Source organism: Vibrio sp. AIC-3, from assembly GCF_013114515.1.
In the GTDB taxonomy this organism is placed as follows: Bacteria; Pseudomonadota; Gammaproteobacteria; order Enterobacterales; family Vibrionaceae; genus Vibrio; species Vibrio crassostreae_C.
In genome coordinates, this window is sequence record NZ_VTXG01000023.1 from 1 (window position 1) to 57,236 (window position 57,236).

56 protein-coding genes and 5 tRNA genes (1 of these 61 running past the window's edge) are annotated in these 57,236 nt (G+C 44.3%); 48 read left to right on the forward strand and 13 right to left on the reverse strand.

Annotated features, from left to right (window positions below):
* Positions 1-30: 30 nt before the first annotated feature.
* Positions 31-104 (forward strand) — tRNA-Cys (locus F0229_RS15355).
* A gap of 75 nt (positions 105-179) precedes the next feature.
* Here F0229_RS15355 and F0229_RS15360 read toward each other — a convergent pair.
* Positions 180-968, reverse strand: a complete 789-nt coding sequence (locus tag F0229_RS15360; RefSeq protein ID WP_171733187.1) for a lipase — start codon at positions 966-968, stop codon at positions 180-182.
* Between the two features lie 350 nt (positions 969-1,318).
* Here F0229_RS15360 and F0229_RS15365 point away from each other — a divergent pair.
* The 8 genes from F0229_RS15365 to cobA all read left to right on the forward strand — a co-directional run bounded on the left by F0229_RS15365 (position 1,319) and on the right by cobA (position 7,391).
* Positions 1,319-1,405 (forward strand) — tRNA-Leu (locus F0229_RS15365).
* Between the two features lie 67 nt (positions 1,406-1,472).
* Positions 1,473-1,546 (forward strand) — tRNA-Cys (locus F0229_RS15370).
* Between the two features lie 46 nt (positions 1,547-1,592).
* Positions 1,593-1,668, forward strand: a tRNA-Gly gene (locus F0229_RS15375).
* Positions 1,669-1,748: 80 nt separating this feature from the next.
* Positions 1,749-1,835, forward strand: a tRNA-Leu gene (locus F0229_RS15380).
* Between the two features lie 650 nt (positions 1,836-2,485).
* Positions 2,486-5,059 carry a nitrite reductase large subunit NirB gene (gene nirB / locus F0229_RS15385; RefSeq protein WP_017062560.1) on the forward strand — a complete coding sequence of 858 codons (2,574 nt, stop codon included), beginning with the start codon at positions 2,486-2,488 and terminating at the stop codon, positions 5,057-5,059.
* A gap of 15 nt (positions 5,060-5,074) precedes the next feature.
* On the forward strand, positions 5,075-5,398 hold the full coding sequence (gene nirD / locus F0229_RS15390) for a nitrite reductase small subunit NirD (protein ID WP_017062559.1): 324 nt from the start codon (positions 5,075-5,077) through the stop codon (positions 5,396-5,398).
* Positions 5,399-5,521: 123 nt separating this feature from the next.
* The gene (locus tag F0229_RS15395) at positions 5,522-6,337 is read left to right on the forward strand and encodes a formate/nitrite transporter family protein (RefSeq protein WP_017062558.1); all 816 of its coding nucleotides are present in this window, start codon (positions 5,522-5,524) and stop codon (positions 6,335-6,337) included.
* 277 nt (positions 6,338-6,614) lie between these two features.
* Complete coding sequence (gene cobA, locus F0229_RS15400) at positions 6,615-7,391, forward strand: uroporphyrinogen-III C-methyltransferase (protein ID WP_017071487.1); 777 nt, start codon at positions 6,615-6,617, stop codon at positions 7,389-7,391.
* Between the two features lie 51 nt (positions 7,392-7,442).
* On the opposite strand, the gene F0229_RS15405 is transcribed toward cobA, so the two are convergent.
* Positions 7,443-7,940 carry a DUF4174 domain-containing protein gene (locus F0229_RS15405; RefSeq protein ID WP_253821001.1) on the reverse strand — a complete coding sequence of 166 codons (498 nt, stop codon included), beginning with the start codon at positions 7,938-7,940 and terminating at the stop codon, positions 7,443-7,445.
* A gap of 323 nt (positions 7,941-8,263) precedes the next feature.
* Between F0229_RS15405 and F0229_RS15410 the strand changes: the two genes are divergently transcribed.
* From F0229_RS15410 to F0229_RS15420, 3 genes are all read left to right on the forward strand, one after another.
* The gene (locus tag F0229_RS15410; RefSeq protein ID WP_171733189.1) at positions 8,264-8,737 is read left to right on the forward strand and encodes an NYN domain-containing protein; all 474 of its coding nucleotides are present in this window, start codon (positions 8,264-8,266) and stop codon (positions 8,735-8,737) included.
* Positions 8,738-8,817: 80 nt separating this feature from the next.
* Positions 8,818-9,483 carry a response regulator transcription factor gene (locus F0229_RS15415; RefSeq protein ID WP_017062555.1) on the forward strand — a complete coding sequence of 222 codons (666 nt, stop codon included), beginning with the start codon at positions 8,818-8,820 and terminating at the stop codon, positions 9,481-9,483.
* Positions 9,480-10,865: a sensor histidine kinase gene (locus tag F0229_RS15420; RefSeq protein ID WP_171733191.1), complete on the forward strand. Its 1,386-nt coding sequence runs from the start codon at positions 9,480-9,482 to the stop codon at positions 10,863-10,865. Before F0229_RS15415 ends, F0229_RS15420 begins: the two co-directional genes overlap by 4 nt.
* 184 nt (positions 10,866-11,049) lie before the next feature.
* Here F0229_RS15420 and F0229_RS15425 read toward each other — a convergent pair whose 3' ends face one another.
* Entirely contained in the window at positions 11,050-12,354 is a 1,305-nt protein-coding gene (locus F0229_RS15425) for a dicarboxylate/amino acid:cation symporter (RefSeq protein WP_017062553.1), read from the reverse strand.
* A 559-nt stretch (positions 12,355-12,913) separates the two neighbouring features.
* Between F0229_RS15425 and F0229_RS15430 the strand changes: the two genes are divergently transcribed.
* The 7 genes from F0229_RS15430 to F0229_RS15460 all read left to right on the forward strand — a co-directional run bounded on the left by F0229_RS15430 (position 12,914) and on the right by F0229_RS15460 (position 20,123).
* Positions 12,914-15,010: a TonB-dependent siderophore receptor gene (locus F0229_RS15430; protein ID WP_171733192.1), complete on the forward strand. Its 2,097-nt coding sequence runs from the start codon at positions 12,914-12,916 to the stop codon at positions 15,008-15,010.
* A 193-nt stretch (positions 15,011-15,203) separates the two neighbouring features.
* Positions 15,204-15,971: a DUF3450 domain-containing protein gene (locus F0229_RS15435; protein WP_171733194.1), complete on the forward strand. Its 768-nt coding sequence runs from the start codon at positions 15,204-15,206 to the stop codon at positions 15,969-15,971.
* Complete coding sequence (locus F0229_RS15440; protein WP_171733195.1) at positions 15,971-17,347, forward strand: MotA/TolQ/ExbB proton channel family protein; 1,377 nt, start codon at positions 15,971-15,973, stop codon at positions 17,345-17,347. Before F0229_RS15435 ends, F0229_RS15440 begins: the two co-directional genes overlap by 1 nt.
* The gene (locus F0229_RS15445) at positions 17,347-17,907 is read left to right on the forward strand and encodes a MotA/TolQ/ExbB proton channel family protein (protein ID WP_171733196.1); all 561 of its coding nucleotides are present in this window, start codon (positions 17,347-17,349) and stop codon (positions 17,905-17,907) included. The genes F0229_RS15440 and F0229_RS15445 overlap by 1 nt, the downstream gene beginning before the upstream one ends.
* On the forward strand, positions 17,904-18,308 hold the full coding sequence (locus F0229_RS15450) for a biopolymer transporter ExbD (RefSeq protein WP_004739212.1): 405 nt from the start codon (positions 17,904-17,906) through the stop codon (positions 18,306-18,308). Before F0229_RS15445 ends, F0229_RS15450 begins: the two co-directional genes overlap by 4 nt.
* A 19-nt stretch (positions 18,309-18,327) precedes the next feature.
* Positions 18,328-18,948, forward strand: a complete 621-nt coding sequence (locus F0229_RS15455; protein ID WP_017067523.1) for an energy transducer TonB — start codon at positions 18,328-18,330, stop codon at positions 18,946-18,948.
* Positions 18,945-20,123: a lipopolysaccharide assembly protein LapB gene (locus F0229_RS15460; protein ID WP_171733198.1), complete on the forward strand. Its 1,179-nt coding sequence runs from the start codon at positions 18,945-18,947 to the stop codon at positions 20,121-20,123. Before F0229_RS15455 ends, F0229_RS15460 begins: the two co-directional genes overlap by 4 nt.
* A 105-nt stretch (positions 20,124-20,228) precedes the next feature.
* Here the strand turns inward: F0229_RS15460 and F0229_RS15465 are convergent, their stop codons facing one another.
* Complete coding sequence (locus tag F0229_RS15465; RefSeq protein WP_171733199.1) at positions 20,229-20,549, reverse strand: hypothetical protein; 321 nt, start codon at positions 20,547-20,549, stop codon at positions 20,229-20,231.
* Positions 20,550-20,892: 343 nt separating this feature from the next.
* On the opposite strand from F0229_RS15465, the gene F0229_RS15470 reads away from it, so the two are divergent.
* The 9 genes from F0229_RS15470 to F0229_RS15510 all read left to right on the forward strand — a co-directional run bounded on the left by F0229_RS15470 (position 20,893) and on the right by F0229_RS15510 (position 27,575).
* On the forward strand, positions 20,893-21,522 hold the full coding sequence (locus tag F0229_RS15470; protein ID WP_171733200.1) for a PepSY-associated TM helix domain-containing protein: 630 nt from the start codon (positions 20,893-20,895) through the stop codon (positions 21,520-21,522).
* Positions 21,523-21,593: 71 nt separating this feature from the next.
* Positions 21,594-22,112 (forward strand): DUF2271 domain-containing protein, encoded by a 519-nt coding sequence (locus tag F0229_RS15475; RefSeq protein WP_171733201.1) that lies wholly within the window; start codon positions 21,594-21,596, stop codon positions 22,110-22,112.
* Between the two features lie 112 nt (positions 22,113-22,224).
* Complete coding sequence (locus F0229_RS15480) at positions 22,225-23,061, forward strand: DUF4198 domain-containing protein (RefSeq protein ID WP_017062544.1); 837 nt, start codon at positions 22,225-22,227, stop codon at positions 23,059-23,061.
* Positions 23,062-23,177: 116 nt separating this feature from the next.
* Positions 23,178-23,513 carry a hypothetical protein gene (locus tag F0229_RS15485; protein ID WP_017062543.1) on the forward strand — a complete coding sequence of 112 codons (336 nt, stop codon included), beginning with the start codon at positions 23,178-23,180 and terminating at the stop codon, positions 23,511-23,513.
* Positions 23,510-24,088, forward strand: coding sequence for a hypothetical protein (locus F0229_RS15490; protein ID WP_029235381.1), 579 nt, complete (start codon positions 23,510-23,512; stop codon positions 24,086-24,088). Before F0229_RS15485 ends, F0229_RS15490 begins: the two co-directional genes overlap by 4 nt.
* A gap of 16 nt (positions 24,089-24,104) precedes the next feature.
* Positions 24,105-25,040: a zinc ABC transporter substrate-binding protein gene (locus tag F0229_RS15495; protein ID WP_171733202.1), complete on the forward strand. Its 936-nt coding sequence runs from the start codon at positions 24,105-24,107 to the stop codon at positions 25,038-25,040.
* Positions 25,040-25,774, forward strand: coding sequence for a metal ABC transporter ATP-binding protein (locus F0229_RS15500; protein ID WP_171733203.1), 735 nt, complete (start codon positions 25,040-25,042; stop codon positions 25,772-25,774). The genes F0229_RS15495 and F0229_RS15500 overlap by 1 nt, the downstream gene beginning before the upstream one ends.
* Entirely contained in the window at positions 25,774-26,649 is an 876-nt protein-coding gene (locus tag F0229_RS15505; RefSeq protein ID WP_065206162.1) for a metal ABC transporter permease, read from the forward strand. Before F0229_RS15500 ends, F0229_RS15505 begins: the two co-directional genes overlap by 1 nt.
* 2 nt (positions 26,650-26,651) lie before the next feature.
* Positions 26,652-27,575: an ABC transporter substrate-binding protein gene (locus F0229_RS15510; protein ID WP_017064558.1), complete on the forward strand. Its 924-nt coding sequence runs from the start codon at positions 26,652-26,654 to the stop codon at positions 27,573-27,575.
* 114 nt (positions 27,576-27,689) lie between these two features.
* Here F0229_RS15510 and F0229_RS15515 read toward each other — a convergent pair whose 3' ends face one another.
* Positions 27,690-27,899, reverse strand: coding sequence for a DUF2986 domain-containing protein (locus F0229_RS15515; protein WP_017060973.1), 210 nt, complete (start codon positions 27,897-27,899; stop codon positions 27,690-27,692).
* A gap of 97 nt (positions 27,900-27,996) precedes the next feature.
* Here F0229_RS15515 and F0229_RS15520 point away from each other — a divergent pair, with 97 nt between their 5' ends.
* Complete coding sequence (locus tag F0229_RS15520) at positions 27,997-28,512, forward strand: GNAT family N-acetyltransferase (RefSeq protein WP_017067858.1); 516 nt, start codon at positions 27,997-27,999, stop codon at positions 28,510-28,512.
* A 3-nt stretch (positions 28,513-28,515) separates the two neighbouring features.
* Positions 28,516-28,911, forward strand: coding sequence for a nitrous oxide-stimulated promoter family protein (locus tag F0229_RS15525; RefSeq protein WP_017060975.1), 396 nt, complete (start codon positions 28,516-28,518; stop codon positions 28,909-28,911).
* A 108-nt stretch (positions 28,912-29,019) separates the two neighbouring features.
* On the opposite strand, the gene F0229_RS15530 is transcribed toward F0229_RS15525, so the two are convergent.
* Positions 29,020-30,417 carry an MATE family efflux transporter gene (locus F0229_RS15530; RefSeq protein WP_171733204.1) on the reverse strand — a complete coding sequence of 466 codons (1,398 nt, stop codon included), beginning with the start codon at positions 30,415-30,417 and terminating at the stop codon, positions 29,020-29,022.
* A 50-nt stretch (positions 30,418-30,467) separates the two neighbouring features.
* Here F0229_RS15530 and F0229_RS15535 point away from each other — a divergent pair, with 50 nt between their 5' ends.
* Positions 30,468-31,361: an AraC family transcriptional regulator gene (locus F0229_RS15535; protein WP_017060977.1), complete on the forward strand. Its 894-nt coding sequence runs from the start codon at positions 30,468-30,470 to the stop codon at positions 31,359-31,361.
* 134 nt (positions 31,362-31,495) lie between these two features.
* Here the strand turns inward: F0229_RS15535 and F0229_RS15540 are convergent, their stop codons facing one another.
* A complete protein-coding gene (locus F0229_RS15540) occupies positions 31,496-32,647 on the reverse strand; it encodes an MFS transporter (RefSeq protein ID WP_171733205.1) in 1,152 nt (383 codons plus the stop codon).
* Between F0229_RS15540 and F0229_RS15545 the strand changes: the two genes are divergently transcribed.
* Positions 32,619-32,858 carry a hypothetical protein gene (locus F0229_RS15545; RefSeq protein WP_017060129.1) on the forward strand — a complete coding sequence of 80 codons (240 nt, stop codon included), beginning with the start codon at positions 32,619-32,621 and terminating at the stop codon, positions 32,856-32,858. The two genes, F0229_RS15540 and F0229_RS15545, sit on opposite strands and share 29 nt — an antisense overlap.
* A 57-nt stretch (positions 32,859-32,915) precedes the next feature.
* On the opposite strand, the gene F0229_RS15550 is transcribed toward F0229_RS15545, so the two are convergent.
* Entirely contained in the window at positions 32,916-33,941 is a 1,026-nt protein-coding gene (locus F0229_RS15550; protein WP_017069105.1) for an AraC family transcriptional regulator, read from the reverse strand.
* 369 nt (positions 33,942-34,310) lie between these two features.
* Between F0229_RS15550 and F0229_RS15555 the strand changes: the two genes are divergently transcribed.
* Positions 34,311-35,894, forward strand: coding sequence for a long-chain fatty acid--CoA ligase (locus F0229_RS15555; protein ID WP_171733206.1), 1,584 nt, complete (start codon positions 34,311-34,313; stop codon positions 35,892-35,894).
* The gene (locus F0229_RS15560) at positions 35,887-37,536 is read left to right on the forward strand and encodes a GMC family oxidoreductase (protein ID WP_171733207.1); all 1,650 of its coding nucleotides are present in this window, start codon (positions 35,887-35,889) and stop codon (positions 37,534-37,536) included. Before F0229_RS15555 ends, F0229_RS15560 begins: the two co-directional genes overlap by 8 nt.
* Positions 37,537-37,680: 144 nt before the next feature.
* Here the strand turns inward: F0229_RS15560 and trxC are convergent, their stop codons facing one another.
* Positions 37,681-38,115: a thioredoxin TrxC gene (gene trxC, locus F0229_RS15565; protein WP_048660138.1), complete on the reverse strand. Its 435-nt coding sequence runs from the start codon at positions 38,113-38,115 to the stop codon at positions 37,681-37,683.
* Positions 38,116-38,237: 122 nt separating this feature from the next.
* Here trxC and F0229_RS15570 point away from each other — a divergent pair, with 122 nt between their 5' ends.
* From F0229_RS15570 to F0229_RS15590, 5 genes are all read left to right on the forward strand, one after another.
* Entirely contained in the window at positions 38,238-39,335 is a 1,098-nt protein-coding gene (locus F0229_RS15570) for a ketoacyl-ACP synthase III (RefSeq protein ID WP_171733208.1), read from the forward strand.
* Positions 39,336-39,357: 22 nt separating this feature from the next.
* Positions 39,358-39,822 (forward strand): GNAT family N-acetyltransferase, encoded by a 465-nt coding sequence (locus F0229_RS15575; protein WP_171733226.1) that lies wholly within the window; start codon positions 39,358-39,360, stop codon positions 39,820-39,822.
* Positions 39,823-39,931: 109 nt separating this feature from the next.
* The gene (locus F0229_RS15580; RefSeq protein ID WP_171733209.1) at positions 39,932-41,164 is read left to right on the forward strand and encodes a glycosyltransferase; all 1,233 of its coding nucleotides are present in this window, start codon (positions 39,932-39,934) and stop codon (positions 41,162-41,164) included.
* A gap of 202 nt (positions 41,165-41,366) precedes the next feature.
* Positions 41,367-41,828, forward strand: coding sequence for a YeeE/YedE family protein (locus F0229_RS15585; RefSeq protein WP_010429747.1), 462 nt, complete (start codon positions 41,367-41,369; stop codon positions 41,826-41,828).
* A complete protein-coding gene (locus tag F0229_RS15590) occupies positions 41,828-42,259 on the forward strand; it encodes a YeeE/YedE family protein (protein WP_171733210.1) in 432 nt (143 codons plus the stop codon). The genes F0229_RS15585 and F0229_RS15590 overlap by 1 nt, the downstream gene beginning before the upstream one ends.
* A 163-nt stretch (positions 42,260-42,422) precedes the next feature.
* Here F0229_RS15590 and F0229_RS15595 read toward each other — a convergent pair whose 3' ends face one another.
* Positions 42,423-43,298: an endonuclease/exonuclease/phosphatase family protein gene (locus tag F0229_RS15595; protein WP_171733211.1), complete on the reverse strand. Its 876-nt coding sequence runs from the start codon at positions 43,296-43,298 to the stop codon at positions 42,423-42,425.
* A 303-nt stretch (positions 43,299-43,601) separates the two neighbouring features.
* Here F0229_RS15595 and nrdD point away from each other — a divergent pair, with 303 nt between their 5' ends.
* Entirely contained in the window at positions 43,602-45,722 is a 2,121-nt protein-coding gene (gene nrdD, locus F0229_RS15600; protein ID WP_102394372.1) for an anaerobic ribonucleoside-triphosphate reductase, read from the forward strand.
* A 155-nt stretch (positions 45,723-45,877) separates the two neighbouring features.
* Entirely contained in the window at positions 45,878-46,348 is a 471-nt protein-coding gene (gene nrdG, locus F0229_RS15605) for an anaerobic ribonucleoside-triphosphate reductase-activating protein (RefSeq protein ID WP_017069098.1), read from the forward strand.
* Positions 46,349-46,461: 113 nt separating this feature from the next.
* Here nrdG and F0229_RS15610 read toward each other — a convergent pair whose 3' ends face one another.
* Positions 46,462-47,847: an MATE family efflux transporter gene (locus F0229_RS15610; protein ID WP_171733212.1), complete on the reverse strand. Its 1,386-nt coding sequence runs from the start codon at positions 47,845-47,847 to the stop codon at positions 46,462-46,464.
* Positions 47,848-48,058: 211 nt separating this feature from the next.
* Between F0229_RS15610 and F0229_RS15615 the strand changes: the two genes are divergently transcribed.
* The 4 genes from F0229_RS15615 to F0229_RS15630 all read left to right on the forward strand — a co-directional run bounded on the left by F0229_RS15615 (position 48,059) and on the right by F0229_RS15630 (position 52,908).
* The gene (locus F0229_RS15615; protein ID WP_017070518.1) at positions 48,059-48,895 is read left to right on the forward strand and encodes an AraC family transcriptional regulator; all 837 of its coding nucleotides are present in this window, start codon (positions 48,059-48,061) and stop codon (positions 48,893-48,895) included.
* Between the two features lie 211 nt (positions 48,896-49,106).
* Entirely contained in the window at positions 49,107-50,291 is a 1,185-nt protein-coding gene (locus F0229_RS15620; protein WP_171733213.1) for an amino acid aminotransferase, read from the forward strand.
* A gap of 11 nt (positions 50,292-50,302) precedes the next feature.
* A complete protein-coding gene (locus tag F0229_RS15625; RefSeq protein WP_171733214.1) occupies positions 50,303-50,989 on the forward strand; it encodes an ATP-dependent zinc protease in 687 nt (228 codons plus the stop codon).
* A gap of 311 nt (positions 50,990-51,300) precedes the next feature.
* Positions 51,301-52,908, forward strand: a complete 1,608-nt coding sequence (locus F0229_RS15630) for an ABC-F family ATPase (RefSeq protein WP_080544704.1) — start codon at positions 51,301-51,303, stop codon at positions 52,906-52,908.
* 137 nt (positions 52,909-53,045) lie between these two features.
* Here F0229_RS15630 and F0229_RS15635 read toward each other — a convergent pair whose 3' ends face one another.
* Both F0229_RS15635 and F0229_RS15640 read right to left on the reverse strand, forming a co-directional pair.
* Positions 53,046-53,570: a hypothetical protein gene (locus F0229_RS15635; RefSeq protein WP_017060115.1), complete on the reverse strand. Its 525-nt coding sequence runs from the start codon at positions 53,568-53,570 to the stop codon at positions 53,046-53,048.
* A 98-nt stretch (positions 53,571-53,668) separates the two neighbouring features.
* Positions 53,669-54,061 carry a YgiW/YdeI family stress tolerance OB fold protein gene (locus F0229_RS15640; RefSeq protein WP_171733215.1) on the reverse strand — a complete coding sequence of 131 codons (393 nt, stop codon included), beginning with the start codon at positions 54,059-54,061 and terminating at the stop codon, positions 53,669-53,671.
* A 286-nt stretch (positions 54,062-54,347) separates the two neighbouring features.
* Here F0229_RS15640 and F0229_RS15645 point away from each other — a divergent pair, with 286 nt between their 5' ends.
* The 3 genes in view from F0229_RS15645 to modB are tightly spaced (at most 56 nt apart) and all read left to right on the forward strand, a layout consistent with a single transcriptional unit that may run on beyond the window.
* Positions 54,348-55,814, forward strand: coding sequence for a cobyric acid synthase (locus F0229_RS15645; RefSeq protein WP_171733216.1), 1,467 nt, complete (start codon positions 54,348-54,350; stop codon positions 55,812-55,814).
* 56 nt (positions 55,815-55,870) lie between these two features.
* Complete coding sequence (gene modA, locus F0229_RS15650; protein WP_017060111.1) at positions 55,871-56,629, forward strand: molybdate ABC transporter substrate-binding protein; 759 nt, start codon at positions 55,871-55,873, stop codon at positions 56,627-56,629.
* Positions 56,630-57,236, forward strand: partial view of a molybdate ABC transporter permease subunit gene (gene modB / locus F0229_RS15655; RefSeq protein WP_017060110.1) — the 5' portion only. The gene runs 92 nt beyond the window's last position; 607 of the gene's 699 nt are visible here — the first part of the coding sequence; it begins with the start codon at positions 56,630-56,632; the stop codon falls past the right edge of the window. It abuts the gene before it with no gap.

Genomic DNA, 57,236 nt, shown 5'->3' on the forward strand with positions numbered 1-57,236 from the left:
AAAGAGTTGTTCTCTTAAAACACTATTGAAGGCGCCTTGGCAGAGTGGCTATGCAGCGGATTGCAAATCCGTGGACCTCGGTTCGACTCCGGGAGGCGCCTCCATCATTCAGAAAAAACCAGTCCTAGTGACTGGTTTTTTCGTTTTTGACCCCGCTAAAAGCTTCCTACGTACCCATTTCAATGCTTATCAAAGAAATCTTTGTTACGGATATACTTGCTCATTAAGTGGTAAGAGAAAGGTCTTATCAGCCAACTAAAGATAGAGCGACCAAGGCGGATTAATGTAGGAGTGTTCTCATAGATTCGTCCGTTATAAAGCCAAAGCACTTTACCTACATGCCAATAGAGCAAAGGAGCCGGTGGCATGAAGGTCACGATGTCGATGTCACAGCAAATTCGGTAAGTCTTCTTACTCATGCGATAGTGCTTTCGAAAGCTCCAATCACCAATGGCGGGTTGGCCAAAAGTCACTATTCGTTTAATACAGCCTGGGTACTTTTGATCAAAGTAATCAGCGAAGACACAACCGATAGCGCCTCCGGAAGAGTGGCCAGTAATAGACACTCTTTTTCCTTGTTCGATGAGAGGTGTGAGCGTGGCTTCCAAGCGCTCAATAACGGTTAAGCCAAGCTTATCTTCATTACGACTTGGCTGGCTCTCTTGAAACATTAGATGGTAGAAACCCGCATGCACACGATAATTGAGCCCAATTCTCTTACAGCTTCTTGTCCATAGAGCAAAGGTTAGTAGCCAATCTGAGATACTGTGCGATCCTTTGATTACCACAACCACTTCATCTTTGTCGCTACTCCACAACACTCTAATCATGGTTTTACCAAACTGGTTCTTGATGATGCGTTGTCCATTAGGGTCAAAACCATAGCGAGTCTGCTTAAAAACTCTAGGGTAGGCGAGGTTACAAAGAACGGCATAGCGCTCATATTGATATCGTTTTAGTGGTTTCACATGTTTACTTCTTAATAAGAGTTACTTCAAACTCTAATCGTTGAATGTGAAAAGCACATGAAAACGCCATTTGCTTGGTTTAAAACAAGAAAATCACCGCATTCAATTGGTATTTGAATCAATGGTTGTCAGTGATTTGTCCGTTTAAATTAGAAATCCAAGTATAAGAACCGTACAAGCTGCACTAAATTTATTCTTTTGAGTTCGATAATTAATCACTTGAATTAAAAGATAAAATTTATTGTTGACGAATTTTTTCCTTCCGTTAAAGTACACCTCGTTCTCACGGCTTAGGTCGCTGAGAGATGGTGTTTTTTACTTTTCAGTAATCGGCCTCGCAAGATTGCGTTGCCCTGGTGGTGGAATTGGTAGACACAAGGGATTTAAAATCCCTCGGCGTTCGCGCTGTGCCGGTTCAAGTCCGGCCCGGGGCACCATCTATCTAGCTTCTACATTTTGAGTAGAGTGATGAACAAAGAGTTGTTCTCTTAAATCACTATTAAAGGCGCCTTGGCAGAGTGGCTATGCAGCGGATTGCAAATCCGTGGACCTCGGTTCGACTCCGGGAGGCGCCTCCATTCTTTCTCTTAGTTTGATAAGTTAAGAGATAATAAGAATGAAAATGCGATACTAGCTCAGTTGGTAGAGCGCAACCTTGCCAAGGTTGAGGTCATCGGTTCGAACCCGATGTATCGCTCCAAATTTTGTAGTGTTGATTCATTTCGACATTAAGATGGTGTTTTACTTTTCAGTAATCGGCATCGCAATAAAGAATTGCGTGCCTTGGTGGTGGAATTGGTAGACACAAGGGATTTAAAATCCCTCGACGTTCGCGTTGTGCCGGTTCAAGTCCGGCCCGGGGCACCATCTATTTGATTATTACCTCGCTCCACTATTCAAAGTTGAAAGGCCAGCAGAAATGCTGGCCTTTTTGCTATCTGAAATTCTAAACCCTCATGCTATGTTCAAACTTCCACGTATGCTCTCTAATCAGTAGCACCACTAGGAACAAGCTATATCAGATCACTTTTGTGCCGGTCTTTTCCTTATGTAAACCTATCATTTGCTAAACAACCAACAGCATCTGTTAACCAATTGCGCCGTTTGTGAGTGGAATGAGTGGGGAATGGAAAAGGGCGACTGTCTTTTGCGTCATTAAATTCTTCATATTTACACATAGTTGCTCATGATCCTGTAACGCTTTCATGAGTTATTACACTTATTATGACCACAAATGAAAATGATTGTCATTTACTTGTGTTGCTGCTAACCTATTGTGAAACTTTACAACATCTTATTTACTGCACGAAAGTGTATATAAAACCCCGCTAAACCTTATTAAACCTACGGTTATTCGTTTGCTTCGTTTGCTTCGTATGATAAATCAGCAGATCTACCTCTTTTGTCCTACCCCTTTAGGGTAGTTCGATTTCGTAATTGATTTACATCATATTTTCATTTTCTTTCATAATTCATTATTCGCTCAGTTAAGAAATATATAACCTTCAGGAATTCTTATGAGCAAGATGAAGCTAGTCGTAATCGGTAACGGGATGGTCGGCCATCGCTATATCGAAGATTTAGTCGAGAAGACAGACGTTGCTAACATGGACATCACAGTCTTCTGTGAAGAGCCTCGCGTAGCCTATGATCGTGTACACCTTTCTTCTTACTTTTCACACCATACTGCGGACGAACTTTCTTTAGTTAAAGAAGGCTTCTACGAGAAACACGGCATCAACATGCTGATCGGTGAGCGTGCTATTAACGTTAACCGTGAAAAGAAAACAGTTTACTCAAGTACTGGTCGTGAAATTCAATACGACAAGCTAATCCTTGCTACAGGTTCATACCCATTCGTTCCGCCAATCAAAGGTAACGAAGGTAAAGACTGTTTCGTTTACCGCACAATCGAAGACTTGAAAGCTATCGAAGCAACCGCTAAGAATTCTAAATCTGGTGTGGTTGTTGGTGGTGGTTTGCTTGGTCTTGAAGCTGCAGGCGCACTAAAAGCTCTTGGTGTAACCACGCACGTTGTTGAGTTTGCTCCAAAGCTAATGGCTGAGCAGCTTGACCAAGCGGGTGGTAACCAACTTCGTCAAAAAATCGAACGTATGGGCGTTAACGTACATACAAGTAAGAACACGCTTGAGATTGCTCCTGAAGGCACTGAAGCTCGTAACGTAATGCGCTTTGCAGACGGTACAGAGCTAGAAACTGATTTCATCGTATTCTCTGCTGGTATTCGCCCACAAGACAAACTTGCTCGTCAAATGGGGCTGGGTATTGCACCACGTGGCGGTATCGAGATTAATGATCACTGTCAAACGACAGACAAAGACATCTACGCAATCGGTGAGTGTGCGTCTTGGAACCAAACGTTCTACGGCCTAGTGGCTCCTGGTTACAAAATGGCAACGGTAGCGGTTGACCACGTTGTTGGTAACGAAAGCACATTTGAAGGTGCTGACATGTCTGCGAAGCTTAAGCTTTTGGGCGTGAAAGTAGGCTCTATCGGCGATGCGAACGGTCGTACTCCTGGCTGTAAGAGCTACGTTTACCAAAACGAAGAACAAGAAGTTTACAAGCGTCTAATCGTTTCTGAAGACAACAAGAAGCTGCTTGGTGCAGTAATGGTTGGCGACACGTCTGACTACGGTGATCTTCTACAGCTTATGCTGAACGAAATCGACCTACCAGAACACCCAGATGCATTGATTCTTCCTGCTCATGCTGGTGCTGAAAAGCCAACACTTGGCGCGGATTCTCTTCCTGAGTCTGCTGTTATCTGTTCTTGTTTCGATGTGACTAAAGGCAAGATCGCTCAAGCGGTTGCTGAAGGTCACCACACAATCGGTGATATCAAAGCAGTAACAGGCGCAGGTACTGGTTGTGGTGGTTGTATTCCACTAGTGACTTCAGTACTAAACGCTGAACTTGCTAAAGCTGGTGTTGAAGTGAAGAACGACGTGTGTGAGCACTTTGCATACTCTCGCCAAGAGCTTTTCCACCTAATTCGCATCGAAGAAATCAAAACGTTCGATGAGCTATTAGAGAAATACGGTAAAGGCTACGGCTGTGAAGTATGTAAGCCTCTAGCAGGTTCTATCCTTGCTTCTTGCTGGGGTGAACACATCCTTAAGCCTGAATTAGTGAAGCTGCACGATACCAACGACAACTTCCTAGGTAACATGCAAAAAGACGGTACTTACTCTGTAATCCCTCGTATGGCGGGTGGTGAAGTAACACCTCAAGCACTAAGCGTTCTTGCTGATGTTGCTGCTGAATACAACTTGTACACCAAGATCACAGGTGCACAACGTATCGGCCTATTTGGTGCTCAGAAAGATGACTTACCAGCAATCTGGAAGAAGTTAATCGCTGCAGGTTACGAAACGGGTCAAGCTTACGCAAAAGCACTTCGTATGGCGAAAACATGTGTAGGTTCTACTTGGTGTCGTTACGGCGTTCAAGATTCAGTTGGCCTAGGCGTGATGATCGAGAACCGTTACAAAGGCATCCGTACTCCTCATAAGATGAAGTTTGGTGTGTCTGGCTGTACTCGTGAGTGTGCTGAAGCTCAAGGTAAAGATTTAGGTATTATTGCGACTGACGCAGGTTGGAACATGTATGTATGTGGTAACGGTGGTATGAAACCTCGTCACGCAGACTTACTGGCAAGCGACCTAGACCAAGAAACGCTAATCAAGTACATCGACCGTTTCATGATGTTCTACATCCGCACGGCTGCGCCACTACAACGTACTTCGGTATGGATGGACAACCTAGAAGGTGGTGTTGATTACCTACGTGAAGTGATTGTAGACAACAAGCTTGGTATCAATGACCAACTTGAAACTGACATTGCTGGCCTAGTTGATAACTTCGCTTGTGAATGGACAGATACAATCAACGACGAAGCTCAACTTAAGCGCTTTGCACACTTCATCAATGCTGATGACCGCGATGATAACGTTGTGTTTGTTGAAGATGGTCGTGAACAACACCGTCCTGCGACATTCACTGAGAAACACCCTGAAGCCATTACTTCAAAGCATCAGGGCGACATCATTCACGTAGAATCTGTTTAATTGGGAGACGACATCATGGCATTTACCAAAGTTTGTAAGATCGAAGACATTATCCCAGGTACAGGTGTTTGTGCGTTGGTTAGTGGTGAGCAAGTGGCTATCTTCCGCCCAACTGAGGCTGAAGAAGTATTCGCGATTAGCAACACAGACCCATACTTCCAATCTAACGTGCTATCACGTGGTTTGATTGTTGAGCACAAAGAAGAGCTTTGGGTAGCAAGCCCACTTAAGAAGCAACGCTTTAACCTAGCAACAGGGGTGTGCATGGAAGACGAGAACTTCAACGTGAAAGCGTACAAAGCTCGTGTTGCCAAAGGCGCTGTAGAAATCTCTGCTTAATCTTCGGATGAGTAAGATTTGATAGTTCAAGGGTTCTAGTTCTCGATATTGCCTTAACTCGGCAACTAGAGCCTTTTCCTATCCAATTTTAACTTTTAATTTAAACTTTTTAAGGACAACCTTATGTCTCCTGATTACAAACCAGCTGAATTCGTTCAAACGATGATTGATGTGGGTGAAGCGAAAACGAAAACAAGTACTCGCGATCTTCTGATTCGAAGCACTATGGCTGGTATCATCCTTTCTCTAGCGGTTGTTGTTGCTATTACAGCAATGGTTCAAACCGGTATTGGCCTTGTTGGCGCACTTGTGTTCCCAGTTGGCTTCGTCATTCTAAGTGTAATGGGTTATGACCTAGTAACTGGCGTATTCGGCCTTGCACCTTTAGCGAAATTCGACAACCGCCCAGGTATTACTTGGGGTCGTATCCTACGTTGTTGGGGTATTGTTGGTCTTGGTAACCTTATCGGTTCTTTGATTGTTGCTTTCCTTGTTGCAGTATCACTAACGGGTAACTTCTCTTTAGAACCAAACGCTGTTGCTCAAAAGTTCATTGCTGTTTCTACAGGTCGTAGCCTAGGTTTTGAAAACATGGGTATGGACGGATGGATCACGTGTTTCGTACGCGGTATCTTCTGTAACCTTATGGTATGTCTAGGTGTGATTGGCAACATGACTGCACGCACAGTATCTGGCCGTGTAGCAATGATGTGGTTCCCAATCTTCATCTTCTTCGCACTCGTATTTGAGCACACAGTGGTAAACATGTTCCTATTCCCACTAGGTATGATTCTTGGCGCTGATTTTGGTATCGCGACATGGTTGAACTTCAACCTTATCCCAACAATCCTAGGTAACATCGTTGGTGGTCTATTAATGACGTGTGTTCCTCTATACCTAACTCACGCTAAAACTGCGCCTTCTCTAGGTGCTAAGTAATCCTCAGTAGGGTGAAACGTAATTTAGTATGAGATTAAGAGCCCCAACAACATGTTTGGGGCTTTTTTAGTTCGAAAGCCCTTATATCATTGCGCAAATTACTCGCAATAGACTGTTTTGTTATAATTACTTCTATCTTCGTTAGTATTTAGACTGAATATTTATATCAACACCTGATAGTCTAAGGGTTAAGGATTTGGATAAGTCATCATGAATACAGTGACTTATCACATAGATTTAAGCTTGAGATAAAACAAGCAAACCTTCGGAGCGCAGCATGTCAGAAGTATCGTCATCGAATGTTAAAGAAGTAAACAAAGGATTTGTTTCATTGGTAGGTGCAGGTCCGGGCGACCCAGACTTACTTACGCTAAAAGCCGCACGAGTGATTCAACAAGCAGACGTGTTGGTTTATGACCGCTTGGTATCAAAAGATATTTTGGCGATGGCTAATCCAGAAGCAGAAATGCTGTATGTGGGCAAAAAGCTTGATCATCACTGTGTACCGCAAGATCAGATCAACCAACTATTAGTGACCAAAGCTCAAGAGAACAAACACGTAGTGCGTCTAAAAGGTGGTGACTCGTTTATCTTTGGTCGTGGTGGTGAAGAGTGTGAAACGTTAGCTGAGAATGACGTGAGATTTGAAGTGATTCCGGGCATCACAGCTGCTGCCGGAGCAACGGCTTATGCGGGCATTCCGTTGACGCACCGTGATCATGCACAAAGCGTGCAGTTTATTACAGGTCACTTGAAGAAAGATGGCGAAGATATTGACTGGCAATCTCTTGCTCAGCACAACCATACCATCGTGTTTTACATGGGCTTGAAAGAGAGTCCGAACATTCAGAAGAATCTACTCGATAATGGTATGCGAGCTGACATGCCAGTTGCGATCATCGAAAACGGTACACGCCAAGAACAAAAGGTGTTTAGAGGTGGGTTACGTGATTTAGCTGACCTTGCGAGCGTCGCAAAGAGCCCAGCGCTGATTGTTGTAGGCAGCGTGGCTCAACTCCATGAAAAACTTGCTTGGTTTAACAAACAAGCTTGATCGTTTGACCTTCTAATTGGATCTCTAAGCCACTACTGAGTCCATCAAGAATCAAATACTGCAGCGGCTGCCTTGTCGCTGCATTTCTTGTTGGCGCATCGGCATTTCGTCAATGATATTGGTGATCTGTTTCCAATCTGTTTTGCCACTCCATCGGTGCTTCTCTTTCCCGTCTTTACCAATCAAAACAGCGGTATGTGATCCTTTCGGGATCTCGTAAATACTGGTGACTACTTCTAAGTTAAACTCTTCTTCTAACCAAGTTGGGACTGTGTAACCACTCTCAGCAATAACCATAATGACGACATCTCGTTCGTCCAATTGACAGTTATTGAGCAACACTTCATTCAGAAACTCTTTAACGATTGAATCTTCCTTTGGAGCGAAATAAATCACACTGCGGTGTGGCAAAGGCTTTGAGTGAGAATAAGCGGGGTAGGCGAGTACTGAATTGATGGTTAAGCTCATGATTATTACCGTGCTGATGGTCAGTAGTTTAAGCAAACTAAACCAGCTACCAGAGTTTGATGGTTGATTTAAAGTTTGCATCGCTTTGGTTGTGTCGATGCTTACGATCGAATTGTGTGTTTGTCGGTGCAGCATTGCCAACCTCCCTTTAAAAACTCTAAGCCTGAGTACGATTTGAACGCTACGTAAAGAAGAAGGTGAAGATCAGAACCATCTAAGAAACGCTCAAAACAAATCCACTTACAATAAGCATAGTTAGGATTACGTAAAGACACTTAGCTTTACGCTAAAGATATTAGATTTACGTTAACGATAGCTGGCAGGTTCATTTTTATTGAGTAAAGCGACTCGCATTTTACAATTGAATAGAATAGGGTATACGGAAAATCTAAAGGTATGAATTTATGGAAAACATAGCAATTTTGGTCGACGTTCAGAACGTTTACTACACGACGCGCGACAAATACCGTTCTAACTTCGACTATAACCAGTTTTGGTATGTTGCCACGGAAGGGCGTAACGTTATTGCAGCTAATGCTTACGCAATCTCAAGCCAAGATCCAAAGCAGCGTCAATTTCATCATATCCTTCGTGGTGTGGGCTTTAATGTGAAGTTAAAGCCGTTTATTCAGCGTCGAGATGGCAGTGCAAAAGGCGATTGGGATGTGGGTATTGCGTTAGACGCGATAGAACTTGCTGAGACGGTTGATACGATTGTTTTGGTATCAGGAGACGGTGATTTCGAAATCCTTGTAGAGCGAATCAAAGATCGCTTTGGCAAGCCTGTTGAAGTGTATGGTGTTCCCGGGTTAACTGCTCAAAATCTTATCGATTCTGCATCAAAATTTGTACCGATTGAAAAAGATTTTCTTCTATAGAGGAAATCGGGCACTTTATAATTGAAATCAATAATAACGATAATTAGAATGCAAACAGTTCTTATTTATCGGTATGTGTAATGTCTCGCGTTTTAGTTGTTGATGATGATATTCAGTTGTGTGAATTACTGGGTGAAGTGTTAGAAAATGAGGGGTATCACGTTGATACTGTTCATTGCGGTGAATCCGCGCTTGAGTTTATTCAATCTCACCCTGTCGATTTGGTTCTACTCGATGTAATGCTTCCGAACCTAAGCGGCATTCAAGTAGCAAGACGTATTTGTCAGCGTTTTGCTACTCCCATTCTTATGCTAACCGCGCTTAACGACGATGCCTCAATGCTCGATGGCTACCAAGCAGGCGCCGACCAGTACATCGCTAAACCTTTCAATGTTCCTGAACTCTTAACCCGTATTAAGGTGATCTTGCGCCGAGTGGGTTTTGAACGCCAAAGACAATCTTTAGCTTCCTCTAATCACGGCTTGTGTGAACAACTCTCTCGTTTGCCATTAACTGGCACTGAAAAAGACTTGCTTGATTATTTGGTCAAAAATGACGGTATTGTCGTCTCAAAATCTGATCTGCAAATCCATGTACTCAAGAAAGAATTGTGTCCCTTCGATCGTAATTTAGATATGCATATCAGCAATATACGTAGAAAGCTCGTTCAGGCAGGTTTGTCTAAACAACATATAAAAACCGTTCGTGGTAAAGGTTACAGTTACCTAGAGTCGGTCGGAGCATGAGTAAAAAACTGCTGCGTTGCCCTGATTTTATTGCTAAGCGTAAAGACGGACTCACTTTCCAACTGTTCAGTTACCTGACCGTCATTTTGGTGAGTATTTTGATCCTGCAAGGTGTCGCTGAAAGAGCCTTGATGAAAGCGCTGCTTAAAGTCCCAGAATCGGTAAAAGCGGAAATGCTCGACCTTGCTTACCAAGCGAATGTGTTGATCGAAGAAGGGGACATGGATGAACTCGCGGACTGGGGTAATGCTCAGCAGTATTATCTGTTCGTCATTGATAAAGACAATCGTCCGATCACACATCGTCACATGCACCCACATTTTGAATTTAAGCTCAAATACTTAAGAACGTTAGATCACCAACTTAGTGATCGTGTGAGTAAGCCGATCTTCGGCCTACCACTGGATAACGGTAAAACACTGGTTATCCAACTACCGCACCAGTTTCATCCCGCAAAATCTTTTGCGCCATATTCCTATATGCTTAAAGCATTGATTGCATTGGTCGTATTGTCTCTGTTCTCGATTATCATGGCCAAAAGCCTTCAGCAACCGTTGGATAGATTGAGAGAAGCGAGCCGCAGACTGGCTCAAGGTGACTTCACGGTCAGTGTGGTGTCGGAGTTGAACTCCACCACGCGTGAATTCAACGAGCTTGCACACGATTTTGATTATATGACCTTTGAGATTAAATCTCTGGCTGAAAAGCAACGTTGTTTGATTCGTGATGTCTCACACGAGTTAAGAACACCATTAGCAAGGCAAAACCTCGCACTACACCTGCTGCGCAGCAAGGTTGATGATAAAAGCATTGGTTTGCTAGAACGAATGGAAAATGAAACAGAAGAGATGAATAAGCTGGTGGGTGAGATACTTGAATTTAGCCGCTTAGAAACCTCTCGCTATGATTCCAAGTTAAGTTTAATGCACCTTGAGCACTATTGTTCAATGTTGATCGCGCAGATGCAAAACGATTTAAAACCGAATCAAACTTTGATTGGTTCCCTAGAGACGCCGATATCAATGGTGAACGTTGATGAGAGGCTACTGCTTCGAGTCATTGGTAACTTGGTCGGGAATGCCATTAAATACGCGGGTGAGAACGCTCATGTGGTCGTGACGACATACGAACAGGTAATGGATAGACGTTACAGTGTAATATCTGTAGAAGATGACGGTGACGGTATTCCTGATAACAAGATTGCAGGTATATTCGACCCGTTTACTCGTATTGAATCAGCAAGAGACAAACGGTCTGGTGGCTACGGTCTGGGCCTTGCGATTGTTAAAGAAGCGATGGGTGTGATGAATGGACATGTAACTGCTGAGAATAGAGAAGGTGGGGGGCTGAGAGTGAACTTGATGTTCCCAATCGGTGGTTAGCTTTCCCTATTGATAATTACCTTAAATTGATAACTGTCCCAACTCAGTAGTACTGACTTAAGCGATACCCAATAAAAACGCCACTGCATCTGCAGTGGCGTTTTTCTTTATGCGCTTTGGTATGGGCTAGGCGTAGCCATTAATTACGCCTGAGCTTGAAGACAAGAGCATAAGATAAGCGAGACTATGCCTGTTGGCGAGCTAGCTTAACTTCTTCTTCTTTCTCACCTGCTGCTGGGTCGTTGAAGCGAGACTCGTCTAGAGCGCCTTCAGACTTAGCAACGATGATAGATACGGCACTATCACCTGTGATGTTTACAGCGGTACGAATCATATCAAGAAGGCGGTCAACACCCATGATTAGAGCAATACCTTCAAGCGGCAGGCCAACTTGGTTCAATACCATCGCTAGCATAACAAGACCAACACCAGGGACACCTGCAGTACCAACAGACGCCAGTGTCGCCGTTAGGATAACCATTAGGTAATCACCCATTGAAAGGTCGATGTTGTACGCTTGCGCGATAAACGCCGTCGCAACACCTTGCATGATTGCAGTGCCGTCCATGTTCACAGTTGCACCTAGTGGTACTGTGAAAGAAGCGACTTTGTTGTCTACGCCCATACGGTTCTTAGCCGTTTCCATAGTTACTGGAATTGTTGCGTTCGAAGATGCTGTTGAGAATGCAAACATGATTGCATCTTCCATCTTACGTAGGAACGTAATCGGACTAAGACCTGTGAATCCTTTAAGCATCGCACTGTAAGTCACCAAGCCATGCAACAGCAGGGTACCAGCAAGCACTAAGAAGTATTCTGCTAGGTTCCAAATTGCACCTAAGCCAAGGCCAGAGAACAGTTTCGCCATCAAGAAGAATACGCCGTAAGGAGCAAGGTTCATTAGTAGCGCAACTAGCTTCATGATCACTTCGTTTAGATCAGAGAAAACTGCAGCGATACGTTCACCGGGTTTGCCCGCTGCACTGATTGCGATACCAAACAACACTGCAAATACGATAACTTGTAACGTTTTGCCCTCAGCCATCGCCTGAATAGGGTTGGTTGGGAACATGTCGATGATTACTTGGCCCAGAGAAGGGGCATCCGCTGATTTGAAAGAGCTCGCAGCAGTAAGATCCGCACCAGCTCCAGGTTGGAACAGGTTACCGATAGTTAATGCTAGAGTGATGGCAACGGCAGTAGTACCGATATAAAGTGCAAGCGTTTTGCCACCCATACGGCCAAGAGTTGATAAGTCTTTAAGAGAACTTGTACCGCACACTAGTGAAACGAAGACTAGAGGCACAACAAGCATTTTTAAACTGGCGACAAAGATTTGTCCGCCCACTTCAAAGAGTCCGTTAACGATGTAGTTGTTAACAAATCCGTTGTCTGCAAAAAGGGATTGAATGGCGAATCCCGTTAATATACCTACGACCATACCGAGGATTACTCGACCAGTCAGAGACATAGGTTTCTTGGTATTCATTTAGAACACTCCTTATTATTTATAACTTTGATACCTTTTCAAAGTGAGCAGGAGATTAGCAGTCGGATAATCAATTCGAAAAACAAAAAATGAGTTTGGAATTATAGATGTGATCAAAATCACTGATAATTGTGTAAATTAAACAAATAAAAACAAAATAATTCACTATTAATTTACATCTATCGAGGGTTTTATACATAAATTTGTCGTTTCAAAGGTAGTAAATAAGAAGAGATGATTTTCTTATCAATCTTCACGTCTTCAATTGACTGAACAAATACCGTTGTTTCAAAAAATTCGGTGAAGATAACCAGTCGATTTACGTCCATGAGCCTTAACTATTTGTATTGAATGGTTTTGTTGAACTCCTCAAATATGACTCACCGACAGGCCTTTACAAAACTTTACGAATGCAAAGAATGTAAATTTAATGCAAATGGTAATAGTTATCACTTATATTCACTCCCGAAATAATTCAGTGGTACCGGCAACGGTTCAGCGAACACATCGAATAAATAACAAAGTGTTCGTCTAAAAGAATAAAAGCGGAGTAAAGGACATGTTTTCAAAGAGCCCATTAGCTTTAGTGATCGGCGCAGTATTAGCTTCACCAGCAGTATTGGCAGAAACAGTAAAAACAGACGAGCATATGGTTGTTGAAGGTCGTGACTACGGTTATAAAGCCGACACGAACACAACAGCAATGCGCATGGAGGCGACTCAATTAGAGACTCCGGGACAAGTTTTAGTAATCGATGAGCAAATCATCGATGAACAGCGTGCAACAACGCTTGGTGACGTGCTTAAGAATGACGCGAGTGTAAGTGCTGGCGGTACAAGCCGTAACCGTGAACGTTTCTCTCTACGTGGTTTCTCGGTAGAAAGCTCTTCGGGCTTCCTTAAAAATGGCCAGCAACATTGGTCTCACTACCGTCAACCAATCGAACTGCTAGAGCGTGTTGAAGTACTAAAAGGACCTTCTGGTCTTCTTTACGGTATTTCTGCACCAGGTGGTTTGATCAACATGGTAAGCAAAAAGCCAACTTACGATACGCAAGTAAGTGTTAGCCAAGATATTGGTTCTAATGACCATTCTCGTACAACGGTAGACGTAAGTGGCGCTTTGAACGACGCTGAAACTCTACGTGGTCGCGCGATTCTATCTAAAGAAAGCTACGGCTCTTGGAGAACTTATGGTGACGGAACTGAACCACAAACAGAACGTTTTGTTGGTGGTGTATTCGTTGATTACGATGTAACTGAAGACGTGACAGTTTCTGTTCATTACGACAAAACTAACGACGAAGGTAGCGTAGATTCTGGCGCTTTATACACGCTAGACGGCAACCGAGTAGGTAGCGACAAGCACATCTGGGATGCACAGTGGTCACAGATCGAGAATGATGTTGAGAACGTTGGTTTTGATATTGCTGCTAACCTGACTGATACATGGTCATTAAAAACAGGTTTCAACTACCAAGATTTCGAACGTATTGATATGGAAAGCTACCCAAGCTTTTCAAATATGAATCCTGATGGTACGGGCACCGTGACTCAAGGCGGTAACTACCGTCATGATAAATGGCGTTTCAGAACGGCTTACGTTGATCTAACAACAACCGCTGATCTTGCGGGCACAGAGCACCAACTATTATTCGGTGCTAACTGGTTAGGCTACAGCTATTACCGTGGTATGGATCGCTTCAGCAGCGCTGAATACGCACCAGATGCAACAGTACCAGCGCCGTCAGTGGGTCCAACATCGCTAGGTAAGATGAGTACTTACGATACTTGGGGCTTCTACATCCAAGATTTGATTACTATTAATGATGAATGGCAAGTTCTTGCGGGTGCTCGTTTCGACCGTAAAGTAAGTGATGGCGTAGCAGAAGAAAATATAGCGCCTAAGCTTGGCCTGATTTACCACCCAGCATCAAACGGTAGTATCTACGCTTCTTACTCTGAAAGTTTCGAACCACAAGGTGTTGTGTCTAGCGGAAGCCGCAACTACACCAACGATGGCGAACTTCTTGACGCAGCAACGGGCGTGTCTTACGAAGTCGGTACTAAGTGGGAACTGATGGACGAACGTCTATTCGTTTCTGGTGCGGTATTCGATATTACCCAAGAAAACATTTCAATGGATGTAGAAGACACTTCATCAGGCGATTGGACGAAGACACAAGGTGGCGAACAAGTTCACCGTGGTGCTGAGCTAGCCGCACAAGGCTTTATTTCAGAGCGCTTCTCAATGTCTGGTTCTGCAATGTACTTAGATGCTGAAATCACGAACCATGAAACATATGAAGGTAATCGTCCAGTAGACGTACCTGAGTTTGCAGCAAGCGTTTGGTCTACCTATGCAGCAACAAACGAAGTTGATGTGAACCTGGGTCTTATCTACGAAGGTTCTCGTTACGGCGATAGCGCGAACACATTCAAGAAAGACGGCTACGCACGTGTAGATATGGGTGCTGCATACACGCTTAAGTACGACGATTCTCTTGATTTCGTAGCGCGTCTAACAGTCGAGAACGTATTTGATAAAGAATACCTAGCGGGTGGCGGTTCAACATCTTCAAACCACCAATTTGCTGAAGACGTAGTAATCGGCGAAGGCCGTAACTACATGGCGACTTTACAGGTAAAATACTAATTTGTTAGTAGGGTACTATTGTTAGCCTAAATACTAAGGGGAAAGTTTCGGCTTTCTCCTTTCGTGATTCTGCTATTCAGTAAAATATCCCTAGTAATGCGAGTGACTTTTAATGATAATGAGAGTGCTTATCAATAATAGTATTTGTCAATAAAATGTATTTGACCTTCTTCTATAGTAAATGACTACAATTATGAATCTTTTAAAAACTATCCTAGCGCTTGCCATCAGTTTGGTTTCAACGTCTTCTATGGCAAACAGCTTGGATCAAGCTCAATCAATTCAAAACAAGACCAATAACGCGTCGGCTTCGAGCCAAAAGGTTATTAATAAAAGCTCACAAGCGACTTTAATGCTGCAAGCTGAGATTGAGCGTCTGCAAGAAGAAGTTAAAAACCTAGAAATCTATCACGATCACCTTGCTGCTTTGGTTGAGAGCCAAAATAAAGAAGCTCAAAGTATTGAAGAGCAGATCGAAGAAATCAAATACACACGCCAAGGTGTTGTACCTCTGATGTACCAAATGATCGATGGCCTTGAGCAGTTGGTAGAGAAAGACGTGCCGATTAAGAAAGAGCAGCGTTTAGAGAGAGTTGAAAAGCTACAAGCAATGATGACTCGTGCTGACGTAAGTGATGCTGAAAAATACCGCCGTATTTTAGAGGCATACCAAATTGAGATGGACTACGGAATTAAGCTGGGTGCATATCAAGGCCGCGTCGCGTTGGCTAGCGATAAAACGATTGAAGCAGATGTACTGCACCTAGGTCGTATCTCTTTGGTGGCTCGTAACCTAAATGGCAGCCAATATTGGTCTTGGAATCAAACACAAAATCAGTGGCAAGAGCTAGATTCTTCAATGAAATCTGAGCTAGATAAAGCTTACGACATTGCAAGCCAACAAGCGGCGCCAAGCCTAATTACTTTACCTGTTTCTTTAACTGTTGCGGAGGTTAAGTAATGAACTTAAAGCCATTAGCAACATTGCTTTGTATTACGTCTATTTCATTCTCGGCTTTTTCAGCTTCAGACTCAACGGCTCAGCTAGTTAACAAAGCAAAATCAGAGAGTCGAACTCAAGCTTCTCATAACGTAGTTCGTGAAGCAGACTTCAAAAAAACCGAACAAGAACTGAAAGCGATCAAAGCGCAGCTTGAAGCGAAACGTACATCAGTACAAAACGCGACAGATGTTCTTACTCAAACGTTTAGTGATAACGAAAACAAACTGGCTCGCTTAGAAGAGAAGCTGCGTTTAGAAACGGGCAGCCTTGGTGAGTTATTCGGTGTCGTTCGTCAAAACGCTAAAGAACTAGGCGCAGAGCTTAGCTCAACAGTGAACAGTGTTGATCGTGCGGAGCACACAGCGACTGTTGATCAAATTATCGATGCGAAATCATTACCATCAATGCCTCAGCTTTTTGGCTTGTGGATGAGTATGGTAGAGCAGATTCAAGCGAGCTCTGAGCTTAGCAAATCTCAAATTGCATTCATTAATGGTGAAGGTAATACAAACAAGGTCGATGCTTACCGCTTAGGTTCGATTGGTCTAGTGACTGAGCAAGGCTATGTTAGCTGGAACACTCAGCGTGAAGATGCAATTGCGTATCTAAAGCAACCACAAAATGGTCCAACGTTAGCGTCACTTTCTTCGTTAGCGAATGGTGAAGTAGCCAATGTTGTTGTCGATCCTTCTCGCGGGTTTATGCTAGAGCAATTAGCACTTACGCCAAGTTTAACTGACCGTCTACAAGCGGGTGGTGTGGTTGGTAAAGTGATTCTTGGCCTACTAGCTATTGGTCTAATCATCGCATTAGTTCGTGGTGTCTCTCTTGCTATCGCACGCCAGAAAATTCGCGCGCAACTTAAGAACCCTGAGCAAGCGGGTGATAACCCATTAGGTCGTGTTCTTGCGATGTACAACAAGGAACAAAACCAAACGGTTGAAGCGTTAGAGTTGCGACTTTTAGAAGCGGTAGTTGATGAGCAGACTCACCTAGAGAAAGGTCTATCGATGCTTAAGCTATTGGCGGCACTAGCACCAATGTTGGGCCTTTTAGGTACAGTAACCGGCATGATCGAAACATTCCAAGTGATCACTCAGTTTGGTAATGGCGACCCTAAAGTTATGGCGGGTGGTATCTCGATGGCGCTTGTAACTACGGTACTTGGTCTGGTTGCGGCAATGCCTCTTCTACTGGCACACAACATTCTTAGCACTCAAGCAGAAAACATTCGCAATATTCTTGAGAAGCAAGGTATTGGTCTTGTTGCTGAGCAGGCTGAAAAGACCTTTGAATCAAACGCTGTTGTTTCACCAGTTGGGACTGCTGCGTAATGGATATTTTGTCGGGTTCTCTATTACCAGCGAGTTGGTTAACGAGTGACTGGCTGCTGTCTTTATCAAGCTTTATGAAGCAGGGCGGTTTCGTCCTGTGGTGGCTAGCGGCTGTCGTCCTAGTGTATTGGGTGCTTGTGGTAGAACGTGTGCTTTATCTTGCGTTCTACTTTCCTAAGCAACGCCAAGCTTGGATAGCGAAATGGCATGAAAGAGAAGATCACTCTTCTTGGCATGCCAAAGCCATTCGTGAAGGTTGGTTAGGGCAAGCGAGTATCTTGCTTAACCAAAACTTGAATTTTATTAAGCTGTTAGTCGCTATTTGCCCGATGTTGGGCTTGCTAGGCACTGTAACCGGTATGATCTCTGTTTTTGATGTTATGGCGACACAAGGCAGCAGTGACCCTAAATTGATGGCTTCAGGTATCTCGTTAGCAACACTGCCAACCATGGCAGGCATGGTTGCAGCGTTAGCGGGCATGTTCGTTCACGCTCGCTTAGCGAAAGTATGTAACCGCTTAGAATTGAAATTAGAAAAATCTTTAAGGAGTCAACGATGAGACTCGGTCGACGTCATTCTAAAAACGAAGAGGCTCAAATAGACCTTACTTCGATGCTTGATATTGTCTTTATCATGCTTATTTTCTTTATTGTGACCAGTTCATTTGTTCGTGAGTCAGGGGTGGAAGTCAATCGCCCACAAGCTTCTAACGTAGTAAGCCAAAAGGATGCAGGCATCTTTGTTGCGATTACTTCTGCAAACGACATTTTCATCGACAAGCGTGTCGTAGATGTTGAACGTGTCCAAGCGACGTTAGAGCACTTGTTGCTAGAACAACCTGATGCTTCTTTGGTTATTCAAGCGGATGAACACGCTTACAACGGTACTGTTGTTAAAGTGATGGATGCCGCGAAAGGTGCAGGTGTTAAAAACATTGCGCTTGCTGCTGATAAGCGATGATCTTGGAGGATCTTCATAAATGATTCGCCTATTTCTTGCTTTACCGCTAGCGGGCGCGTTGGGCTTAGCGCTGTTTTCTTTCATGGCTTGGATGGTCGATAATGGCCACCAACGTTCACCAGACGATAGCGAGACGTTAAGTTTCAACATGGTAATGGTGGAACAAGAACAAGAAGTTCAAAGAAGACAACGTGCAGTCCCTGAAAAACCAGAAATGCCAGAGCCGCCACCGGAAGCGCAAACGTCTCAGTCACAAGCTGAAGTTACGCCTCTGAATTCGATGTCTTCTTTGCCTTCATTGGATTTGAACACATCCATTGATGGCTTAGCGATTAACGCACCGACATTCTCTGATTTTGGGTCAAACCAACAAGCAATGCCTCTGTATCGAGTAGAACCTCGTTACCCACCTAAAGCGCTGAAGCGTGGCGCTGAAGGCCATGTGATAATGTCTTTTACCATCGACGAAACGGGACGCCCAATTGACATTCAAGTCACTGACGCAAACCCACGTCGTATGTTTGAACGTGAAGCGATGAGAGCACTTAAAAAATGGAAATATCAACCAAAAGTCGTCGATGGAAAAGCGATAGCTCAGGTTGGTCAAACCGTGAAACTAGAGTTTAAGTTGGCAAAATGATGAAACAGATATGGATATTAGTGGGCTTGTTGTTAATGCCCCTTACAACACAAGCGCAAGAGCTATCTCAATATACTGCCATTCGTGTTCAAAAGGCGCATAAGCTCGCTCAAGATGAACAGGTTAAACAGGCGATTGATGTACTCGCAGGCTTGGAGCTTTCTAAAGGTTACGACAAAGCATACGTAGCTCGTATGTTGGGTGTGTTTTACTGGCAAGATGGCAAAACTGACGCGGCGATTAAGCAGCTCACTTATGCCGTCGATACGAATTTGTTAGTCGATGAGCAAGCTTGGATAACGAAGCGTATGCTGGCTGATTTGTTGTTGAACGATCAGCAGTTTAAAAACGCGCTTCCGCACTACTACGAGTTAGTGAAAACAGCGCCTGAAAAGGAAAAGAAAGACACGCTTTGGATGCGAATTGCACAAGCTGAATACCAAATTGAAAACTGGTCGAAAGTCCTAGTGGCCATCGGTAATCACGACAAGTTCAATTCAAAACCAGAGTTATCACCTCTATCGCTAAAACTGGGTGCACAGCTGCAGTTAAAGCAGTGGAAGCAATCTATTCCAACGTTGGAGAGTCTTATCGAACTCCAACCTGAGAAAGATAATTGGTGGCGTCAGCTTGTGGGTATTCAGTTAAGACTAGAGCGTAACCGCGATGCATTGAACACACTAGCGTTGGCTGATCTTCAAGGGGTAGAGCTGAAAAACTCAGACCGCCGATTACTGGCTCAGCTTTATGCTAAACGTGGTATTCCAGAGCGTGCAGCACAAGAGATCGCTAAGTTAGATGATGCAAACAGTGATGTTAAGCTTTTGGCTGAGCAAGCTACATACTGGCAGCTAGCTAAAGAGTGGGACACCGCGATTGATGTGTGGACATTAGCGTCAAAAAAGGACAGTCAATACCATTGGAACGTGGCTCAGTTGCTTGTTCAACAAGGATACTATGACAGAGCGTTGGTCGTTCTAGATAAAGTGAAAGACAAAAACAAACAAGCCGATGTTGCTTTAGCGAAAGTACGTTCATGGTACAAGCTCAAAAACCTGGACAACGCACTAGCTCAAGCGAAACGCGCTGATAACATTGAACCTTCCTCCGAAGCGAAAGGTTGGATTAAGTTTTTGACTCAACTAAGAACTGTCAGCGACAACGGAAATGCCTGATAGCTTAAAGCCCTAACAAAAGGTGTCATTTGATTTTTCAAGTGACACCTTTTTTGTTTTATAGGCTACGTGATAAGCAATAGAGCTAAAAAGTAGAGGAATGCATTATGGGCTGCACATCGTCCCGCTTGGTGAGCCACTTTCAATTACTCCACTTGCATTAACCACCCAATTAATAGTGCAGTCACGATAAGGGTTTTTGAATGCGTGTACTGTATAACCATTGTCTAACGGTTTCTTGGTTTCAATCCAAGCATAGTTTCGAGACGCCCAAAAACTGATAGGGCGTGACCGTTCGGTGAGATAACGTTCTTGTACATCGGTTATGTCTGAACCGATGTATTCTTGAATATGTTCTTCCGTGCTGATTATTTGGCTGGTGCACGCCGTCACTAGCGCAGCAAAAGCCAAAACAAAAATACGCATTTCAAATCCTTTTAAGCTTCATTAGCTATCATCAAACCAGTGATCAAATAGTCCCAACTTTCTATCCTTAAAGCTACGACTGTTACCTTAAACCCATCTCAATCAAGCATGTTGAGATTGAGCTTTTTTGAGCTTTGACCCTGTTATCAATAACCTCTAATAAAACGAATCAAATCCCTTTAGTACACGTTAGCAAGAATATGCATACAGTTCGATTACTTCCCATGTAATGTTATGTAAATTTCCTTACGCCACTCGGCAAACGTAAACAATGTAAATTGAATGCCAATACGAATGATTATCAACTAAATTGTCGCCATAAAATTTATAGGTATTGGTTTGTATGTCGTTAAAAAGTAGGGCGGTTCAGTCATGGGCTCGTCGACTTCATGTTTATATTTCTATGGCGCTTCTGTTCGTGGTTCTTTTTTTCTCAGTAACCGGTATCACCCTGAACCGACCTGAGTTATTTGAATCAAGCCAACCCAATATCCAACGCTCTACGCTAACGCTTCCTACAAGTTTATTTACGGTTCAAGACGGACGTTTAAAAGCTGACGAGACAGCCTTTGAAACGTTGCTGTTCGAAGAAGCCAACCTCTCCGGCATTCCTTCTGGTTTGGACATCTATGCAGAGATTGAAGATGGTGAGTTGCTCCTTGGCGAAGTGTCTATGGATTTCAAAGGCCCTGGCTATAACGCTTCCGTTTTCGTTGAAGTGACGTCTGAAATTGTCGAAGTCGAAACCACTAATTACGGTGTTATCGCACTGTTGAATGACCTACATAAAGGGCGCAACAGTGGTGAAGTTTGGAAGTGGTTTATCGATATCACAGCGCTATTGATGATCTTCTTTGTGCTTACTGGCGTGTGCTTACTGTTACCTAAGAAAAAGACACTCAATACCTCCATCAAATGGACGGTTTTTGGGTCTGCAATCTCATTGGTTATCTATTTTGTCGCCGTGCCTTAACGCTTGATTCGATTGATGAATCGGATTGAAGAGCGAACTTAAGGTTAAACGGATTTAAAAGGTTGTTAAAAATGAAAAAAATGAACTGGAGCAAGGCGCTTCTTGCTTTATCTCTTTTGCCAAGCCTAGGTATGGCACAAGCGATTCCTGATACGGCAAAACTGGATGTCAGCTTTGAGCTTCCAAAGATTGATACCTCTATGTATGCACGTCCTTATGTGGCGGTGTGGGTAGAGAATAGCGAACGAAAGTCAGTGAAAACCATCGAGCTTTGGGTCGGTAAAGACGAATGGCTTAAGGATCTGCGCAGCTGGTGGAGAAAGGTTGGCCGTTACGATCGTGAACTGGTTGATGCTGTGACGTCTGCAACACGTCCTGCTGGCCAGTACCGTTTCGTGTGGGATGGTAAGAGCGACAGCGGTGAAACGTTAGAACAAGGCGAGTACACGGTTCATATCGAAGTGGTTCGTGAACACGGTGGCCGTAATTACCTTCGCCAAAAATTATCACTCGCAGATTCAAACATATCTTACGAATTAAAAGCAACGGAAGAGACGGGTGAAATCACTCTGAACTATGTCGCTAAATAGCAAACGCAGTAGTTAATAGCGAGTGGTTTAAGAATCTGAAAAGAATCGACAGTCGTCATCGTAGGCTCAGATAGAGCGACACGGCTAACAATTATAAATAATGGAATTGAACATGATGAAACAGACAAAAATCAAAGCACTTGCTCTAGCGGGTGTGATGGCATTCGGCCTAGCAGCAACGACAACGGCACAAGCTCACCCACGTTGGATTTTGCCATCTCACTTTACTGTATCTAAAGAAGGTGGTGATTGGCTAACGTTCGATGTTACTGCGTCTCACGGTACGTTTGTTTTTGATAAGCCTGCTGGCAGCGAAAATGCTCATGTCATCATGCCAGATGGCCGCAGCGAGCGTCCTAACTTCGTTATTCGTGGCAAGCGTCGTTCAATCTTCGACTTCTATTTTGAAGAAGAAGGTACACACAAAGTGGCGATCAACAACCAGCCGTCTTACTACACGCAATACAAAGCGGGTCGCCGTGACACGGTGAAGTGGATTAAAGCAAACAAAGCTGAGCGTGACTCAGTTCTGCCTGAAAAATCACGTGACGTGGTAACGCAGATCAGCTTCACTCGTGCAGAAAGCTACATCACGGTAGGTAAGCCAACGGATTCAGTGTTCAAAATTGAAGGCAAGCTTCTAGAAATGAAGCCTGTGACACACCCTTCAGATATCGTTGAAGGCGAACCTGTGACATTCCAGTTCTTCTACAACGGTGAAATCCAGAAAGACGTGAAAGCGGAGATTACTCGTGAAGGTACGCTTTACCGCAACCACCAAGAGCAGATTGATGTGGTGAGTGATGAGAACGGTGAAATCACGTTTACTCCAGACGTAGCAGGTCGTTACGTAATGAAAGCGAACTACAAAGGTGAGTTGATTGACAACCCACTGGCAGACAAAGCAAGCGCGAACGTTCACCTAACGTTCGAAGCGCTGCTTCAATAGTCTGTGATATCGGGGCTAGATCCCTGATTAAGAATCAAAAAAACTTAAGGGCTCATTTGAGCCCTTTATCGCTCAGTTTACTTCTGAGAATTTGCACTGTGGCTAGGGTACGAACCATGACAATAAAAACAAAACTTAACGCTTTAATGACTCCTTGCTTAGCATTGGGACTTGGTTTCGCTGCATTACCTGCGCAAGCACACTTTCCACTGATGAGCTGCTGGTTTGAAGGTAAGACTGTTGCTTGTGAAGCGGGTTATTCGGATGGCAGCAAAGCGATTGATTACGCAGTTGAGATGTACGATTACGAAGACAACTTGATTGCAAAAGAGATGACAGATAAACGTTCTATCGTTGAATTCCCACATCCTGACACTGAGTTCTACCTTGTGTTCGATTCAGGTCATGAGTTTCCAGTTGAAGTTGATGTTGTAGAGATCAGTGAAAAATGATGATTCAAAGCGTACGTGCTGATACGGGCGGCAGAGAGGGCAAATGGGTAGGACTGATCATTGTGTTCATCCTTTGCTTTGCAACTGTCGCAATCCCATTTCATCAGGCTGAATCCCACGTTAAAGCAGTGCTTGATCATCAAATTCTAGTGACTGATGTTGAACAAGAAAACTTGGCGATGCTATCAGAGCTGCGTTTAGCGCATGAAGAAATCCGTGACCTGCGCATGGACTCAGATGGTGAATGGCCGAGTGTTGCATCACTTAAAGATGAATGGGTTGCCCCGTTTGTAGAAGATCAGAGTTGGAAGCGCAAAGGTTCTCATGCTTGGGTACTGGACGAGCGTGGTTATTACTTTTCTACTCCAAGTGAACAAGCTACGCCTACCGATCATGGTTTTGCGGATTCCTTTATTTTAAATGCGAACAGCGTTTCTCCTGAAATCTGGATCTTCTTGGGCGGTGTAGCGAAACAGCCCGCTACTTTTGACCAACACACGCTAGAGTCTACGGGTTGGAAAATGGTCGTGAACGAATCAGAAATTGAACAGCATCATGAAAGCGATGCTCACTAATAATAAGAGAATTACTATGCGAATTATGACTCTGTTCATGTCGTTATTAGCGGTGTTCATGGCACCCAATGCATTGGCAAAAGAATATAAGATCGACAGCAACAAGCTGACGATTGGTATCACGCTTCAACCTTACTACAGCTACGTAAAAGCAGTAGTAGGCGACAAAGTGAACATCCTTCCTTTGGTTGATGCCGGCTTTAATCCGCATAACTACTTGCCACAACCGAACGACTTGAAGAGATTGAGCCAGATGGACGCCATCGTGGTAAACGGTATTGGTCACGATGACTTCGCGCTTAAAGTGATTTCAGCCGCGCAACGTGATGACCTAGTTGTGATCGAAGCAAACAAAGAAGTGCCTTTACTTCCTGCTCTTGGTCAGTCTGTTGGTCAAGGTGCCGTTAACCCACATACCTTTGTTGGGCTTTCGACAACAATTCAAAAGGTTTACACCATCGCGAGTGAGGTCTCTAAGCTCGACCCTGACAACGCGGCTTTTTATCGTAAGAATGCACGTAAATACGCAAAGCAATTTCGCTTTATGAAGCGCGATGCGATGTTGTCATTAGGTGAGTTAGATACTTCAAGTATGAAGGTGGCGACCACGCACAATGCGTATGGCTACATCCTTCAAGAATTTGGTGTGGATGTTGCGGCGGTGATTGAGCCTGCACACGGTGTTGAACCAAGTGCGAGCCAGTTGCAAGAAACGATCGAAAAGATCCGCGCATCGGGCATTGACGTGTTGTTCTACGAGCTAAACATGCCAAACCGTTTTGTTGACACGATTGAAGCGGAAACGGGTGTTCAGCTTTACCGTTTCTCTCACATGACGCATGGCGAATATGAAGACGACAAAGTCGAAGTTGAGATGCAGAAGAATCTCGAGACATTAATCGAAGCCATGAAATTTGCGGCGGCGAACCAAGCTAAAAGCGGGAACGCATAATGTTAGGTCCATCAATCTCAATTAATAAACTCGGTCTGCAATACGATAACAACGTAATTCTTGATGATATCTCGCTCGAACTTAAAGCTGGCGAGTGTCATGTGATCATGGGGCCAAACGGTGGCGGTAAAACTTCATTACTGCGCTCTGTGCTTGGCCTTACGCCTTTCTCTGGCCAAATCAATATCCACTGGCCAGAAAAGCAGAGTATTGGTTACGTACCTCAAAAAGCGACCTTCGAGTCTAGCTTGCCTTTGACTGTAATGGACTTCGTACTGCTTAACCAAACACGAATCCCATTGTTTTGGCGTCGTAAATCTAAGCAATTGGATCTTGCACTCGCACAATTAGATCGCGTTGGTATGGCTACTCGTAGCGACCGCCGCATGGGACAGTTATCGGGTGGTGAGCAGCAACGCGTGCTGTTTGCCCAAGCGCTATTAGATAACCCAAGTCTACTGGTGTTGGATGAACCAACCACGGGTATGGACGAGCAGGGCGTTCGTTATCTTGAATCGTTAATTCGTGAATGTGTTAGTGAAGGTCGTACGATCCTTGCGGTACACCACGATGTCACGGCAGTGCGTCGACTCGAAGCGAACGTACATGTTGTGAATCGATTCTTGGTTGATAGTGGCCCACACGAACAAGTCTTACACCCAAGTAAAATCGAGAGCCTGTTCCAGCACTACAGCAGTGGCTCTGCGATGACCAAATCGAAGGAGGTTGCGTAATGGATTGGTTACGACAACTAGCCATTAGTGGCGTGGAAGCGGGCTGGTTATCAGACAGTTTCATGTATGCCTTCATGGTCAATGCTTTGGTTGCAGCGTTACTACTTGGTCCTCTATTAGGTGGTCTGGGTACTTTGGTGATTGCCAAGCGTCTGGCTTTCTTCTCAGAAGCCGTCGGCCACGCAGCGTTAACCGGTATCGCTATTGGTGTTTTGCTTGGCGAGCCACCAGAAAACCCAATTATTGGTTTGTTTAGCTTCTGTATGATCTTCGCGCTGCTTCTTCACTTTGTAAGAAACAGAACCAATGTGCCATACGATACTTTAGTTGGCGTTTTCCTTGCTTTAGCACTGGCAGTGGGTGCGGCGTTACTGATGTATGTTGCTCGTAAGATCAATATCCACATGCTTGAAAACGTACTGTTTGGCTCGATTCTTACGGTAACAGACCAAGACTTAGCGATTCTCGCAGGCAGCTGCGCGATCATCATCTTGCTCTTGATACCGACATTCAACCGCATTCTCCTGACTTGTATCAGCCCTGATATAGCTAAGGTTCGTGGTTACAACACCAGCTTTTACGATTACTTGTTTGTCATGATGATCACCTTAGTGACAATTGCGGCCGTGAAGATCGTAGGTGCAGTTCTAGTGGGTGCGTTATTGTTGATTCCAGGTGCGACCGCTCGATTGTTAACTAAACGTATGGGGAGCTTTGTTCTCTTGTCGGCATTACTCGCAACCATCGCATGTTTGGTTGGAACCGTGTTGCCTATGGAACTCAAACTGCCAGTGCCATCGGGCGCTTCAATCATCATCGTTTCTGCAACGTTTTTCCTAGCAGCAACGCTATACCGAATTGTAAGAAAGGCGTAATCATGACTTGTTTAATGAATCGTATCGCTAGCTCAGTAAAAGCAACGGCTCAAGTGAGTGTACTTGGTAGTGTATTAATGGCTGGTTCTTTGATGTCACTGAACGTGAATGCAGAAGACATCCTAACCAGTACACCTGTGACTTATGCATTGGCGACAGAGCTAACCAAAGGCACGGACATTACGACCGAATATCTACCACCTAAGCGCTACGGTATTGACCGTCTGCCGAATTGGTTTGGTACCAAGGGTGCGAGTAAAGTGCTTCAATCGGGTGAAAAGGCGACCGTTGCGGTAACGTTGTCATCGATCTGGCAAGCCGACCCTACGTTTGTATACGCAAGACAAAGCAATATCCGTTTAGTTGAGGTTGATGCCGCTCAAGCGATTACACCGCGTGCACAAGGCGTTGCTGCGCTTACATTGTCGAATGGTGATGTGTCTAAATACGCATGGTTAAACCCGACCAACTTAACACGTATGGCGGCGATTGTGGCTGACGACTTTAAGTTGTTGTGGCCTGCGCAAGCTGAAACGATTGATAGCAACTTACAACGTGTGATGTTGGATGTTCGTGAACTGATCAACAAGCAGCAAGCAGTATTGCTCGACAATGACGTAGATTCAGTATTGTTGCTTTCAGAAAGCTTGGAAGATTTCGCCTCTGGCAGCCAACTGTTTGTTGAAGAACGCATGTTCAAAGCTGAACTGGAATGGACAGAGCAGGACAAAGCCAAGCTTAAAGAGATGTTTTCGGAAGATGATGCTCTATGGTTAGTTACAGCGAAAAAGCCAAGCAACTTGATTAAATCATTGGTACCGAATGAGCGTATCTTGGTAGTGGATTCTGTTGATCGTTGGGGCAGAGCGGGAATCAACGCAAAAGCACCGTTTGCCCGTTGGGAAGTGCAGCCATTCAAAGGCTAACCAGCGCGATTAAAAATGGTAGGATCAAAAAAGCAGCCCAATTTGAGGCTGCTTTTTTGTTCTTGTCTGTTGGCTCTGAAAAGAGTGTCAGACAAGAGGACTGCGAGTATAAACTTACTCTGCAGCTTTTGTCTCTTCAGCTTCAACAGTTGCTTCTACTGAACCTTCAGCTTGCTCTTGAGCTGCTTTCGCTTGTTCTTCAGCTTCCATTTTTGCACGGTCAGCTTTAGAGATGTAGCGAGGCTTGTTGCTACTATGCAGTTTAGAATTCGCCTGTTTCTGCTTCTTTTTTAGAATTTGATTGATTTTTTTCTTACGGTTCATTGCTGCATAGCCTTGTATTTAGTTTAGGCGGTGGAGGATAATCATTTTAGCTCTAGAACTCAATATTTACATGGTATTCAGCAAGGAAAATATCACTATGCAGTCAGTCGAGACCGAACGTTTAAGATTAAGAATGATCACACCTCAAGATGCGGCGTTTATTCAACGACTATACAGCTCAGAAGATTTCCTGCGTTACATTGGTGATAAGGAAATCAACGACACTGAAAAGGCTGTCGAGTACATTGAAAACAACATTCTTAAGATGCATGAAGAGAAGGGTGTCTGTTTGTTGATGGTTGAAATCAAAGAAACTTCAACGCCAATTGGTATCTGCGGATTAATAAAAAGAGACACCTTAGCGTCGCATGATATTGGCTACGGGTTTGCTCCTGAGTTTTATGGTCAAGGCTTTGCCCAAGAAGCCGCGGAGGCGATAATTGAACAAGCTAAGCAGAATGCTGATATCGATCATTTAGTTGCCATCACTACCTCTGATAACATTCGAAGTATCACACTACTGACTAAGTTAGGCTTTGTGTTCGAGCGAGTTGAAGATGTGATAAGCGAAAGCGTTAATCTCAACCTGTACGGTTTCTCATTAGGTAATTAAAACATGTTCCAACATAACAATATTCTACAAGGTGAGCTCGCAACGGAGTACAAAACCGTTATTGCGATGGTGCACATCTATTGCAAAGATCACCACGGTGAAGTTCGTCAGAATAACGCGTTATGTGAGGAGTGTGAGCAACTGTTGCGTTACGCCGAAACACGACTGGATAGATGTCCTTATGGCGAAGCAAAACCGACCTGTAATAAGTGTCCGATTCATTGCTATAAACCAGACCCGAAAGAGCAAATGCGATTGGTGATGCGCTATGCCGGGCCAAGAATGCTACTTAAGCATCCGATATTAGCGATTCGACATCTGATTCATGAGAAACGGAAAGTGCCTGAAAAGCCGTTGCCGAATGTGTCGAACCGCCATATCCGAATGAACAAGAAGTAAGTGGCGCTTTAAAGTAATTTCTAAAGAAATGCAAAAGGTCTGATTTCTCAGACCTTTTTTATGTAGATACGTTTTATCTAAGTTTGAATATAGCCAGGTAACTGAAACTTACGCCGCTTGAGGCTCTTCGTAGGTCACCGTTAGGTTGTTGATCCAGCGTCGGCTCAAGTAACGGTGTGAACAGATGGTCAATTTCACGACTTCTTCTACCAACATCAGACCATAGATGTATTTAAAGTCCCATTCAGCGACAAACGCGCCGTAAACACATACTGGAATGCCCACCATCCACATCGCGATGAAATCCATGCGAAGGCAGAACGCATTATCACCACCAGCACGAATAATACCGTTAATGATCACCATGTTGAGCATGCGAATCACGACCGCAAAGCACATGATCATCATCGCAGGTGAAGCAAGCGGGTATAAAGCGTCTTTGGTCAGGTTTAGCCATGACAGAACGTGCTCTTTACCCATAAACAATAGCAAGCTTACAACCGCACCAAAACCAACCACGGCTTTGATGAACGTCAGACCCATACTCATAGCGTCATCAAACTCATCACGACCGAGTGAGTGACCAAGCAACACGGAACACGCTACAGAAATACCAAAGAATATCGAGTAACACAGCGACTCAAAAGGCGCGAGCATAGAGAACACAGCAAGTTCCGTTGTGCCCATGTGACCGAAGATCATTTGGTATGCCATAGTACCCATTGCCCATAACACGGCATTCATCGTTAGTGGCAAAGCAATACGACGGTAAGACAACCATAATGACGGACGATGTGGTGAGCTAGGCGTGGTTAACAACCAGTGTTTACGCATGCGCATGTAGCTATACATCAAGCCGACTTGAATTGCGCGAGCGAGTGTCGTCGCTAGTGCTGCACCTGCTACGCCCATAGCGGGAATACCAAAGGCACCTTTGATTAGAACGAAGTTAAGCGCAATGTTGAGTGCAATGGTCACCGTGCCTAATAGTAGCGGGGTTACGGTGTCACCTGATGAGCGCATGCTTGCTTCTACCACGACCACAATGTGAGTCAGCAGTAGAACGGGGAAGCCATACCATAGGTAAGTCGCGCCAAGTTCAATCACGGTTTGATCGCTGGTTTGCAACATCATTAAAAACTGAGAACCAAGAGTGATGATTGCAGTAACAGGCAACAGAACTTTTAAGCCAAACACCATCGCGATAGATGATACTGTTCGCGCGCTTTTTCGGTCATTCTTTCCCCAGTATTGAGCGACTAATGTTCCATTTGCTGAGGCCAACCCTGCCATAATCATAATAGCAACGAAGTGCCATTTTGATGCAATTCCCACAGCCGCAGCTGCTTCCATACCATAATCACTGACCATTAATACGTCAGCAAGGGCAAGAATAGCGACAAGCGCACTTTGTAAAGCAACAGGTAAACCCAGCTTAACGATACGAGGTAAGATGCTCTCTGGCTTGTTATTCATAGATGAGTTAGGGTTGATGTTAGTTGTCATAAGCTCTCCGATTTATGGCAGAACTATAGTGATTTGAGCGAAGTAACAACATGTTTAAAAAACAACAAAACCTGTGCGAATCCGTCATTGATTCAATGAGACCAAAATCAACTTGGCATGATGATGTTTTTCTCGCTGAACAGTGCAAAGAACGTTTTTTGACCGTTGAAGATATTCCAGAGATGAAAAGCTTTGGTGTCTATATGGGCGGCATGGCGAAGCTATATGATGGCTACTGGGTTGAGCGCGAATCCGTTAATGTTCATACGTTGATTTTCACTATGGAAGGTGGCGGCATTCTAACAACCGCAACATCGGTCCAAGCGATTACACCTTATACACTCGTGGTGCTTCCTGCTGAAACCCCATTTCGTTTTGAACTCGATCCTCAATATAATTATTGGAAAATGGCGTGGATGCTGACGCCTGACACCAAGCAATGGCAGCACATAGCAAGTTTAGGACAGGGGATTGTGCCTTTTGGAGAGTGTGAGCAGATCTGGTCATTAATGAACTTGGTTTACTTTGAGATAGGCGGTAGAGCCAGTTACCGTAAGTTACTCTTGAGTGAAATTATCCGAACATTGACGGGGTTTGAGCCTAAGTCGACCAGCACCACTGCACGTGTTCAAGCGCTCTATAACGAAATTGAAAGTAGTCTGCATCAGCCATGGACAGTGGCAGGGATGGCTGAAAGAGTGTTCATCAGTGAAGAGCAACTCAATAGAGTCACTAAGACGCTATTCAACCTCTCACCACGCAGTAAATTGATTCAATTACGCATGGACAAAGCCACCAGTCTACTGAAATATCAAGATTGGTCAGTTTCTATGATTGCTAATCGCTTAGGCTACAAAGATCCTTATAACTTTTCGCATCGTTTCAAAAAGCATTTCGGTTTGTCACCCAGTCAATATCGAAAGAGCCATCGACTTCTTGGTTAGCCTTGCACGATGAAATGAGAAGTGTGGGAGAAGAAGGTTACATATAGGCATGAGTTGAAAAGGGCCCTTCGCTTAGACATAAAGTCTGAACTCGGAGCCCTAATGACACGCATCTAGTGTCTGTCTATTTAAGCTTACTCGCCTGCAATCTGTAGGTGAGAGCGCTTTAGGCTAGCAATCAACATGTAGATCGTTGTAGCAAGTAGAGACGCGAACAGGTAAGTGAACAATCCTGCTTGTGAATCCATAAAGCTGTCTGCAACGATTGGTCCCGCAACAGAACCGATGCTGTAGCAAAGTAGCATTATTTGAGTCACTGACACCAAGTAGCTTGGGTCAAGGTTACGGCAACCTAAGTTAATCGCGATTGGGTATAGCGCAAATGTGGCCATGCCTAATACGAACAAGCTCATGCCTAGTACGTAGAAATCGTGATTGATAGTCAGCACACCAATGCTTGCAACCCCTAGCAGGCAGAACAAAGCCATTAATAACACTTGTCCTACGTGGTGAGATAACCAAGTCACCATCGGCTGTACAGCCATACCACCCATGATAACCAAAGCCATCAAACCACCAATGTCTTCGTGTGCAATGTTACGTTGAGCAAGTTCAACTGGCATCAAGCCGTAAATCGCACCTAGCGTTAATCCGGAAACAATGCAGCCAATTAGCGCGCTGTGGCTTAATTTGCTGATCTGCTTTAAAGACAAAGATTGCGCATCGTGGATCTGTGGTGGAGTTGCTTGTCCGTACATCAGCACAATGATCGCACCAAACAGAAGGGTGAACATTGCGATGAAAGGTACGCCACCAGTAATACCTAGGTAACCGATACCAAGCTGACCAACTGCAGAACCGCCGTACAGTGAACACATGTAGATAGCGAGACGTTTTGCGCGTTGTGACTCGTCGCCGCTCATTAGCCAAGACTCTACAATCACGAAGATACCTGCAACCGCCACACCAGCCACAAAGCGAGCTAGTAGCCATACTGCTTGGTGTGAGATCAATGGCAATACAAGGATCGTTGCGATGAACACACTCAATGCGATGACGAACGCATCTTTGTGGCCAACACGCGCAATGGCACGTTCAATCAATAATGTACCAGCCAGTAGACCTGCATAGAATGCACTCGCCAACCAACTCGATAGATCTTTGTCTAAGCCATACTCAGACAGCATTAATGGTAATGAACTCATTAAGTAGCCTGAAGCGATCGCGTAAAAAGACAATGCAATAACAGGAACAGTTATGCGAGTTGTTGGTTGGATGTTGTCCAATGCAGGAGCCTCTGATAGTAAAAGAAACGATGAATTTTCCGCGACTATGGGGGAGAAACTGAATTGGGTAAAACAAATAAAAATGGTCGTTAAGATAAAAGAAATTTATCGACCAACTAAACTAAAATACGGTTGCGATATTTGGTGGTTTGGCGAGATTTTATGCGGGCAAAAAGTCGTTAAGCCGTTGTTCATTGGTGGTTTAATTTAGAAAAAGATTGCAGCGTGATTGTCTTTTTATGATTTGGATTGAGTGGGATTTTAAGTGTTAGACCGTTTCTTTACGGTATTGACGTGGCGAGTTACCACTCCACTTACGAAAGGCATGACGAAAGTTAGCGCTATCAGAAAAGCCAACTCGTTCAGATATCTCTTCAATACTCATTCGAGTTGAAGAAAGGTAGTGCCGGGAAAGGTGAAAGCGAACATGGTCCAGTATCTTCTGATAGCTCGTATCCGCTGCTTTCAGGTGACGACGCAGAGTTCGAGAAGACATGCCCAGTTCTGAAGAAATGGATTCTATAGAAGGGTAACATCCTGGCCTTTCAATCAGCATCTGAGAGACTTTCTCTTTGAGGCTACTGGGTGCACTGACTTTTGCCAACATGTCATCACACGATTTTAAGCACATCTGTAAAGTGATGGGGTTGGCGGTAGGAAGAGATGAATACAAGGTGGTTGCGTCGAACTCCCATTCAAGCCGGTCACTATTGAATTCAACCGGGCAGCGGAAAATCTCTGTGTATAGATCGCCGTATTCAGGTTTTGGATAGGGGAAGCGGATCACTTGAGAAGGAAAGGGCTGCTGTAAGACCTCTTCGCACAAACTGTGTATCGCCGCGAACCAGTATTCACAACAAAAGGGCAGTAAAGAATCGAGTTCGATAAGTTGCTCTGCGCGAAAGTAACCAATGTTGTCTTCTACAGACATGGTTTTCCTGAGGACAGGGCCAGCAAGTTGCAGATACTTAAACCCGATTAAAAAGGCATCGAGTAGTGTTTCGCTGCTAAACACCGCATAACCGAGCACGCCGAAATCGCTGAACCTCGCTTGTTGGCCAACTTTAAGCCCCAATCCGTCTTCGTTGGAATTCGCTAACGCATTACTGAACACAGCAAGCTTTTGCGCCAAAGTGATGTGTGTATCGGGTGTGTTGAGTTGGAGAGCATCGATGTTACTGCCTTCGAGCAACTCTTCGATACTGAGAACAGGCGACAGGTAACGATGCAGCAACTGAAGATCCAGAATGCCGAATGCTTGCATGTCGGGTTCGTAAACTGCGGTGTATTCCATAAGCTGCCTCTTGTTGAATATCGATATCTTAACCGAACTTTTAACATTTACGCCTGTTGCTTGTTCTCACTTTCGCAAGCTTGTTTCAAATTTTGGTTTATGTGTGCAAGGTTTTATTGGGCTAGCGCAGGCTGTGTCCGAATATCACCGGTTTTTGTCTTTTTGAAACCTGTTCGAAATGTTATCGAAATGTTGTAATTTATTGGGCTGCACATTGGAGCGTCTCAAACATTTTGCTCAATAACGACTCTTATCTACATGACACACCAATGTGCAGGCTCGTGATGACAAGAAAGAGACTTATTACAACGATTAGAACGTCTACGGTGACCGTCACACACAGGTCTAAGCCGCATAAGGAGATCATGGATGCACAATCTTGCTGTTAATTTGGAGCGTAGCGCTTCGCTTTTTCCAACTAAAGCCGCTCTGCGTATGGGATCGGATGAAATCAGCTTTTCTCAGTTAGAACAACTTTCTGGAAACGTGGCTGCTAACTTGAAAAGACTTGGGTTGCAGAAGGGAGATAAGGTCGCGCTGTCGTGTCCGAATGTGACTTATTTTCCCATTGCTTATTACGGCATTCTAAAAGCAGGCTGTGTCGTAGTGCCTTTAAACGTGTTGTTTAAGGCCAGAGAGATCGCTTATCACCTCAATGACTCTGACGCGAAAGCCTATTTATGTTTTGAAGGCAGTGAAGAGCTTCCAATTGGTCGCTATGGTTTACAAGGTTTTGAGAAGGCAAACCACTGTGAACACTTTGTCGAGATGCCTATTCCAACAAGTGCAGACACTACTTTAGAAAGAAATGAGCAGCATGAATCAATAGCTGATTGGTTGGCACAACCTTTGGCTCCTTTTGAATCTCTGGCTTGCCGGGGTGATGATACCGCTGTGATCCTTTATACCTCTGGCACGACGGGTCAACCCAAAGGGGCAGAGCTTTCTCACACCAACATGCAAACCAATGCGATGTCGTCACAGTATCTAATGAGATTGGAATACAGTGACACCACAATGGCTACACTGCCTTTGTTCCACAGTTTTGGCCAGACAGTGATGATGAACGCGAGTGTGTTAACGGGTTCAACCATGGTGTTGATTCCTCGTTTTGAACCATCACTGGTTATTGAACAGATCATTAGCCATAAAGTCAGTGTCTTTGCTGGCGTTCCTACCATGTACATTGCGCTTCTTAGAGCCGGAGAAGAGTCATTAGAGCGCTCTGAACAGGTTAAACACAGCTTGAGGTTAGGTGTTTCTGGTGGTGCTTCTATGCCGCTTGAGGTTATACGACAGTTTGAGTCTCGTTTTGAATTACCAGTCTTAGAAGGTTATGGGCTCTCGGAAACGGCGCCAGTTGCGACCTTTAATCATATTGATGGCGATCGTTTATCGGGTAGTGTCGGTCAGCCTTTATGTGGCCACCTCATCAAGATTACTGATATACAAGGCAACTCTGTCGCTATGGGTGAACTGGGCGAAGTCTGCATTAAAAGTCCAAGTGTGATGAAAGGCTATTATCAAAGGCCAGAGGCGACAGCTGAATCTATTCGTGACGGTTGGTTCTTAACGGGAGATATTGGACGCGTTGATGAGCACGGCAATTTGTTCATTGTTGACCGTGTGAAAGACATGATTATTCGTGGTGGGTATAACGTTTATCCACGTGAAGTTGAAGAAGTGTTGATGTGTCACCCCGATGTCGAAATGGTCGCGGTGGTAGGCGAGCATCATGATCATTTAGGCGAGGAGATCCACGCGCATGTGGTGCTTCACGAACATACGCAATCTAATAGCGCAGCCTTGATAGCATGGTGTCGTGAGCAACTCGCCGACTACAAATACCCGCGTAAGGTATTCATTCGTAAAGCCTTACCCATGACAGCAACCGGAAAAATCTTGAAGCGTGAGTTACACCCACTAGAAATAGCGGAGGTGGCAAATGGATAGTTATGATTTTATTGTTGTTGGCGGTGGTTCAGCTGGGTGTGTGATGGCTTCTCGGCTGTCGGAAGATCCTGATGTGACGGTTTGCTTGTTAGAAGCGGGTGGTAAAGACACCAGCCCATTCATTCACACACCCGTTGGCGTGGTGGCGATGATGCCAACCAAACTCAATAATTGGGCATTCGAAACGGTTGAACAGCCGGGTTTGAACGGTCGTAAAGGTTATCAGCCGAGAGGTAAGACACTTGGCGGCTCTAGCTCTATCAATGCCATGATGTACGCTCGTGGACACCGCTACGATTACGATACATGGGAAAGCTTGGGTAACACAGGTTGGAGCTATGATTCGTGTCTGCCTTACTTTAAGAAAGCGGAAAATAACGAAGTCCACCAAGATGAGTTTCATGGCCAAGGTGGTCCTCTTAATGTGGCAAATCTCAGGTCGCCAAGCCCTATGTTGGAACGTTATTTAACGGCGTGTGAATCGATAGGTGTGCCTCGCAATGAAGATATTAACGGTGCTGCTCAGTTTGGGGCGATGCCGACGCAGGTAACACAGTTGAATGGCGAACGGTGCAGTGCTGCCAAGGCTTACTTAACGCCAAACCTTTCACGATCGAATCTCACGGTCGTGACTAAAGCCACCACACATAAGGTCTTGTTTGAAGGCAAGAAGGCGATTGGTGTTGAATATGGTTCTAACGGCAAGCGTTATCAAATCCACTCTAACAAAGAGGTGATTCTATCCGCTGGTGCATTTGGTTCTCCGCAATTGCTATTACTGTCTGGTGTCGGTGCTAAAACTGAACTAGAGGTGCATGGCATAGAACAAGTTCATGAATTACCCGGAGTGGGCAAGAACCTTCAAGACCATATCGACTTAGTGCATTCGTACAAATGCAGTGAAAAGCGTGAAACTTTTGGTATCTCGCTGCAAATGGCCTCTGAAATGACCAAAGCCTTACCACTATGGCACAAAGAACGCCGCGGTAAAATGAGCAGTAATTTTGCAGAGGGGATAGGCTTTCTCTGTTCCGAAGATCATATCGCTATACCGGATTTAGAGTTTGTATTTGTGGTCGCGGTGGTTGATGACCATGCCAGAAAAATCCACACCAGTCATGGCTTTACCTCTCATGTCACCTTGTTGCGACCGAAGAGCCATGGCACCGTAACGCTCAATAGTAATGATCCCTATGATCCGCCTAAGATCGACCCTGCGTTTTTCAATCATCCTGAAGATATGGAGATCATGATTAAGGGCTGGAAGAAGCAGTATCAAATGTTAGAAAGTTCCGCGTTTGATGATATCCGTGGCAATGCTTTTTACCCTGTGGACGCCAGTGATGATAAGGCTATCGAGCAAGATATTCGCAATCGTGCAGACACTCAGTATCACCCGGTGGGTACCTGTAAAATGGGACCTAATAGTGATTCATTAGCCGTGGTGAATAAAGATCTCAAAGTGTATGGATTGGATAATTTGAGAGTCATTGATGCTTCTGTGATGCCGACACTGATTGGGGCAAACACCAATGCACCAACCATTATGATTGCTGAGAAAGTCGCAGATCAGATCAAACAGCAATACGGGGCAGGTAAGCAAGAAGCTGACATTCAAGCGAAAGGCGAAGCTGTGGTTTGATTCGAGAAATTAAGTGATAACCATAAATAAAACAGTAGGTTAGAAAGTCTTAGTTTCATAAGACTCTCTAACCTATTTTTGTGTGCTTACTTAGAATTAAGTAAAACTAAATCAATAGTTTAACCAATAGTTTAAATAATAGTGTTATTTGGTTAGAGCTTGATTCAGCCACTGATCAAATTGACCTTTTGGCAGTGCACCGTTAATCGTATCGACACGTTTACCGTCTTTAAACACCATCACGGTCGGAATGCTTCTGATTTGATACATTGCCGCGAGCTGCTGCTGAGCTTCAGTATCAATCTTAACGAATCGAACATCTCCAGAGCGTTCTTTTGCAACGTCGCTGAACACAGGCGCGAAGCCCACACATGGGTTACACCATGTCGCCCAGAAGTCGACAACTACAGGCTGTGAACTGTTCAAGATAGATTGGAAATTAAGTGACGTTCCCTCGATAGGAGCGCCATCGAGCAGTGCTGTTTTGCATTTACCACAAGTTGGGCTTTCTGAAATTCTTTCTGAAGGAACTCGGTTTAAGCCATTACAAGAAGGGCAGCGTGTGTTGAATGTAGACATAACTTTCTCTTTTTATTGTAACTCCGTGGCTAACGTGATTTACGAATCACGCACGGAGCGCTTATACTGTTTAAAACTAGAATACGATACTTAAATAAAAACAAACAATAAACAGGTAAATGATGACAAAATTTTACGCCGAAATTACTGGCTGGGGAAAGTGTCTGCCACCAGCCGTGCTGTCCAATGATGATTTAAGCACTTTCATTGATACGTCTGACGAGTGGATTCGTACTCGAACTGGTATCGAAAACCGTCGTATCAGTCATGTAAATACCTCTGAGCTAGCGACTGTTGCTGCTCAACACGCAATGGCGTGCGCTGGCCTTACTGCCGAAGATATCGATCTCGTGATCATCGCAACGTGCAGCCCTGATTCTCTTATTCCAAATACTGCGTCTAAGGTTCAACAGAACCTAGGTATCAAGAGCGCAGCGGCTTTTGACCTTAACGCAGCATGTACAGGCTTCATTTACGGTGTTGAAACCGCAACTCGATTGATTCAAGCGGGCAACTACCGCAATGCAATCGTTGTCGGCGCAGAACGTCTTTCATTCTTCATCGACTGGACCAAGCGTGATACTGCGGTTCTATTCGGTGATGGCGCTGGCGCTGTGGTTCTATCTCGCACTGAAGAACAAGTTGGCCTGCAAGAAGCGCAGATAGGTTGTGACGCAGAAGGCCGCGATATTCTAGCAGTGCCAAAGTTCGGTACATCTATGGATCGCTTCGCTGCTGACAACGGTTACTGGGACTTTGATTTCGTAGGTAAAGAGATCTTCAAACGTGCGGTTAAAGGCATGGGTGCAGCAGCACATACAGTATTGAGCCGTACTGGCATCTCAACAGACAACATTGACGTTGTGATTCCACACCAAGCAAATATCCGAATCATTCAAACTCTGTGTGATATGGCGGGCATTGAACGTGAGAAAGCGTTCGTGAACATTCAAAATTACGGCAACACGTCGGCTGCGACTGTGCCAATTGCATTGTGTGAATCGTTAGAGCAAGGCTTTATTAAACCGAACTCAAACATCCTTGTAGCGGCATTCGGTGCCGGTTTAACTTGGGGGGCTGGTCATATTAAATGGGGTAGCCGTGTTGAACCGCTAGGTCAATCAGATGCTAAGCTTCCAGAAGCGGATAAGTCGGCTTTAGAGCTTTTGGAAAGAGCCATTTTACACTGTAAAACGCGTCCTAATTCTGAGAACGAGTAGCAACATGGCGCAAGTTCGTTTTATGGCAAAAGCCGACCTTGATGGTGCGGCTTTAGTTCACCAAGCTACTTTTGTTCGACAGCAAAACTCAAAAGATTGGTTACAATGTAACTTAAGCGCTTCACCACGCTTTCTTAACTTCGTTGCAGAGAGCGAAGGTGAGATTGTTGGCTACATTATTTGGGTGCAGAAAAGCGGGTTTAGACCTGAAGCTGTTTTAGAACTAGAGCAACTCGCCGTGTTAACAACTGCGCAGGGAAAAGGATTGGGTAAAAAGCTGATTCTTGACTCCTTGCCGCAAGTGAAACAGAAGCTAGCAGAGCAAGACTCGACGCTAAAACATGTGCTAGTGACGACCAGAGCGGATAACTTTGCACAAAAGCTCTATCAGTCGACGTTAGGCGCTGAAGTCGAAACTACGATTTCAAACCTGTACTCTGCTGATGAAGTGCTTATGATAGCTCGCAATGTAGGTGAGCGAATCTGATCGCTGAGTGATTAGAACTCATTATAATCAGCGATATAAGTCGACCACGATCGATAAACGTTTTATTAGGGGCTAAGTTAGTCCCTTTTGTTATTTCTTAGGAAGTGTTTTGAAGAAAGTTTTAGCAATTGGCTACGTTTGGCCAGAACCGAATTCATCGGCGGCTGGCAGCCACATGATGTCTCTTTTACGTCTATTTAAGAGACAAGGTTGGTCTGTCGAATTTGCAACACCCGCTCAAGAAACCGAGCACATGATTGATCTCTCCGAAGAGGGCATCACAAGCCAATCTATACAGTTAAATTGCGATAGCTTTGACGATTACATTGAAGAACTGCAGCCCGATGTCGTGATGTTTGACCGTTTTATGATGGAAGAACAGTTTGGTTGGCGTGTTGAGAAGGTATGTCCGAACGCGTTTAAGCTGTTGGATACTGAAGACTTGCAGTTCCTGCGTAACGCCCGCCATGAAGCCGTTAAGAAAGAAACGGAACTGACCAAAGCACACTTGTACAGTGATTTGGCTAAACGTGAAATTGCTGCGATTCTGCGCTGTGATCTTTCGTTGATCATTTCAAGCTACGAGATGGAACTGCTTCAATCCGAGTTCAATATCGATCCCAAACTGCTTCACCATCTACCTTTCATGGTTGATCTTAATACGCTTCCTGAAAGCACGAAAAGCTTTGAAGAACGTAAGCATTTCATGACGATAGGTAACTTTAGACACGCACCGAACTGGGATGCCGTGCTTCAGTTACAGAAGATTTGGCCGAAGATTCGCAAACAGCTGCCTGACACTGAACTTCATATTTATGGATCGTATCCGCCACCAAAAGCGACCGCATTACACAACCCTAAAACCGGTTTCCATATCAAAGGTTGGGCGATAGACGCTCAAGAAGTGATGGAGCAGGCTCGTGTGTGTGTTGCACCTTTACGATTTGGCGCAGGCATTAAAGGCAAGTTACTTGATGCGATGAAGCTACAGACTCCGAACGTGACCAGTGAAATCGGCAGCGAAGGTATGTTGCCACAAGGAGAACTGCAATGGCCAGGTGCGGTTGCTGATGATATCGACGAATTTGTTGAAGCTGCAGTTGCCCTTTATAAAGATGAAGAGAAGTGGCTTAAGGCACAAAGCCGATGTCATTCAATCCTTGAAGCGCACTACGAGCAGAATAAACTGGGCGACACATTGATTGAGCGATTGATTGCGTTAGAGTCGGATCTTGAATCTCATCGACTGGATAACTTCTTTGGTTCGATGCTCAAACACCACAGCATGGCGAGCACTAAGTACATGTCGCAATGGATTGCTGAGAAGAACAAGGTCAAATAGCTGTTCTTTACCAAAGACAGAATAAATCTTAAGCCCTTAGGTTAACACCTAGGGGCTTTTTTCATACAGGGCGCTTGTTAATTCCAGACTTACAAAACGACACATACTCGCAGTACATTAGCATTGACTAATTTATATTTATTAGTAAACTCTAATTTATAGGTTGTTATGAGTTTATGATGTTTGTGGATAGGAGAGGTTTGTGCTTAGTTTGATTCCTTGGGATGCTTTTTTCGGCGGCATGTTGTTAGGCGTGTCGGCCATTGTTTTAATGTTGGGGATTGGTCGAGTTGCTGGCATTAGTGGCATTGTCAGCCGATTATTGCCAACTGGCACCAGCAACAAAGAACGTAAAGATGCGGATACAGCAAACACCGAAAAACACTGGCGTATCGCCTTTGTTGTGGGAATGGTCGCAAGTGGTTGGCTATTAATTCCGACGGGCTACCAACTTCCGCAGTTAGAAGAGATGAATCTCGCTTTAGTGATTATTGCTGGCCTTCTGGTGGGCTTTGGTACTAAAACAGCGAACGGTTGTACTAGCGGGCATGGCATTGTCGGAATGGCTCGTTTATCTAAACGTTCTATTGTTGCGACCTGTGTATTTATGGGTGTGGCAATCGTAACCGTGTTTATCAAGAATCTGACTGGCTTGGGGGCATAATGAAAAACGCTTCATTTACTATCGTTATCGGTTTGGTCGCAGGTATTCTTTTTGGCTCTGGCATGATCATCTCAGGCATGGTTGATCCAAACAAAGTACTTGGCTTTTTAGACATTACAGGCGACTGGGATATCAGTTTGGCATTCGTCATGGGTGGCGCGCTATTGGTCTTTGCACCGTTTTATCATCTGGTCATTAAAAAGCGCGCTAAAGCCATCAATGGCGAGCCGTTAGATAGCCGTAACAATCCGTTGATAGACAGAAAGCTGATTCTTGGATCTACAGCGTTTGGCTTAGGCTGGGGGATTGCAGGCTTTTGCCCAGGCCCTGCGGTAACCAGCCTAAGTGGCGGCAACCCGACGGTGTGGGTGTTTATGATAAGCATGCTGGTGGGAATGTGGCTGGCGGATCGTATGAACAAAACGTGTTAGTAGCAAGCTTATAGCTGATTACATTGGCTTTGACGTTATCCGTTCTGAGCTGACCAAGCATAGAGGTTGACTCGCTTTCAGCACGAAAGTCAGTCAGCCTCTTTCTATATTTACTGTTTCTATTATTTTCAGTTATCTACAATCTGCTGTTATCTAAAATCTACTATTTAATAGTCGTTGAAACTGGGCAGTGGTCACTGAGTTTGTAGTCCAGAACATCTTGTGTTTCAAATACCTTCTGCTTTGCAGGAGAAGCATTTAGCGACTCACTCACCACAATATGATCAATAACAGAGCGGAACTGATGTGTGCGATAATTGTTGCGGTTAGAGCGTACCTTACAATCTGCACGGGTCTTTCGTGTCGCTAACTGCGCATCAGTATATTGTGATAACTCTTTCCACATCCAATCTCGTGAGTAAGCGAGGTTATGGTTAAAGTCGCCAAGAATGGCGTAGTCTTCGTTATTGCGCTCTCTTTGCTTTATCCACTTGTTCAGTTGCTGAGCTTGCTCTTTTAAACGAGAGCAATCGCGGTTGGACTTATACGCTCCGCTACAACCTGCCTTTAAATGCACAGACAACATGTGAATGGGTTTAAAGTTTGTTTCTACAACGATATAGCTGGCAAACCTAAGTTTACTGTTGGATGTGGTTTCAAGCGGAAAGTCAGCGTAGTCGATGAGGGCTACTCCTTTACGAACTGCAAATCCCGTGTATTGGTTCACTTCTTTAAATTGGCGGTTGCTGTTCTTAGATAGCGCCCGGTCAGACATCAATATCTTGTATTGATCACCAGCCACACGCTGAATGGCATTTACGTTATCGACTTCTTGAAACGCAACCACGTCTGCGTCTAAGGATTGAAAATAAGTTGCGAGTTTGTCGAAATCAGCTTGATCACGTTTGTCAGAAAACTTATTCACAGCCTCGTTGGTTGATAACCATTCGATATTCCAACTGGATATGGTCAAAGGTTCAGCAAATGTCTGGCTACTGAGTAAGCAGCCTAACATTATCCAGTTTTGAAGTCGTTTCATGCCAAATATCCCTAATTTTGTCTGCCAATATTGATGAGCCGTTATCCTACAACACTTACCAAAAATTCAACTCTTTTTAGGAGTTTTTTTATTGTTACATTGTTTCTTTTCGACTTGAGAACTAGCGTAATAATATTGAATTGATCTTAGTCAGCGTTCTCTTTTTATTGATCCAAATCAATACTCAAAGTTGGTGGTTCTCGTTAAATACGCCACAATATCTAGTGTTAGTTAAACGATAAATCGCTCTATATAGTGTGTTTGTGGATAAGTCTGTGAATACCTCAAGAGTAAGGAGAAGTGGTGAAATCAATCGTAATCAAGCGTGATGGCTCAAGAGCTCCATTCAGTAGAGATCGCATCCAAGCTGCAGTGGAAGCAGCATCAGACAAAGCCGATAAGGAAATTGCTATTTATGCACTGAATGTGGCATTAGCAGTTGAGTTGAAGCTCGAAGACTACGATGAAGTTCATATCTCTGAAATTCAAACCATGGTCGAGAACGAGCTAATGCAGGGACCATACAAGTCTCTGGCTCGTGCCTACATTGAATATCGTCATGACCGCGACATCGCCCGTGAGAAGCAAAGCGCTTTAACTCGTGAGATCGAAGGTTTGATCGAAGAAAGCAACGTTGATCTAATCAATGAAAACGCGAACAAAGATGGCAAAGTAATCCCAACTCAGCGTGACCTGCTGGCGGGTATCGTGGCTAAACACTATGCGAAAACTCACATTTTGCCACGTGATATCGTACATGCTCACGAATGTGGTGATATTCACTACCACGATCTAGACTACGCACCGTTCTTCCCAATGTTTAACTGCATGCTTATCGATCTGAAAGGCATGTTAACGCATGGCTTCAAGATGGGTAACGCGGAAATCGACACACCTAAGTCTATTTCTACGGCGACAGCGGTAACCGCGCAGATCATCGCGCAAGTGGCGAGTCACATCTACGGCGGCACAACGATTAACCGCATCGATGAGGTTCTTGAACCTTACGTTATGGCGAGCTACGAGAAGCACTTATCGCTAGCGAAAGAGTGGGACATTCATAGCCCAGAAGCTTTTGCTATCTCTCGCACAGAGAAAGAGTGTTACGACGCGTTCCAATCTCTGGAGTACGAAGTAAACACGCTGCACACCGCTAATGGTCAAACACCATTCGTGACGTTTGGTTTTGGTTTAGGTGAAAGCTGGGGCTCGAAATTGATTCAGCAATCAATCTTGAAAAACCGCATTGCAGGTTTGGGTAAGAACCGTAAAACAGCCGTGTTCCCTAAACTGGTATTTGCGATCAAAGATGGTTTGAACCACCAGAAGCAAGATCCAAACTACGACATCAAGCAATTAGCGCTTGAGTGTGCGTCTAAGCGTATGTACCCAGACATTCTTAACTACGACAAAGTAGTAGAAGTGACAGGGTCATTCAAAACGCCTATGGGTTGTCGTAGCTTCTTGAATACTTATGAAGAAAATGGTGAGTTGATTCACGAAGGCCGTAACAACTTAGGTGTTGTTAGCTTGAACTTGCCACGTATTGCGATTAACGCAAAACAAGATATGGCTAAGTTCTACGAACTGCTTGATGATAAACTCAAGCTGGCTCGTCGTGCATTAGAAACTCGTATTTCTCGTCTAGAAAACGTGAAAGCACGTGTTGCTCCAATCCTATACATGGAAGGTGCATGTGGCGTTCGCTTGAAAGCAGACGACTCTATCGCTGATATCTTTAAGAACGGCCGTGCGTCTGTTTCTCTTGGTTACATTGGTATCCACGAAGCAATGACTGCGCTTTACGGTACTGACGTTCACCTGTACGACGATGGCGAAATGCGTGCTAAAGCGCTTGAGCTGGTGGAGTACATGAAGCGTGAAGTGGAATCTTGGACCAAAGAGACAGGTTACGCATTCAGCCTATACGGCACACCAAGTGAAAACCTATGTAGCCGTTTCTGCAGCATCGACACCAAAGAATTTGGTGTGATTGATGGTGTGACAGACCGTGGTTACTACACCAACAGCTTCCACTTAGATGTGCAGAAGACAGTGAACCCATACGACAAGATCGATTTCGAGATGCCTTATCCTGAAATTTCTAGCGGTGGTTTTATCTGTTACGGCGAATTCCCGAACATGCAGAAGAACATCGAAGCACTAGAAAACGTATGGGATTACAGCTACACACGTGTTCCTTATTACGGCACTAACACACCGATTGATGAGTGTTACGAATGTGGTTACAACGGTGAGTTCGACTGTACAAGTAAGGGCTTTACGTGTCCTAAATGTGGCAACCATGACTCAACCAAAGTATCGGTGACGCGCCGTGTTTGTGGTTACCTTGGTAGCCCAGATGCACGACCATTTAACTTCGGTAAGCAAGAAGAAGTTAAACGCCGCGTGAAGCATCTTTAGTAAGCTCTAAGATTATTAGCTAGCTTACTTAGAAGAGCTACGTTTCAAGAAATATGTTTGGTATCGGCGCTATGTCGATACCAATTCATTTGTTTCAACTCTCGCTACTTTTCGAGTTAAACCATTAAGCCATCACGAGTTTTCAATACTGCCTTATGAATTATCACCAATATCACCCAATCGACGTTGTAAATGGCCCTGGAACACGCTGCACTTTGTTTGTGTCGGGTTGTGTACACCAGTGTCGCGGGTGTTATAACCAATCGACGCAAAGGTTGGACTCTGGGCATTTGTTTACTCAAGAACTGCAAGACCACATTATCGCTGATCTCAATGATCCGCGTATTAAGCGTCGTGGCTTGTCGCTTTCTGGTGGTGATCCTTTGCATCCTGCAAACGTGTCTGAAGTGCTTAAGCTTGTTCAGCGTGTAAAAGCAGAATGTGAAGGCAAAGACATCTGGATGTGGACGGGCTACGAGCTCGACGAACTCGACGAAAAGCAGAGGCAAGTACTTGAATATGTTGATACTTTGATTGATGGTCGTTTTGAGCAAGATAAAGCGGATCCAATGTTGGATTGGCGTGGTAGTTCAAACCAAATCATCCATCGATTTACTGATATATAACTGCTGTCGTGACTTTGCACACTCGTAAACGAAAAAGGGCGTCATGGTTAGCGCAATGCAACCAATCGGCCCTTGGGTGTGAGTTCTTTTCGTTTATTCGCTCAAACTACCATTCAAGCTGCGACGTGATCCCGCTCTTCTATTAGGTTGTTGATCCATTTCTTAGAGTGAATTCGCTGGCTAGTTAAAGCGATCTTCGCTAGTTCCTCCAGTAACACAATCATCAGCACCCATTCTAAAGACCAGCCCAGTACTAAAGCGGTGAAATAGGCGAGGGGAATACCAATGGCCCACTGGCCAAATATGTCGATGAAGATGCTGTAGTTGATGTCTCCGCCGCTTTTTAACACGCCACCTATGCCAACCATGTTGAACACTCTCAATATCATCCCTGCGGCCATCACCAAAGCGACGTTGACCGCTGTATCTTTGAGTTCCAGATGCGTTAAATCGATTAATTGAACAATGGCTGGCTTGGCGATAAAGCACAGCACTGCCAATAGTGTCGCAAGTGCACAACTGACAAGTACATAGCCCCAAGCGGTATTTTCAACACGTTGATAATTCTTCGCACCAATCTCATTGCCTAGAATGATCGAAGCGGCAACAGCAAAGCCCAAGAAGGCAGAAATTAAGATGCTTTCCACTGGTGATAACAGTGAGATGATCGCAAGTTCACCAACGCCCATTTGCCCAACTATCACGTTATAAATAAGAATCCCACCCGCCCATGCTGTGTCATGAACCAACATAGGTATTGCTATCGTGAAGTACTTCTTTCTATGCTTCGGTAATATCGCTTCTCGCCAATTACTTAATGTCGGGAATAGATGCGCGTAGTGTTTCTTCGCCATGATAAGCAGCGCTATCGTCTGAAAGAATCGAGACACCGTGGTGCCAATAGCCGCACCAACTACGCCCAGTTCTGGAAATTCAAACAAACCAAAGATCAGCAATGCATTGAGAATCGCATTAACGATGATTGCCCAAATACTGATCTTGGTGGGTAACTTGGCTTCGCCGACCGATCGCAGTGCGCTTTCTAAGGGCACTACGATCGCGGTACCAAAAAGGCTGGCTCCTGTTATCCAAAGGTAATCCGTTGCCAAGCGGACGTAATCAGGGTCTGAGGCCACCACAGACACGACTGATTCAGGAACCAGTGTATAAATCAAAACAAAAGGGATGATAGCAAAGATAGACAACGCCCAAGATTGCGACAAGACACGTCGAATGCCATTGAAATCACCCGCTCCAAAATATTGCGAAGCTAGCACGCTGACTGCACCGCTAATTCCGGAAACCATGATTAAGTTAAAGAAGAAGATACGGTTGCCAACGCCAACTGCTGCGGTTGCCGCATCACCAAGCTGATTGACCATGAAAATATCGACAACGCCGAGCAATGAGAACAACATAGTTTGTAGCGATACAGGCAAACCGATGTGTAAAAGCTTTTGCCAAAAATCTTTGTCTAGATGACGATATGTCGAGCGCATCGCATTTCCCCTGTGGTTAATATGCGAGAAGTTTATCGGTATTTGTTTTGGCTGTATTGTTCAGGTTCATCACAAACTTTTGCCAAACTATCTATTTTCAAAAGCTTCCTATTTGTCAAAACGACCTGTTTTCAAAATCATCTATTTCAAAACTATCGAATGACTAATGTGGCGATTTAATTGCAGACAAACCTAATGAGCGACCAGTGAAATGAGTGAGAAACACGAACGGTACGAGATCTCTGATCAGACACACCAAGAGTTTGTCGATCAAAGCCATGTATTGGCATTCGAAGAATTGGGTATCGTTCAGTGTGGGACGGCGTCGTGCCGAGATTTCTTTTCTGTCCATCGGAAGAATCCACAGAAACACATGCTGCTTTACACGGTTAGGGGCAAAGGGTGGTTAGAAAGTGGGGCGTGTCGCTATATTCTAGAGCCGGGGTCGTGCATTACTGTGCCTGCAGGCGTTGAGAATGGCTTTGGGATTGAAGAAGAAACATGGCAGATAGCGTGGATCTTTCTATCGCCTGATAAGCATTGGGATAATGTCGTCAATGATGAAGTGAGTTATACGCTCTCTCCTGCAGCCGAAGTCGTCTCGTCTTGTATTCATACCTTGCTGAGAAGTATTGCCTTGCCCATTGATTTAGGCGGAGCGATTGCCATTCACAGCGTAGCCCAAATAGAGTTCATGATTAATGCACCAGTCCCGCAGCAACAGTCTCGAAATTTGATTCGCTTGAGACGTGTGTTCGACAGTGTTCAAAAGCAGCTTCATAAAGAGTGGAATGTGCATGAGCTAGCAAACCTATTTCCTTGTTCAGAGCCGCACTTCCATCGTTTGTGCCAACGTTATTACTCTCATAGCCCGATGACTCATATTATGCGTATGAGAATGGAATACGCTGCTCGTTTGTTGAAATCGAGTGATTGGTCGATTCAACATATTGGCGAGATCGTGGGGTACCCGAATGCAGCGAACTTTAGTACTCGATTTAAAGCTTGGTCGGGCATGACACCAAGGCAATTCAAACAAGGCATTTAGCTGAGAATCAACAAGGTACTTCTTAAACAAGCTACTGCTCTTTTGATAAAGCACTAAAAGTGTTCGAAATTTACGCTGTTTTGTGACGTAAAATGACCAATCTCTGTTTACTTATTCTAACTAAGCGCTTCTATTAAAAAATGTTTCTGATTTGTCTACGATAATGTTAACGTGAAACTCATTACTTGAATTTCAAAGGGTTGTGACTTTCATGTTTTCACATCTACCAAAACCAACTTTAGATCCAATTCTATCTCTTTCTGTTGCTTACCGCGGCGATACTCGTACTGATAAAGTCGACTTAGGCATTGGCGTTTACAAAAACGATCAAGGCGAAACTCCGATCATGAAAGCCGTTTCTATGGCTCAAGATATCGTTGTTGAAACGCAGAAAACCAAAGCTTACGTTGGCCTAGCAGGCTGTGAAGAGTTCAACCAGAGCATGGTTGATCTGCTGCTTAAAGGGACTTCTGCAATGGATCGCGTTGCTGCGATTCAAACACCGGGTGCAAGTGGTGCACTTCGCATGTTGGGTGACTTAATGAAAGTTTCTCAACCAGACACCACGGTTTGGATTTCAAACCCAAGCTACGTTAACCACAAACCGGTGATGGAAGCGGCAGGCTTAAAAGTTCGATATTACAATTACTTCAGTCCTGAAACGAAGCAAGTTGATACTGCAAGAATGTTGGATGACCTTTCAAAAGCGGGTCCATCAGATGTGGTACTACTGCACGGTTGCTGTCATAACCCAACGGGTGCGGATATCGACTTTGAGGCGTGGCAGGAAATTACCAAACTATCGCAGAAAAATGGCTTCTTGCCGTTCGTTGATATTGCTTACCAAGGCTTTGGTGATGGCTTAGAAGAAGACGCAAAAGGTCTTCAACACATGGCTAACAACGTCGAAGAGATGTTGATTACGACATCTTGCTCGAAGAACTTCGGTTTATACCGTGAAAGAACGGGTGCCGCTATCGTGATTGGCAAAAACAGCGAACACGTTGGCAATGCTAAAGGTAAGCTTCTAACGCTTGCTCGTTCAACTTACACAATGCCGCCAGATCATGGTGCAGCTTTGGTTAAAACAATTCTTCAGAATCAAGAGCTAACCTCGATTTGGGAGCAAGAATTGAGTGAAATGCAGCAACGTTTGTTAAATCTGCGCCAAAGTTTATGTGATGAATTGCGAAATACTTATAACACGTCACAATTTGACTTCATTGAAAGCCATAAAGGCATGTTTAGTGTACTAGGCTTTAAAGAAACTCAAATGAATCAATTACGTGAAGAATATGGAGTCTATGGTGTTGGTGATGGACGCATCAATATCGCAGGCCTTTCCGAATCTCATATTCCTTATGTAGCAAAAGCGATAGCAAACGTTTCAAAATAGAAGGTGACTGAATGTATAATTGGAAAGCGATTGTAGTTTTAATGCTAAGTGGTGGCCTGTTTGCTTGTTCGGCTACAACTCAAACTCCTGTTGAGCCAGAGCAAAAGCCTCAAATCGAACAACCTGTTGTGGATGACTCTTCAAGAACTGACGCTACAGAAGGCGAGAAAGTAACGGAACCTACTGAGAAGCCTGAAGAAGTAAAACCAACTGAGCCGGAAGTAAAACCTGCACCTGTTGAAAAACCAGTAGAGAAGGTTAGAAAAACAAGTGATGGCAAACTGATTCTTGGTGAAGAAGAGTGGGTGTTTGTTCCTGGTTTAAAAGAAGCGTTTAAAGCACGTGTCGATACCGGTGCAACAACCTCTTCAATCAGTGCAGTTGATATTGTTGATTTTGAACGTGACGGCAAAGACTGGGTTAAGTTCAAGATTGAACACGACGGAATTACAACTGAAGAGATCAGCTTACCAGTAGAACGCTGGGTTAAGATCAAGCAATCAAGCGCAGAAGGCACACAACGACGCGCTGTGGTTGTAGCTTCGATTCAAATTGGCGATCTAAAAGACAAAACTGAATTTACGCTAGCTGATCGAACGCATCTTTCTTTCCCAATCCTATTGGGTAGAAGCTTCTTTAGAGATGTTGCGGTAGTGGATGTAAGCCAAAAGTACGTTCAAAAGAAAATTACTAAATAACGCTTCGTCTCATAATCAGGTCTTTTAGACTTGAAGAGAGATAGTTTTAACAGAACACTTTAGTGTCGATAAATAGAATCCCCGTCAGTTCAACTGGTGGGGATTTTTCTATTTACACGTTAATAACGTATGAAAAGCATCTAAATGGTCTATGTTTACGATTCGTTTACGGTTTGGCCTCGACAACGTGATCGAGATCTCTATATAATCCGCGCTTCGATTTTTGTTTAATCCATACTTTCGTACTTCTTATTTAGGTTCTTTAAATAGCCTAATAATTATCTGTCAGTACACGCTTAGGAATTAGTTCTTTGATATCTACCGCGAACATCACAATGCAATTTGGCGCAGAGCCGCTGTTTGAAAACATCTCTGCTAAATTTGGTAACGGCAACCGCTATGGTTTGATCGGCGCCAATGGTTGCGGCAAGTCAACGTTCATGAAAATCCTAAGTGGTGCATTAACGCCAAGCTCGGGCAACGTTTCTATCACTCCAGGAGAAAAACTGGGTGTGCTAAGCCAAGATCAGTTCGCTTTTGAACAATACAGCGTTATCGACGTTGTGATCATGGGTGATAGAAAACTGTGGGAAGTAAAACAAGAACGTGACCGTATTTACTCTTTGCCAGAAATGAGCGAAGACGATGGTATGAAAGTCGCTGAACTTGAAAGTGAATTCGCTGAAATGGATGGCTACACAGCTGAAAGCCGTGCAGGTGATATCCTAATTCAAGCGGGTATCGAAGAAGAGTTCCATTTCGGCCTGATGCAGCAAGTTGCTCCAGGCTGGAAACTGCGTGTGCTTCTGGCGCAAGCTCTATTTGCAAACCCAGATATTCTGCTTCTTGATGAACCAACCAACAACTTGGACATTCACACGATCAACTGGCTTGCTGAAGAGCTAAACCAGCGTAAATGTACAATGATCATCATTTCGCATGATAGACACTTCCTGAACTCTGTGTGTACGCACATGGCTGATATCGACTACGGTGAGCTACGTGTTTACCCTGGTAACTACGAGTACTTCCTAGAAGCTTCTGGTTTGATTCGTGAGCAACTTCTAGCAAACAACGCTAAGAAAGCGGCTGAAATTAGCGAACTTCAAGATTTCGTTAACCGTTTTGGTGCAAACGCATCTAAAGCGAAGCAAGCAAGTTCACGTGCTAAGAAAATGGACAAAATCACGCTTGATGAAGTGAAATCATCGAGCCGTATGAGCCCATCAATTGATTTTGGTGAAGGCAAGAAATTGCACCGTCAAGCGCTTGAACTTAAAGAGCTTAGTCACGGCTTCGATGGCGAAACACTGTTTGCTGGTGGTAACTTGCTGCTTGAAGCGGGCACACGTCTTGCTGTTATCGGTGAGAACGGTGTGGGTAAAACCACGCTGCTACGTTGCCTAGTTCAAGAACTAGAGCAAAACGAAGGTATCGTTAAATGGTCTGAAAACGCATCGGTAGGCTACTGCCCACAAGATAGCACGACTGACTTTGACAACGACCTGAGCATCTTCGATTGGATCTCTCAATGGCGCACAGTGAAGCACGATGACCTTATGGTACGTGGCATTCTAGGTCGTCTATTGTTTACTGCTGATGACGCGAACAAGAAAGCGCGAAACTGTTCAGGTGGTGAGAAGAACCGTCTGTTATTCGGCAAGCTAATGATGCAAGACATCAACGTGCTTGTAATGGACGAACCAACGAACCACATGGACATGGAAGCAATTCAAGCGCTTAACGATGCGTTGAAGGTTTACACTGGCACACTTATCTTCGTAAGCCATGACCGTGAGTTCGTTTCTTCTTTGGCGACACACGTTATTGATGTGAAAGACAAGCAATTGGTTAGTTTCCAAGGTACTTATGAAGAGTACTTAGATCATCAGAAAAAGATGCTGATGGTTAATTTATAAAGTAAGTCGCTGGCTTAGGGCGTGAACGACTAAAAGCCAGCGAAACTAACAAACAAAAAAGCCCCGAACATTAATATGTTCGGGGCTTTTCTATGTAATACGTTTAGCTATTTATTACTCAGTAATTGAAATCTAGATTAGAATCCGAATCGAGCCGACATTAAGATTTGGTGGCCATATGTGCCGTTATTGCGCATATCAAGACCAACAGACAGTTGATCAGTTGAATGGAAACGAGCACCGATACCCAAAATTGAACGAGTGTCATCGTTGTCGATCAGTTGACCAAGGCGTGCGTTAACTTCAACGTTTGCCATTAACCAAGCTCTCAAGCCAAGGTTAATTTCTGTTTTGATGTGGTTATCGTCATTCCGTTCAATGTTGTGCAGTAACATTTGGCCAGTAACGTCAGCAAATTGACTGATTGGGCCGTTGAATCCCATACCTACCGCTGCATCCCAATCACTTTCAAATTCTGAATCGATACGAGCAACAAAATGAGAGTTCTGAGTGAACATTGTTGTGACTTCACCACCGAAAGTACTTGGGCTAGTACCCATGCGCAGCTCGAATGTGTTGTAGTTAAAGTTGTTTGCAGACGCAGAGAATGAACACAGTGCAGCGAGTCCTAAAAGGACAGTCTTATTCGTGCAACCTAGCATGGTGACTCCATATAAATTGTATTTTGCGGCAGTATAATACAAAAAATCTTGCAATATGCAGGCCAATTATTTGAAGTCGGTATTTTTATATTAATCGCTTATAGAACCTGGATGTGGTCCACTTCGATTTCAGGTGTCTTACCACCTTCATATTCACCGAAGATACGAACTTTTGTATCAGCGGTCAGTGGTTGTGCTAGGCGGATATCATCATCAAGTTCGATTTGAATTTCACTCTGGCCATCAGAGAAGACAAACGTGTCATTCTTTAGTTGACGAACAATCTTGCCATCCACAATTGCTTCTTGCTCTGCGAACATGCTTGTGTCGGCAAGTAGTGTCGCAACAGAAACGGTTTCAATCGGGCCAGTATAAGCAATAACGCTTTCGTGCTTGCTGTTGACATTATTATTGCTGTTGTGGTCACTAGCCATTGCGAAAGTAGGAGCAAGGATAATAGTAGATGCGATAGCTAATACAGTTTTTTTCATGGTGAATCCCTTAATGTTGTTTTTAGTAGAAACGTTTTTCTGAATTTGAAACGTTTCTTTTCGTTAGTACGTTTTTTGTTGAAGCGCCTGTTATCGTTCACAAGCTTCGTTTCGATGGAGCTATTAAACAACACTGGGGTTGAATCCAGAGTGAGTAACACATTCATTTTCCATTCATTTTATTGAGCATCTACTCGGCAATGACGTTAAGATGGTCGCAGAGAAATATTGCCCACAGCTATAAATTGAAAATTAAGAAATTAAGAAATTAAGGATTTAAGTACAAATGCGAGCACCATTAAGTGCCCTTATGGTTCAAGGGACAACGTCAGATGCCGGAAAAAGTGTTTTGGTGGCAGGTTTATGCCGTGTTTTGGCAAGGAAAGGAATCAAAGTGGCACCTTTTAAGCCACAAAACATGGCGTTGAACAGTGCTGTGACAAAAGATGGTGGCGAAATTGGCCGTGCTCAAGCGGTTCAGGCGCAAGCTTGTAATATAGAGCCAACCGTTCACATGAACCCTGTATTGCTAAAGCCCAACTCAGATACCGGCGCGCAAGTGATTTTGCAAGGCCGAGCGCTGAGCAACATGGAAGCGACGGGTTATCATGATTACAAGAAAGTGGCGATGGATACAGTTATCGATTCGTTTGACCGACTTTCTGAAGAATATGAAAGCGTGATGATTGAAGGTGCGGGGAGCCCAGCCGAAATCAATCTTCGTGAAAATGATATCGCTAACATGGGATTTGCTGAGAAAGCGGACATCCCTGTGCTCATCGTTGCTGATATTGACCGTGGTGGCGTTTTTGCGCATCTCTACGGGACATTAGCTCTATTGTCTGAATCTGAACAAGCTCGTGTAAAAGGCTTTGTGATAAATCGTTTTAGAGGCGATATCGCACTGCTTCAATCTGGCCTAGATTGGCTAGAGGAAAAAACCGGCAAGCCAGTCATTGGTGTTTTGCCATATCTGCATGGTTTTAACTTAGAAGCGGAAGATGCCATTACCTCTGCTCAAGAGTCTGACGGAGAAGCTAAGCTTAAGGTGGCGGTGCCAGTGCTAACCCGAATCAGCAACCATACAGACTTTGACGCGTTAAGATTGAATCCTTCGATTGATTTACGTTATGTCGGTAAAGGCGAACGTGTAAACAATGCTGATTTAATTATCTTGCCGGGTACAAAGTCGGTAAGAGCAGATTTGGATTACCTAAAAGAACAAGGCTGGGATAAAGATATTCAACGCCACCTGCGCTTAGGCGGCAAAGTGATGGGTATCTGCGGTGGCTACCAAATGTTAGGTAACATCATCCACGATCCTGATGGCGTTGAAGGGGAACCCGGCAGCAGCGAAGGGTTAGGGTATCTGGATACTGAAACGACCCTTACACAGCAGAAAACCTTAACCAACGTACGCGGCACCATGACGCTGGATGGCAAAACAGCACAAGTAAAAGGGTATGAAATCCACGTAGGTAGGACTGATGTCAAAGAAACAGCCTTACCGGTTCAGTTAGAATCTGGCAGCCTAGATGGCGCTGTGAATCAAGATAACTCGATTTTTGGTACTTACTTGCATGGCGTATTCGACAACAGTGATGCGTTGTCGCTTATTTGCGAATGGGCAGGAGCCAACGATGTGACCGCGATTGACCACGAACAGCTTAAAGAGCTGGGTATTAATCGAATCGCTGATGCCATCGAAGAGTACTTAAATCTTGATCTGCTTTGGCCAGAGTTAACAGCTTAAGCCGCCATTTAGAAGTTAGCTAAAGAACTTAAACGAACAATAGATAAGTGATAACAATGAAAAAGCGAGTCTTCCTTTTAACCATGGCTTTAACTTCGGCATTGAGTTCTAGTCATCTTTTTGCTGCGGAAAAGCTACGAGTTTACGCTGCATCGTCGATGACCAATGCGGTTAATCTGTTGGTTGAAGAGTTTGAGAAAGACCATTCTGTCGATGTGATTCCTGTGTATGCGAGTACGTCATCTTTGGTGCGACAAATCGAAAGAGGAGCACCAGCAGACATTTTTATCTCGGCAAATGAGAAATGGATGACGCATTTAGTCGATCGTAAATTGGTTTATAGTGACAATGTCACAAACCTATGTGAAAACGAACTGGTGCTGATTGCTCCTAAAGAGACATCGGTAACGTTAGACCTATCAAAAGGTGAACAATGGGCTAAACTGCTTACTAATGAAAGGCTTGCAGTGGGTAACACCATGTCGGTTCCTGCTGGTATCTATGCAAAAGAAGCGTTAGAAACGTTAGGTGTATGGGACGATGTGAAAACTCGATTGGCACCAAGTAACAATGTTCGTATGGCCTTAGCCTTAGTCGAGCGCAGTGAAGCTAAGCTTGGCATTGTCTACAAAACGGATGCGTTGCTTTCTAAAGAAGTAAACCTAGTGTCGACCTTCCCATCAGATCTGCACACACCAATACGTTACCCTGTAGCGAAGTTGAGTGATAAAGTTGTGGCAGAAGAGTTCTATACTTTCCTAAAGAGCGAAAAAGCGAAAGACACCTTGAACAGTTTTGGATTTGAAGTGCGTTAAATGATGTATTTATCGGAATACGAATACCAAGCCTTAATGCTGAGCTTAAAAGTCGCTGGGTTTGCAATCTTATGGCTTATCCCTATCGGTATTGGCTTAGCATGGCTACTTGCTAAGAAACAATTTGTAGGTAAGAGCATTGTTGAGAGTATTGTCCATTTACCTTTGGTACTTCCACCTGTGGTTATTGGCTATTTACTGCTAGTGATGATGGGCAGGCAAGGTATCATAGGTTCGTGGCTCAATGACGTGTTTGGTATTGTATTCAGCTTTAGCTGGAAGGGCGCGGCACTCGCTTGTGTGGTTGTGGCGTTGCCGCTGATGGTTCGCTCTATTAGATTGAGCCTAGAAACCGTAGACAGTAAGCTTGAAGAGGCGGCTGCTACATTAGGCGCTTCACCTCTTCGTGTGTTTTTCACGATCACTTTACCCTTGATGATCCCAGGGGTCATTACCGGCACCATGCTTTCATTCGCAAGAAGCCTAGGGGAGTTTGGCGCGACCATCAGCTTCGTTTCAAATATTCCCGGTGAAACTCAAACCATTCCTTTGGCTATGTATACCTTTATTGAAACCCCTGGCGCTGAAATGGAAGCCGCGCGTTTGT

What these genes read in the sequence shown, in the direction of transcription:
- nirB (WP_017062560.1), top strand. Translation starts at nt 2,486, where the DNA reads ATGAGCAAGATGAAGCTAGTCGTAATCGGTAACGGGATGGTCGGCCAT.
- nirD (WP_017062559.1), top strand. Translation starts at nt 5,075, where the DNA reads ATGGCATTTACCAAAGTTTGTAAGATCGAAGACATTATCCCAGGTACA.
- F0229_RS15395 (WP_017062558.1), top strand. Translation starts at nt 5,522, where the DNA reads ATGTCTCCTGATTACAAACCAGCTGAATTCGTTCAAACGATGATTGAT.
- cobA (WP_017071487.1), top strand. Translation starts at nt 6,615, where the DNA reads ATGTCAGAAGTATCGTCATCGAATGTTAAAGAAGTAAACAAAGGATTT.
- F0229_RS15405 (WP_253821001.1), bottom strand. Translation starts at nt 7,940, where the DNA reads ATGCAAACTTTAAATCAACCATCAAACTCTGGTAGCTGGTTTAGTTTG.
- F0229_RS15410 (WP_171733189.1), top strand. Translation starts at nt 8,264, where the DNA reads ATGGAAAACATAGCAATTTTGGTCGACGTTCAGAACGTTTACTACACG.
- F0229_RS15415 (WP_017062555.1), top strand. Translation starts at nt 8,818, where the DNA reads ATGTCTCGCGTTTTAGTTGTTGATGATGATATTCAGTTGTGTGAATTA.
- F0229_RS15420 (WP_171733191.1), top strand. Translation starts at nt 9,480, where the DNA reads ATGAGTAAAAAACTGCTGCGTTGCCCTGATTTTATTGCTAAGCGTAAA.
- F0229_RS15425 (WP_017062553.1), bottom strand. Translation starts at nt 12,354, where the DNA reads ATGAATACCAAGAAACCTATGTCTCTGACTGGTCGAGTAATCCTCGGT.
- F0229_RS15430 (WP_171733192.1), top strand. Translation starts at nt 12,914, where the DNA reads ATGTTTTCAAAGAGCCCATTAGCTTTAGTGATCGGCGCAGTATTAGCT.
- F0229_RS15435 (WP_171733194.1), top strand. Translation starts at nt 15,204, where the DNA reads ATGAATCTTTTAAAAACTATCCTAGCGCTTGCCATCAGTTTGGTTTCA.
- F0229_RS15440 (WP_171733195.1), top strand. Translation starts at nt 15,971, where the DNA reads ATGAACTTAAAGCCATTAGCAACATTGCTTTGTATTACGTCTATTTCA.
- F0229_RS15445 (WP_171733196.1), top strand. Translation starts at nt 17,347, where the DNA reads ATGGATATTTTGTCGGGTTCTCTATTACCAGCGAGTTGGTTAACGAGT.
- F0229_RS15450 (WP_004739212.1), top strand. Translation starts at nt 17,904, where the DNA reads ATGAGACTCGGTCGACGTCATTCTAAAAACGAAGAGGCTCAAATAGAC.
- F0229_RS15455 (WP_017067523.1), top strand. Translation starts at nt 18,328, where the DNA reads ATGATTCGCCTATTTCTTGCTTTACCGCTAGCGGGCGCGTTGGGCTTA.
- F0229_RS15460 (WP_171733198.1), top strand. Translation starts at nt 18,945, where the DNA reads ATGATGAAACAGATATGGATATTAGTGGGCTTGTTGTTAATGCCCCTT.
- F0229_RS15465 (WP_171733199.1), bottom strand. Translation starts at nt 20,549, where the DNA reads ATGCGTATTTTTGTTTTGGCTTTTGCTGCGCTAGTGACGGCGTGCACC.
- F0229_RS15470 (WP_171733200.1), top strand. Translation starts at nt 20,893, where the DNA reads ATGTCGTTAAAAAGTAGGGCGGTTCAGTCATGGGCTCGTCGACTTCAT.
- F0229_RS15475 (WP_171733201.1), top strand. Translation starts at nt 21,594, where the DNA reads ATGAAAAAAATGAACTGGAGCAAGGCGCTTCTTGCTTTATCTCTTTTG.
- F0229_RS15480 (WP_017062544.1), top strand. Translation starts at nt 22,225, where the DNA reads ATGATGAAACAGACAAAAATCAAAGCACTTGCTCTAGCGGGTGTGATG.
- F0229_RS15485 (WP_017062543.1), top strand. Translation starts at nt 23,178, where the DNA reads ATGACAATAAAAACAAAACTTAACGCTTTAATGACTCCTTGCTTAGCA.
- F0229_RS15490 (WP_029235381.1), top strand. Translation starts at nt 23,510, where the DNA reads ATGATGATTCAAAGCGTACGTGCTGATACGGGCGGCAGAGAGGGCAAA.
- F0229_RS15495 (WP_171733202.1), top strand. Translation starts at nt 24,105, where the DNA reads ATGCGAATTATGACTCTGTTCATGTCGTTATTAGCGGTGTTCATGGCA.
- F0229_RS15500 (WP_171733203.1), top strand. Translation starts at nt 25,040, where the DNA reads ATGTTAGGTCCATCAATCTCAATTAATAAACTCGGTCTGCAATACGAT.
- F0229_RS15505 (WP_065206162.1), top strand. Translation starts at nt 25,774, where the DNA reads ATGGATTGGTTACGACAACTAGCCATTAGTGGCGTGGAAGCGGGCTGG.
- F0229_RS15510 (WP_017064558.1), top strand. Translation starts at nt 26,652, where the DNA reads ATGACTTGTTTAATGAATCGTATCGCTAGCTCAGTAAAAGCAACGGCT.
- F0229_RS15515 (WP_017060973.1), bottom strand. Translation starts at nt 27,899, where the DNA reads ATGAACCGTAAGAAAAAAATCAATCAAATTCTAAAAAAGAAGCAGAAA.
- F0229_RS15520 (WP_017067858.1), top strand. Translation starts at nt 27,997, where the DNA reads ATGCAGTCAGTCGAGACCGAACGTTTAAGATTAAGAATGATCACACCT.
- F0229_RS15525 (WP_017060975.1), top strand. Translation starts at nt 28,516, where the DNA reads ATGTTCCAACATAACAATATTCTACAAGGTGAGCTCGCAACGGAGTAC.
- F0229_RS15530 (WP_171733204.1), bottom strand. Translation starts at nt 30,417, where the DNA reads ATGACAACTAACATCAACCCTAACTCATCTATGAATAACAAGCCAGAG.
- F0229_RS15535 (WP_017060977.1), top strand. Translation starts at nt 30,468, where the DNA reads ATGTTTAAAAAACAACAAAACCTGTGCGAATCCGTCATTGATTCAATG.
- F0229_RS15545 (WP_017060129.1), top strand. Translation starts at nt 32,619, where the DNA reads ATGCGAGTTGTTGGTTGGATGTTGTCCAATGCAGGAGCCTCTGATAGT.
- F0229_RS15550 (WP_017069105.1), bottom strand. Translation starts at nt 33,941, where the DNA reads ATGGAATACACCGCAGTTTACGAACCCGACATGCAAGCATTCGGCATT.
- F0229_RS15555 (WP_171733206.1), top strand. Translation starts at nt 34,311, where the DNA reads ATGCACAATCTTGCTGTTAATTTGGAGCGTAGCGCTTCGCTTTTTCCA.
- F0229_RS15560 (WP_171733207.1), top strand. Translation starts at nt 35,887, where the DNA reads ATGGATAGTTATGATTTTATTGTTGTTGGCGGTGGTTCAGCTGGGTGT.
- trxC (WP_048660138.1), bottom strand. Translation starts at nt 38,115, where the DNA reads ATGTCTACATTCAACACACGCTGCCCTTCTTGTAATGGCTTAAACCGA.
- F0229_RS15570 (WP_171733208.1), top strand. Translation starts at nt 38,238, where the DNA reads ATGACAAAATTTTACGCCGAAATTACTGGCTGGGGAAAGTGTCTGCCA.
- F0229_RS15575 (WP_171733226.1), top strand. Translation starts at nt 39,358, where the DNA reads ATGGCAAAAGCCGACCTTGATGGTGCGGCTTTAGTTCACCAAGCTACT.
- F0229_RS15590 (WP_171733210.1), top strand. Translation starts at nt 41,828, where the DNA reads ATGAAAAACGCTTCATTTACTATCGTTATCGGTTTGGTCGCAGGTATT.
- F0229_RS15595 (WP_171733211.1), bottom strand. Translation starts at nt 43,298, where the DNA reads ATGAAACGACTTCAAAACTGGATAATGTTAGGCTGCTTACTCAGTAGC.
- nrdG (WP_017069098.1), top strand. Translation starts at nt 45,878, where the DNA reads ATGAATTATCACCAATATCACCCAATCGACGTTGTAAATGGCCCTGGA.
- F0229_RS15610 (WP_171733212.1), bottom strand. Translation starts at nt 47,847, where the DNA reads ATGCGCTCGACATATCGTCATCTAGACAAAGATTTTTGGCAAAAGCTT.
- F0229_RS15615 (WP_017070518.1), top strand. Translation starts at nt 48,059, where the DNA reads ATGAGTGAGAAACACGAACGGTACGAGATCTCTGATCAGACACACCAA.
- F0229_RS15620 (WP_171733213.1), top strand. Translation starts at nt 49,107, where the DNA reads ATGTTTTCACATCTACCAAAACCAACTTTAGATCCAATTCTATCTCTT.
- F0229_RS15625 (WP_171733214.1), top strand. Translation starts at nt 50,303, where the DNA reads ATGTATAATTGGAAAGCGATTGTAGTTTTAATGCTAAGTGGTGGCCTG.
- F0229_RS15635 (WP_017060115.1), bottom strand. Translation starts at nt 53,570, where the DNA reads ATGCTAGGTTGCACGAATAAGACTGTCCTTTTAGGACTCGCTGCACTG.
- F0229_RS15640 (WP_171733215.1), bottom strand. Translation starts at nt 54,061, where the DNA reads ATGAAAAAAACTGTATTAGCTATCGCATCTACTATTATCCTTGCTCCT.
- F0229_RS15645 (WP_171733216.1), top strand. Translation starts at nt 54,348, where the DNA reads ATGCGAGCACCATTAAGTGCCCTTATGGTTCAAGGGACAACGTCAGAT.
- modA (WP_017060111.1), top strand. Translation starts at nt 55,871, where the DNA reads ATGAAAAAGCGAGTCTTCCTTTTAACCATGGCTTTAACTTCGGCATTG.